The 56,797-nt window shown below is 66.3% G+C and carries 50 protein-coding genes, 3 tRNA genes and 1 pseudogene (2 of these 54 running past the window's edge); 18 read left to right on the forward strand and 36 right to left on the reverse strand.

Features of this window, described 5'->3' with window-relative positions; genetic code table 11:
• Both AC1GI4_RS06620 and AC1GI4_RS06625 read left to right on the forward strand, forming a co-directional pair.
• Nucleotides 1–917, forward strand: partial view of a cation diffusion facilitator family transporter gene (locus AC1GI4_RS06620; RefSeq protein WP_479629012.1) — the 3' portion only. Its footprint begins 43 nt before the window's first position; only the last 917 of its 960 coding nucleotides appear in the window; its start codon lies beyond the left edge, outside the window; its stop codon occupies nt 915–917.
• 7 nt (nt 918–924) lie between these two features.
• Complete coding sequence (locus AC1GI4_RS06625) at nt 925–1,569, forward strand: hypothetical protein (RefSeq protein ID WP_479629013.1); 645 nt, start codon at nt 925–927, stop codon at nt 1,567–1,569.
• Here the strand turns inward: AC1GI4_RS06625 and AC1GI4_RS06630 are convergent.
• Nucleotides 1,521–2,135: a DUF4893 domain-containing protein gene (locus AC1GI4_RS06630; RefSeq protein WP_479629014.1), complete on the reverse strand. Its 615-nt coding sequence runs from the start codon at nt 2,133–2,135 to the stop codon at nt 1,521–1,523. The genes AC1GI4_RS06625 and AC1GI4_RS06630 overlap by 49 nt on opposite strands.
• Entirely contained in the window at nt 2,132–2,917 is a 786-nt protein-coding gene (locus tag AC1GI4_RS06635; RefSeq protein WP_294269018.1) for a 3-hydroxybutyrate dehydrogenase, read from the reverse strand. The genes AC1GI4_RS06630 and AC1GI4_RS06635 overlap by 4 nt, the downstream gene beginning before the upstream one ends.
• 130 nt (nt 2,918–3,047) lie before the next feature.
• On the opposite strand from AC1GI4_RS06635, the gene ypfJ reads away from it, so the two are divergent.
• A complete protein-coding gene (gene ypfJ / locus AC1GI4_RS06640; protein ID WP_479629015.1) occupies nt 3,048–3,962 on the forward strand; it encodes a KPN_02809 family neutral zinc metallopeptidase in 915 nt (304 codons plus the stop codon).
• A 302-nt stretch (nt 3,963–4,264) separates the two neighbouring features.
• Here ypfJ and AC1GI4_RS06645 read toward each other — a convergent pair whose 3' ends face one another.
• Nucleotides 4,265–5,251, reverse strand: a complete 987-nt coding sequence (locus AC1GI4_RS06645; RefSeq protein ID WP_479630364.1) for an NADP-dependent oxidoreductase — start codon at nt 5,249–5,251, stop codon at nt 4,265–4,267.
• A gap of 100 nt (nt 5,252–5,351) precedes the next feature.
• Entirely contained in the window at nt 5,352–6,644 is a 1,293-nt protein-coding gene (locus AC1GI4_RS06650; protein ID WP_479629016.1) for a DUF2171 domain-containing protein, read from the reverse strand.
• A 248-nt stretch (nt 6,645–6,892) separates the two neighbouring features.
• Here AC1GI4_RS06650 and AC1GI4_RS06655 point away from each other — a divergent pair.
• Nucleotides 6,893–6,968 (forward strand) — tRNA-Ala (locus AC1GI4_RS06655).
• A gap of 185 nt (nt 6,969–7,153) precedes the next feature.
• On the opposite strand, the gene AC1GI4_RS06660 is transcribed toward AC1GI4_RS06655, so the two are convergent.
• Nucleotides 7,154–8,401, reverse strand: coding sequence for a PQQ-dependent sugar dehydrogenase (locus AC1GI4_RS06660; RefSeq protein ID WP_479629017.1), 1,248 nt, complete (start codon nt 8,399–8,401; stop codon nt 7,154–7,156).
• A gap of 92 nt (nt 8,402–8,493) precedes the next feature.
• Nucleotides 8,494–9,246, reverse strand: a complete 753-nt coding sequence (locus AC1GI4_RS06665; RefSeq protein WP_294269004.1) for a FadR/GntR family transcriptional regulator — start codon at nt 9,244–9,246, stop codon at nt 8,494–8,496.
• 318 nt (nt 9,247–9,564) lie between these two features.
• Here AC1GI4_RS06665 and AC1GI4_RS06670 point away from each other — a divergent pair, with 318 nt between their 5' ends.
• From AC1GI4_RS06670 to AC1GI4_RS06710, 9 genes and pseudogenes are all read left to right on the forward strand, one after another.
• Nucleotides 9,565–11,277 carry a GH39 family glycosyl hydrolase gene (locus AC1GI4_RS06670; RefSeq protein WP_479629018.1) on the forward strand — a complete coding sequence of 571 codons (1,713 nt, stop codon included), beginning with the start codon at nt 9,565–9,567 and terminating at the stop codon, nt 11,275–11,277.
• Complete coding sequence (locus tag AC1GI4_RS06675) at nt 11,267–12,538, forward strand: MFS transporter (protein WP_433909916.1); 1,272 nt, start codon at nt 11,267–11,269, stop codon at nt 12,536–12,538. The genes AC1GI4_RS06670 and AC1GI4_RS06675 overlap by 11 nt, the downstream gene beginning before the upstream one ends.
• On the forward strand, nt 12,535–13,713 hold the full coding sequence (locus AC1GI4_RS06680) for an L-rhamnonate dehydratase (protein ID WP_479629019.1): 1,179 nt from the start codon (nt 12,535–12,537) through the stop codon (nt 13,711–13,713). The genes AC1GI4_RS06675 and AC1GI4_RS06680 overlap by 4 nt, the downstream gene beginning before the upstream one ends.
• Complete coding sequence (locus tag AC1GI4_RS06685; RefSeq protein WP_433909914.1) at nt 13,713–14,573, forward strand: NAD(P)-dependent oxidoreductase; 861 nt, start codon at nt 13,713–13,715, stop codon at nt 14,571–14,573. The genes AC1GI4_RS06680 and AC1GI4_RS06685 overlap by 1 nt, the downstream gene beginning before the upstream one ends.
• A 616-nt stretch (nt 14,574–15,189) precedes the next feature.
• A complete protein-coding gene (locus AC1GI4_RS06690) occupies nt 15,190–18,117 on the forward strand; it encodes a TonB-dependent receptor (RefSeq protein ID WP_479629020.1) in 2,928 nt (975 codons plus the stop codon).
• Nucleotides 18,118–18,273: 156 nt separating this feature from the next.
• Nucleotides 18,274–19,350 (forward strand): RICIN domain-containing protein, encoded by a 1,077-nt coding sequence (locus AC1GI4_RS06695; protein ID WP_479629021.1) that lies wholly within the window; start codon nt 18,274–18,276, stop codon nt 19,348–19,350.
• A 440-nt stretch (nt 19,351–19,790) separates the two neighbouring features.
• Nucleotides 19,791–21,007, forward strand: a pseudogene (locus tag AC1GI4_RS06700) (IS256 family transposase).
• 187 nt (nt 21,008–21,194) lie between these two features.
• Complete coding sequence (locus AC1GI4_RS06705; protein WP_294268978.1) at nt 21,195–21,953, forward strand: NUDIX hydrolase; 759 nt, start codon at nt 21,195–21,197, stop codon at nt 21,951–21,953.
• Nucleotides 21,953–22,684 carry an extensin-like domain-containing protein gene (locus tag AC1GI4_RS06710; RefSeq protein ID WP_479630365.1) on the forward strand — a complete coding sequence of 244 codons (732 nt, stop codon included), beginning with the start codon at nt 21,953–21,955 and terminating at the stop codon, nt 22,682–22,684. The genes AC1GI4_RS06705 and AC1GI4_RS06710 overlap by 1 nt, the downstream gene beginning before the upstream one ends.
• 36 nt (nt 22,685–22,720) lie before the next feature.
• Here the strand turns inward: AC1GI4_RS06710 and AC1GI4_RS06715 are convergent, their stop codons facing one another.
• From AC1GI4_RS06715 to AC1GI4_RS06730, 4 genes are all read right to left on the reverse strand, one after another.
• Nucleotides 22,721–23,278, reverse strand: coding sequence for a hypothetical protein (locus tag AC1GI4_RS06715; protein ID WP_294268974.1), 558 nt, complete (start codon nt 23,276–23,278; stop codon nt 22,721–22,723).
• 263 nt (nt 23,279–23,541) lie between these two features.
• On the reverse strand, nt 23,542–23,817 hold the full coding sequence (locus AC1GI4_RS06720; protein WP_479629022.1) for a hypothetical protein: 276 nt from the start codon (nt 23,815–23,817) through the stop codon (nt 23,542–23,544).
• A 54-nt stretch (nt 23,818–23,871) separates the two neighbouring features.
• Nucleotides 23,872–24,660, reverse strand: a complete 789-nt coding sequence (locus tag AC1GI4_RS06725) for a transglutaminase-like domain-containing protein (RefSeq protein WP_479629023.1) — start codon at nt 24,658–24,660, stop codon at nt 23,872–23,874.
• 74 nt (nt 24,661–24,734) lie between these two features.
• On the reverse strand, nt 24,735–25,481 hold the full coding sequence (locus tag AC1GI4_RS06730) for a Bax inhibitor-1/YccA family protein (protein ID WP_294268964.1): 747 nt from the start codon (nt 25,479–25,481) through the stop codon (nt 24,735–24,737).
• Between the two features lie 123 nt (nt 25,482–25,604).
• Here AC1GI4_RS06730 and thpR point away from each other — a divergent pair, with 123 nt between their 5' ends.
• From thpR to AC1GI4_RS06745, 3 genes are read left to right on the forward strand one after another with little or no spacing between them, the layout of a single operon-like run.
• A complete protein-coding gene (gene thpR / locus AC1GI4_RS06735; protein WP_479629024.1) occupies nt 25,605–26,156 on the forward strand; it encodes an RNA 2',3'-cyclic phosphodiesterase in 552 nt (183 codons plus the stop codon).
• Between the two features lie 39 nt (nt 26,157–26,195).
• Complete coding sequence (locus AC1GI4_RS06740; protein ID WP_294268957.1) at nt 26,196–26,732, forward strand: superoxide dismutase family protein; 537 nt, start codon at nt 26,196–26,198, stop codon at nt 26,730–26,732.
• Nucleotides 26,733–26,751: 19 nt separating this feature from the next.
• Nucleotides 26,752–27,414, forward strand: a complete 663-nt coding sequence (locus tag AC1GI4_RS06745; protein ID WP_479629025.1) for an HAD-IA family hydrolase — start codon at nt 26,752–26,754, stop codon at nt 27,412–27,414.
• Between the two features lie 281 nt (nt 27,415–27,695).
• On the opposite strand, the gene AC1GI4_RS06750 is transcribed toward AC1GI4_RS06745, so the two are convergent.
• The 25 genes from AC1GI4_RS06750 to AC1GI4_RS06870 all read right to left on the reverse strand — a co-directional run bounded on the left by AC1GI4_RS06750 (nt 27,696) and on the right by AC1GI4_RS06870 (nt 53,260).
• Nucleotides 27,696–28,049 carry a HesB/IscA family protein gene (locus AC1GI4_RS06750; protein ID WP_042485949.1) on the reverse strand — a complete coding sequence of 118 codons (354 nt, stop codon included), beginning with the start codon at nt 28,047–28,049 and terminating at the stop codon, nt 27,696–27,698.
• A 2-nt stretch (nt 28,050–28,051) separates the two neighbouring features.
• Nucleotides 28,052–28,510, reverse strand: coding sequence for an SUF system Fe-S cluster assembly protein (locus tag AC1GI4_RS06755; RefSeq protein ID WP_294268949.1), 459 nt, complete (start codon nt 28,508–28,510; stop codon nt 28,052–28,054).
• Nucleotides 28,507–29,712 carry an aminotransferase class V-fold PLP-dependent enzyme gene (locus tag AC1GI4_RS06760; protein ID WP_479629026.1) on the reverse strand — a complete coding sequence of 402 codons (1,206 nt, stop codon included), beginning with the start codon at nt 29,710–29,712 and terminating at the stop codon, nt 28,507–28,509. The genes AC1GI4_RS06755 and AC1GI4_RS06760 overlap by 4 nt, the downstream gene beginning before the upstream one ends.
• Nucleotides 29,713–29,851: 139 nt before the next feature.
• A complete protein-coding gene (locus tag AC1GI4_RS06765) occupies nt 29,852–30,931 on the reverse strand; it encodes a SufB/SufD family protein (RefSeq protein WP_479629027.1) in 1,080 nt (359 codons plus the stop codon).
• Nucleotides 30,932–31,076: 145 nt separating this feature from the next.
• The gene (sufC, locus tag AC1GI4_RS06770; RefSeq protein ID WP_479629028.1) at nt 31,077–31,820 is read right to left on the reverse strand and encodes a Fe-S cluster assembly ATPase SufC; all 744 of its coding nucleotides are present in this window, start codon (nt 31,818–31,820) and stop codon (nt 31,077–31,079) included.
• Nucleotides 31,807–32,232 (reverse strand): endonuclease domain-containing protein, encoded by a 426-nt coding sequence (locus AC1GI4_RS06775; RefSeq protein WP_479629029.1) that lies wholly within the window; start codon nt 32,230–32,232, stop codon nt 31,807–31,809. Before AC1GI4_RS06775 ends, sufC begins: the two co-directional genes overlap by 14 nt.
• Nucleotides 32,233–32,303: 71 nt before the next feature.
• Nucleotides 32,304–33,767, reverse strand: coding sequence for a Fe-S cluster assembly protein SufB (gene sufB, locus AC1GI4_RS06780; RefSeq protein WP_007404490.1), 1,464 nt, complete (start codon nt 33,765–33,767; stop codon nt 32,304–32,306).
• Nucleotides 33,767–34,222: an SUF system Fe-S cluster assembly regulator gene (locus AC1GI4_RS06785; RefSeq protein WP_479629030.1), complete on the reverse strand. Its 456-nt coding sequence runs from the start codon at nt 34,220–34,222 to the stop codon at nt 33,767–33,769. Before AC1GI4_RS06785 ends, sufB begins: the two co-directional genes overlap by 1 nt.
• A gap of 230 nt (nt 34,223–34,452) precedes the next feature.
• Entirely contained in the window at nt 34,453–35,499 is a 1,047-nt protein-coding gene (locus AC1GI4_RS06790; protein ID WP_479629031.1) for a Glu/Leu/Phe/Val dehydrogenase family protein, read from the reverse strand.
• Between the two features lie 132 nt (nt 35,500–35,631).
• Nucleotides 35,632–35,708, reverse strand: a tRNA-His gene (locus tag AC1GI4_RS06795).
• A gap of 48 nt (nt 35,709–35,756) precedes the next feature.
• A complete protein-coding gene (locus AC1GI4_RS06800; protein WP_479629032.1) occupies nt 35,757–36,467 on the reverse strand; it encodes a type II secretion system protein N in 711 nt (236 codons plus the stop codon).
• A gap of 11 nt (nt 36,468–36,478) precedes the next feature.
• Nucleotides 36,479–36,952: a type II secretion system protein GspM gene (gspM, locus tag AC1GI4_RS06805; RefSeq protein WP_294271564.1), complete on the reverse strand. Its 474-nt coding sequence runs from the start codon at nt 36,950–36,952 to the stop codon at nt 36,479–36,481.
• A complete protein-coding gene (gene gspL / locus AC1GI4_RS06810; protein ID WP_479629033.1) occupies nt 36,949–38,031 on the reverse strand; it encodes a type II secretion system protein GspL in 1,083 nt (360 codons plus the stop codon). Before gspL ends, gspM begins: the two co-directional genes overlap by 4 nt.
• Nucleotides 38,031–39,020 carry a type II secretion system minor pseudopilin GspK gene (gspK, locus tag AC1GI4_RS06815; protein ID WP_479629034.1) on the reverse strand — a complete coding sequence of 330 codons (990 nt, stop codon included), beginning with the start codon at nt 39,018–39,020 and terminating at the stop codon, nt 38,031–38,033. The genes gspL and gspK overlap by 1 nt, the downstream gene beginning before the upstream one ends.
• Nucleotides 39,013–39,708, reverse strand: a complete 696-nt coding sequence (gene gspJ, locus AC1GI4_RS06820; protein WP_479629035.1) for a type II secretion system minor pseudopilin GspJ — start codon at nt 39,706–39,708, stop codon at nt 39,013–39,015. Before gspJ ends, gspK begins: the two co-directional genes overlap by 8 nt.
• Nucleotides 39,709–39,770: 62 nt before the next feature.
• Nucleotides 39,771–40,202, reverse strand: a complete 432-nt coding sequence (gspI, locus tag AC1GI4_RS06825; protein WP_294271553.1) for a type II secretion system minor pseudopilin GspI — start codon at nt 40,200–40,202, stop codon at nt 39,771–39,773.
• 82 nt (nt 40,203–40,284) lie between these two features.
• Nucleotides 40,285–40,785 (reverse strand): GspH/FimT family pseudopilin, encoded by a 501-nt coding sequence (locus tag AC1GI4_RS06830; RefSeq protein ID WP_479630366.1) that lies wholly within the window; start codon nt 40,783–40,785, stop codon nt 40,285–40,287.
• Between the two features lie 65 nt (nt 40,786–40,850).
• Nucleotides 40,851–41,339: a type II secretion system major pseudopilin GspG gene (gene gspG, locus AC1GI4_RS06835; protein ID WP_294271551.1), complete on the reverse strand. Its 489-nt coding sequence runs from the start codon at nt 41,337–41,339 to the stop codon at nt 40,851–40,853.
• 17 nt (nt 41,340–41,356) lie between these two features.
• Entirely contained in the window at nt 41,357–42,580 is a 1,224-nt protein-coding gene (gspF, locus tag AC1GI4_RS06840; protein ID WP_479629036.1) for a type II secretion system inner membrane protein GspF, read from the reverse strand.
• Nucleotides 42,581–42,970: 390 nt separating this feature from the next.
• Nucleotides 42,971–44,446 carry a type II secretion system ATPase GspE gene (gene gspE / locus AC1GI4_RS06845; protein ID WP_479630367.1) on the reverse strand — a complete coding sequence of 492 codons (1,476 nt, stop codon included), beginning with the start codon at nt 44,444–44,446 and terminating at the stop codon, nt 42,971–42,973.
• A 121-nt stretch (nt 44,447–44,567) separates the two neighbouring features.
• Nucleotides 44,568–46,814 (reverse strand): type II secretion system secretin GspD, encoded by a 2,247-nt coding sequence (gene gspD / locus AC1GI4_RS06850; RefSeq protein ID WP_479629037.1) that lies wholly within the window; start codon nt 46,812–46,814, stop codon nt 44,568–44,570.
• Nucleotides 46,811–47,653: a type II secretion system protein N gene (locus tag AC1GI4_RS06855; RefSeq protein WP_479629038.1), complete on the reverse strand. Its 843-nt coding sequence runs from the start codon at nt 47,651–47,653 to the stop codon at nt 46,811–46,813. Before AC1GI4_RS06855 ends, gspD begins: the two co-directional genes overlap by 4 nt.
• Before the next feature lie 279 nt (nt 47,654–47,932).
• Nucleotides 47,933–50,773: a TonB-dependent receptor domain-containing protein gene (locus AC1GI4_RS06860; RefSeq protein WP_479629039.1), complete on the reverse strand. Its 2,841-nt coding sequence runs from the start codon at nt 50,771–50,773 to the stop codon at nt 47,933–47,935.
• 112 nt (nt 50,774–50,885) lie between these two features.
• Nucleotides 50,886–52,514, reverse strand: a complete 1,629-nt coding sequence (locus AC1GI4_RS06865; RefSeq protein ID WP_479629040.1) for a hypothetical protein — start codon at nt 52,512–52,514, stop codon at nt 50,886–50,888.
• A 656-nt stretch (nt 52,515–53,170) separates the two neighbouring features.
• Nucleotides 53,171–53,260 (reverse strand) — tRNA-Ser (locus tag AC1GI4_RS06870).
• 183 nt (nt 53,261–53,443) lie between these two features.
• Between AC1GI4_RS06870 and hspQ the strand changes: the two genes are divergently transcribed.
• Nucleotides 53,444–53,770 carry a heat shock protein HspQ gene (gene hspQ / locus AC1GI4_RS06875; protein ID WP_479629041.1) on the forward strand — a complete coding sequence of 109 codons (327 nt, stop codon included), beginning with the start codon at nt 53,444–53,446 and terminating at the stop codon, nt 53,768–53,770.
• 42 nt (nt 53,771–53,812) lie between these two features.
• Here the strand turns inward: hspQ and AC1GI4_RS06880 are convergent, their stop codons facing one another.
• On the reverse strand, nt 53,813–56,413 hold the full coding sequence (locus AC1GI4_RS06880; RefSeq protein WP_479629042.1) for a TonB-dependent receptor plug domain-containing protein: 2,601 nt from the start codon (nt 56,411–56,413) through the stop codon (nt 53,813–53,815).
• A 306-nt stretch (nt 56,414–56,719) separates the two neighbouring features.
• On the opposite strand from AC1GI4_RS06880, the gene rplU reads away from it, so the two are divergent.
• Nucleotides 56,720–56,797, forward strand: the 5' portion of a protein-coding gene (gene rplU / locus AC1GI4_RS06885; protein ID WP_007405484.1) for a 50S ribosomal protein L21. The gene runs 222 nt beyond the window's last position; only the first 78 of its 300 coding nucleotides appear in the window; the start codon lies at nt 56,720–56,722; its stop codon lies off the right edge, out of view.

Genomic DNA, 56,797 nt, shown 5'->3' on the forward strand with positions numbered 1-56,797 from the left:
TCCTGTACGGCGCGCTGGCGGCCAATCTCGGCATCGGCGTCGCCAAGTTCGTCGCCGCCGGGATCACCGGATCGTCCTCGATGCTGACCGAGGGCGTACATTCGGTGGTCGACAGCGGCAACCAGATCCTGCTGCTCTATGGCCAGAAGCGCGCCAAGCGCGGGCCAGATGCGGTCCATCCCTTCGGCTATGGGCGCGAGCTGTATTTCTGGGCATTCGTCGTCGCGATCCTGATCTTCGCGCTGGGCTCCGGCATCTCGATCTATGAGGGCTGGCTGCACATCAAGGCGCCCGAGCCGCTGCGTGATCCGACCGTCAACTATATCGTGCTGGCCATCGCCTTCGCTCTGGAGGGCGCGAGCTGGACCATCGCGGTGCGGGAGTTTTCGCGCGCCAAGGGGGATAGCGGCTGGTGGCGGGCAATCCATGATTCCAAGGACCCGCCGGGCTTTATCGTCCTGTTCGAGGATTCGGCCGCGCTGGCGGGTCTTGTCATCGCGGCGCTGGGCGTCTGGCTGTCCCATGCGACCGGCGATGCGCGGATCGACGGGGTCGCGTCGATCCTGATCGGCCTCGTGCTGGGGGCCGTCGCGATCCTGCTGGCGCGCGAGGCCAAGGGGCTGCTGATCGGCGAACGCGCCGACCCGGAGGTGGTGGAGACGATCCGCGAGATCGTCGCCGCGCGCCCCTGGATCACGCACGTCAACCATGTCCGCACGATCCACACCGCGCCCGACAGCATCTTTGCCGCGATCAGCGCCGATTTCGTCGACAGCCTGCCCATGGGCGTGGCGGAGACGATGATCGAACTCCTGGAAGACGATCTTCGACAGGCTGTGCCCAGCCTGTCATCCATCTATATCCGCCCGGAAAAGCGAGAGAATGCGGCTGCGCCCGCCGCTCAACATAGGTTATGAGGCGATCATGACCAAGCTCCTGCGATTCGCGGCTGCCCTGCTCCTGGCGCTGACCTTTGCGCTCCCCGCCCAGGCGGCGGTCACAATCACCTTCTGGAGCCATGAGCTGGGCAACAGCTTCCCGCACGCCTTCTTCTCGCTGCGCGGCACCGTGGACGCCACCGGCCAGCCGGTGGATGCCAATTACGGCTTCACCGCCCGATCCGTATCCCCCGCGCTGTTGATGGGTACGGTGAAGGGTCGGCTGGACATCTCCAAACCCTTCTACATCTCGACCAGCGACGCGCAGTTCTCCTACGTGATGACCGACGTGCAATATGCCGACATACTGGCACTGGTCGCGGCATGGGACGAGAAGACGGGGGACTCGCATTACAATCTGAACCAGCGCAACTGCGTGCATTTCGTGCAGGAAGCGGCGCGACGGATCGGACTGGTCGGGCTCGATCATCCCGAGCTGATGAAGAAGCCGCGGTCCTATCTGAAGGCGGTGGCGCAGGCCAATGCCGACCGGGTCACGGTGATCGGCCAGCATGGCAAGGAATATCTTGCTTCGCTACCGCCGCTGCCTGCCGCGCCTGTCGCTCCGTCGCCCGCGCCGACTCAGCCCGTGACGGGCGCCAGTTCGAGTATGTCGACCACCGACTCATAAGCCGGAAACGGGAAGGCGATCCGCCAGTGCGTCGGATCGATCCGTTCCACCACACCCGCCATGTCGCGGGCCCGGTCGCGCCCATAGGCGTAGGACCGCTCCTCGTCCCCCAGGATCATCGTGCCCAGAAAGATGCTGCGCGCGTCGGTGTCGGGATAGATGCGCCCGGTCAGGCGCTGTGACCCATCGATCTTGGTCAGTTGCTGGCCGCCGCCCGTCACGCGGCAGCGGAAATAGGGATAGGCGACATAGGTCAGTGTCGCACGTCCCTGGGAGCCCAGCTTGACCGTGCGACAGCGATAATCGCCGTCGGGCAGTTGCGGGTCGGCAAGCGAATAGTCGGGATCGGCCAACTGGCCCAGTGCCGCGATATCGCTGGCGGCCCCGCCTGCCCGCGCCTGGGTCAGTCCCTTGATCCAGGCCGTGCGCCAGCCACGCAGGCGGACGCGGTCATCCTCGGTCGCCGCCAGCCGCCAGTCATTCGCCTGTTCGACCCGCTGCGCCTGGACGGCGACCACGCCGCCCGCCGCCAGCATCGTGCCGATCAGGACCAGCGGCCACCTCATTGCGCGGTCCAGCCGCCATCGACCGACAGGTTCGCGCCGGTGATCGACTTCGCTTCGTCACGGCAGAGGAACAGCGCCAGCGCCGCGACCTGCTCGATGGTCACGAACTCCTTGGTCGGCTGTGCCTTCAGCAGCACGTCGTCGATCACCTGCTCGCGGCTGAGGCCCCGTGCCTTCATCGTGTCGGGAATCTGGTTCTCGACCAGCGGTGTCCAGACATAGCCGGGCGAAATGCAGTTGGCGGTGATGCCGTCGGTCGCCACCTCCAGCGCCACGGTCTTGGTGATGCCGACCACGCCATGCTTGGCCGCGACATAGGCGGACTTGTTGGGGCTCGCGACCAGGCTGTGCGCCGAGGCGGTGGTGATGATCCGCCCCCAGCCCCTGGCCCGCATGTGCGGGATCGCCGCGCGCATCATGTGCCATGCCGAGGACAGGTTGATCGCGATGATCGCATCCCATTTCTCGACCGGAAACTCGGTGATCGGGGCGACGTGCTGGATACCGGCATTGTTGATGACGATATCGACGGAGCCTGTTTCCTTCGCCGCCCGCTCGATCATCGCCGCGATCTGATCGGGTTGGGTCATGTCCGCCGGGTCGTAGAGCGCCGCCGCACCGCTGGCCTGTGCCAGCGCGGCGCGGTTCGCCTCGATCGCCTCCGCCTCGCCGAAACCGTTCAGCACGACTGCCGCGCCCTCCGCCGCCAGCGCCTTGGCATAGGCCAGGCCGATGCCCGAGGTGGAGCCCGAGATCACCGCCGTCTTGCCCTTCAGGAACATGCCATTCTCCTGTGTTGTGCATCACACCATGCGATCAGATGCCGACCCGTGCAACCGCAGGACGGCCTTGCGGGTTCAACCTTGCGCCGAAGACCCGCATAGGCGGGCATCATGACAAAGGGGTGAGACGATGCGGCTCGACGATTATGACAACGACATCGATGTCGGCGAGGCGCAGAGTGGCGGCGGCGGCTTTGGCGGTGGCGGCGGCGGACTGTTGTTCGGGCTGTTGCCGTTGATCGGCAGCCGCTTCGGCTGCGGCGGCATCGTCGTCGTGCTTATCATTCTCGCGGTCGTGGGCATGAACCCGCTGGGCCTGCTGACCGGCGGCGGCAGCGGCAACGCACCCGTCACCCGATCGGCCGACTCCTCCTCTGGCCAGAGCGTCCGCCAGATTTGCGAGGCCTCGCCGGAACGCCGCGACACCTGTCGCGCGTTCAGCAATGCCGACAACACCTGGGAAAAGATTTTCGCGGAGTCCGGACAGCGTTTCGAGGCGCCGGGCCTTCGCTTCTTCAAGCCGGATGCGAACAGCGTCCAGTCGGGTTGCGGCGTGGCGCAGTCGGCGGTCGGCCCCTTCTATTGCCCGACCGATCGCAAGATCTATCTCGACACCAATTTCTTCAACGAGCTGGCCAACCGCTTCGGTGCGAAGGGCGATTTCGCGCGCTATTATGTCGTCGCGCATGAGTTCGGGCATCATATCCAGACGCTGCTCGGCACGTCGGACAAGGTGCGTCAGGCGCAACAGGCGGCGGGACAGGCGGAGGGCAATGCCCTGTCGGTACGGCTGGAACTGCAGGCGGATTGCTATGCGGGCGTCTGGGCCGCCAAGAATCGCGACCGGCTGGAACCCGGCGATGTCGAGGAAGGCATGACCGCCGCCCGCGCCATCGGTGACGACACGCTTCAGCGTGAGGCAACCGGCCGCGTCGTGCCGGACAGCTTCACCCACGGCACGTCCGAACAGCGGATGCGCTGGCTGCGTAAGGGCATGGAAACGGGCGATCCCGCCCAGTGCGATACGTTTTCGGGCGCGATCTAAGCGGGAACCGCTCCCCCTCCTGCAAGCGGGAGGGGGTCGGTCGGGGGTCTCACCGAGACTACCACCTGCGGCCTTGCCCTCCCCCAACCCCTCCCGCCTGCGGGAGGGGAGTAAGAAGGGACGCGCCGGAGTGGGTTGCAAACAACCGGCTTTCCGTCGCCAGCCTACGACATACCTAAAGTCGCCAAGAACGCTCCCCCTCCCGCAAGCGGGAGGGGGTCGGGGGGAGGGCAAGCCTCAGGCGATATCGCTCGACGCACAGCCCCTCCCGCCTGCGGGAGGGAAGCAAAAGGGGCCTCGCCTTACAACTTCACCAGCATCTTGCCCTTGTTGCCGCCGGTGAACAGCGCCAGGAATGCTTCCGGCGTCCGGTCCAATCCCTCGAACACCGTCTCCTCGCGCTTGAGCTGGCCGTCCTTCAGCATCCCGGCCATGTCACGGTAGAAGTCCTGCTGACCTTTGAAGTCCGATACGATGAACCCCTGGATCCGCACGCGATTGCCGATCAGCCGCGCGAGATATTTCAGGCTCGTCGGCTTGGCGTCGTTATACACGTCGATCATGCCGCAAATCGCAAAGCGCGCACCCGGCTTGGCATGAGCCAGTGCCGCATCGAGGTGATCGCCGCCGACATTGTCGAAATAAACGTCGATGCCATCGGGCGCAGCCTCGCCCAGGGCGTCGACCACCGACTTGCCGCCCTTATAATCGATCACCGCATCCGCGCCGAGCGAGCGCACCCAGTCGCATTTTTCCGCGCCACCGGCCGAACCGATGACGGTCATGCCCTTGGCCTTGGCGATCTGCACCACCGTGGAGCCGACCGCCCCGGCCGCCGCCGAGACGAACACCGTGTCGCCCGGCTTGGCCTCAGCCACCTGGAGCAGGCCGTAATAAGCGGTCATGCCGGGCATGCCGAACTGGCCCAGATAGGCCTGGGGGTCGACGCCCAGATCGGGCAGCGGCTGGACATGCGCGGCGGGCAGCACCGCCTCGTCGCGCCATCCCGCCATGTGGCTGACCAGTGTACCGACCGGGATGTTGTCGGCGCGGCTCTCGACCACTTCGCCGATCGCGCCGCCCTGCATCGGCTCGCCAAGCTGGAAGGGCGGGACATAGCTTTTCGTGTCGTTCATCCGACCGCGCATATAGGGGTCGACCGACAGCCAGCGATTGGCGACCCGCACCTCGCCCTCGTTCAGCGCGGGCAGGTCGCGCTCGACCAGCGCGAAGTCACCGTCGACGGGGGTGCCCTTGGGGCGGGCCGCCAAGGTCCAAGCCTTCATCATCATATCCTTTTCTTGCGTGGGAGCGGACATGGGAAAGGGCCCGGGTGAAATCCACCCGAGCCCTCCAAGAAAAGTCACTCATTCGTGACGTTTTTCTTTATCAGTAACCCCGATTGGTGTCCGAGGTCGTGCCGGTGGTGCCCGTCGTCGTGCCGGTCGTTGCCGTGCTGCCGGTGGCGGTCCCGGTGGTGTTCTGGGTGGAGCCGGTCGTACCAGTCGCACTCTGGCCGTAACCGCTCGTCTGGCCGCTGGCCTGGCCACCGCTTTGCGAATAGCGGTTCGCCTGACCGTAACGGTCATTCTCATTGGTGCGATCGCCGAACATGGCGCGCGCATTTTCCTCGTCCCGCCACTGGGCCTTGGCCTCCTCGGCGGTCTTGGTCAGCGTGACCTTGTCCTCAACCGACTTCAGCCAGCGCGACGGGATCGAATGGTGCTGGCCGCCCGCATCCTTGTCGTTCTTGGTCAGCAGGATGCGGTCGCCGCGCACCTTGTCGACGGTGCCGACATGGCTGCCGTCCGAACCGACGACTTCCTGGTGCTCCTTCACCTTGGGCAGAAGGCCGCGCTGGCCTTCGCGCTCGGTGCGCCAGCTCGAGAACTCGTTCTGGAACTTGGTGCGGTTCTCGCTGCGATATTCGTCATAATCGCGGTCGAGCGCGGCGATCTGGCCCGAGCGCCAGTGATTATAGTCATGGTCCTGCTGGGCGTAGTAACGCTCGTCCATGCGCGCATCGGCTTCGCGGCGGCGTTCCGCCTCCTCGTCACCGAACCACGAACGGACTTCGTCCCCGGCGCGGGCGAAGAAGCCGCGATCCTCATAGTCATAGCCCTGCGGCTGGCGGCCATAGTCGCGGCCCGACTGCTGCTGACGACCATAGTCCGAGCGGTCATAGCCCGAACGACCATAGTCGCTGCGGCCATAATCACCGCGACCCTGGCGGTCGTCCCGGCCGTAGCGGTCGCCGGTATAGCCGTAGCCACGCGATGAATCGCCATAGCTCGACGCACCACGATAGGTTTCACGGCCGGAGTCGCGATCATAGCGGGTCTCGCCGCCACGATAGGCGCCGTACTGGCCCGAGCGGCCTTCGCCGTAACGGCCTTCGTTCTGGCGGCCGCCAAACTCCTGGCGACCGAAATCCTGACGCGACGCGCCATAGCTGTCGCGGTCATAGCCCTGACGGCCATAGCCCTGGTTGCCATAATCGCGCCCACCATAGCCGCGACGGCTGTCGTTGCGGCTGTCATTGCGGTCGTCGTCGAACGCACCGGCGGCTTCATAGTCGCGAGCGCTGGAATAGGTGTAGTCGCGCCCCGAGCCATAATCCCGGCCATAGTCGAAGTCGCGGTCGCCACGATTGGCGTCGCGGGAATAGCGGTCGTAAGCCATCCTAAACCCTCCTGAAATTCGATCCTGCGGGGGCCGACGCCGCTCGTCCGGCGGGTCGTACCTTCCGAGCGTTTCAATGAGGCACGAACGGACATGTTCCGTTGGCGGCGCGCCAGCCGCGACGGATGGAGTGATGCGGAAGGCCGAAAGCCGCGGAATTTTTTTGAGGATAGCCCGCAAAGCGGTGTTGCGTCGCCCCCGATCACCGGCTAATGGCGTCGCTCCCGACCATGGTCGGGATACGCGGCGGGGCTGTAGCTCAGATGGGAGAGCGCTGCAATCGCACTGCAGAGGTCAGGGGTTCGATTCCCCTCAGCTCCACCAGCCGCCCATTTAAAGAGACAGATCCTTTTGCGATCGCCTCTTATATAACCCCGATCATTTAGTTGGTGCCGCAGTCTTTCGATCGGTCATTTCATCAATGGCCGTTATACGCGATCCGAACGGCCCCCGCCCGCGTTACGGGCGAAGACCGTCGGAACGACCTGCAATAGCCTGCCGGATGCGGGTCAGCCCGCGCGCTGCGACGTCAATCGGAGCAGGCGACCGCCCGAGCCATCTTCCAATACCCATAGGGCGCCATCCGGCCCGGCCATGACCGCACGGATACGCGCGCCCATATCCCACCGATCGGCTTCACGGGGTACGCCATTGTCAAACGCGATTCGGCTCAACGAGGTGGAGGCCAGTCCACCGACAAAGGCCGATCCCTGCCATTCGGGGAACATGCGGCCGTTATAGAATGTCAGCCCCGCCGGTGCGATCACCGGCGTCCAGTACAGGGCGGGCTCCTGGAACTTGCGGTTCCCGGCATGCGAGGGGATCGGGGTGTCGTCATAATTCTTGCCGTACGACACGACGGGCCAGCCATAATTGCGCCCAGGCTCGATCAGGTTCAGTTCGTCCCCGCCCTGCGGCCCCATTTCGGTTTCCCACAACCGCCCCTCGGCGTCGAAGGCCAGGCCATAGGGATTGCGGTGGCCGGTGGACCATGTTTCGGCCGGTGTCAGATTGGGAGCCGGAATCTTGACGGTGCGAACCGGCGCCTTGGCGGCCGATCCCGAATTCTCCGATGGATCGATCAGCCCGATGCTGGTCCCGCCGACCTTTCCGGCACCCGGATTGCCGGGGGCAGGCTTGCCGTCGAGGGTCAGGCGCAGGATCTTGCCCAATGCCTGGTCGGGGTCTTGCGCGGGGGTGAAGCGCTGACGCTCGCCCGATGTCAGGAACAGGTAGCGGCCATCGGGCGAGAACGCGATATAGCCGCCGAACTGGCCGCCCGCACCGCGCGGCAACTGGCGCCAAATGACCTGCAGATTGCGAAGCATCGGCTGCGCGCCCGTCAGATCGAGCGTCGCGCGGGCGAGCGCCAGCCCGTCACCACCTTCGCCCGGCTCGGAATAGGTCAGGTAGACTTGTCGATCCTGCGCGAAAGCGGGCGACGTCGCGACGAACAACAGACCGCCCTGCCCTTCGAAATGCACGGTCGGCACGCCGCCGACCGGCGTCTTCTGGCCGGTGGCGGTCACCACCCAAAGGTGTCCGGGCTTTTCGGTCACCAGCATCCGTTGGTCGGGCAGGAAGGCCAGCGCCCATGGGGAATCGAACGTCGCGACCGGCTTGATCTTGAAGGGCTTCACCTTCTTGGCCTGCACCGATCCGTAATTGACCGGCGGCGGCAAATCCTTTGCCGACGGTTGCTGCGACGAAGGCGAGGCGTTGCACCCGAGCAGCAGCAGCGGCGTCAAGCCGGTCATGACCGTACGATACAAGATGGAGCCTTTCTATAAGGGGATGAGTGGGCGCCGGAGCGGGCGGGATCGACGATCGCCACCGCCTGCGCGTCCCATCAGGACATGAACGGAACGGGGTCTTCGGGGACGTAGATGCCGGTGTCGGCAAACGCGTTGTCGACCAGAACCGACATGGCCGCCGCCGCCGCCGCGCCGTTTCCGGCAACGAACGCCTCGTACACGGCATGGTGGTCGGGCATGGGATCACGGTTCTGCTTGCCCTCGTCCCGCGCGAAGCGGGTGGTCCATTCGATCGCGGCCGCAATCGAATTCGACAACGTCACCAGCGGTTCGTTGCGGGTCGCCTCCAGGATCAGCAGATGGAACGTCTTGTCCGCGGCGCGCCCCTCCGTGGTCAGCAAGCCGTGACGCCCCATCTCCTCCAGCGCGTGCCCCATCTGGGCAAGTTGGCGACTGGTCCGCCGCCTGGCCGCCAGTGCCGCCGCCGAGGGCTCGACGATGCTGCGTAGTTCGAAGATGCCGCGAATGAACTCGGGGTCGGGACCGGCTTCGAACATCCAGCCGAGCACGTCCAGATCGAGCATGCTCCAGCGACTGCGCTCAGTCACCAGCGTGCTGCTCTTCACCCGGTTCTGCACCAGCCCCTTGGCGGCGAGTACCCGGATCGCCTCGCGATAGGCCCCGCGCGACACATTGTTTTCGGCACTGAACCGCTCTTCGCTGAGCAACGGCGTACCTGGCGCCATCCGCCCGCTCACGATCGCGACCCCCAGGTCATGCGCGATGCCGCTGCGGATGCCGACCGGACGGTGCGAGGGAATTTCCAAGAAGATGTCGTCTTCGACCATGGCGCAATTGGACCGCGCGGCCGCCATTCCGTCAACCCCCTTAATCACCAATCTTGTGCGACCAGTTTTCAAGATTGAGATTTTGGTGTTGCGTTCCGCAGTAAAGTTTGTGCAATCTGGTCGTACAAGATTTCGAATCAAGGCTGGGGCAGGCGCAAAGGGGGGAGCGTCGGCCAGCAGCGGTGCAGCCCCCCGCCATGCGCTGTCGCATGACCCGAGGCACGGCCTCCTGCCCGACCGCGAGGAACGGCTGCGCGGCGGTGCGACGGTCGCCTCTGGCGCGAAGACGACTCGATACGCGTTTGGAGGAGAGACCCGATGTCCCGTTTCGCGACCATGACGGCAATGACTGCCGCCATGCTGGCAGGATCGCCCGCCGCTGCGCAGTCCGCACCCCCCCGCCCTGCCGCAACGACGACCCAGCAAGCGGCGGTGCGCGACGTGACGGTCACGGTCGACGCGGGCAAGCCGGTCGGCGCGCTGCCGCCGGTCTGGCGCTTCTTCGGCGCGGACGAGCTGAATTATGCGACGATGAAGGACGGCCGCAAGCTGCTGGTCGAATTGGGCAAGCTGCGCGAGGGGGAGGTCTATTTCCGCGCGCACAACCTGCTCAACACCGGCGACGGCACGCCCGCCTTCAAATGGGGCAGCACCAACGTCTATACCGAGGACAAAAACGGCAACCCCGTCTATGACTGGACGACGGTCGACCGGATCATCGACACCTATCTGGCGCGCGGCGTTCGGCCCTACCTCCAGATCGGCTTCATGCCGGAGGCGATGACGACCGCGCCCGCCGGAACGCCCTATCAGCACAGCTGGCGGCCGGGCTTCGCCTATCACCAGATCATCTCGGGCTGGGCCTATCCGCCCAAGAGCTACGACAAGTGGCGCGAGCTGGTCTATCAATGGACCCGGCACAATATCGAACGCTATGGCCGGGCCGAGGTCGAGCGCTGGTATTTCGAGGTCTGGAACGAACCGAACGGCGCTTATTGGGAAGCGTCGCGCGAGGATTTCTTCAAGCTGCACGATTACGCCATCGACGGAGTCCGCCGCGCCCTGCCGACCGCCAGGGTGGGCGGGCCCGACACGGCGGGCTCGGGCGGCGAGTTCATGGACGCCTTTCTGAAGCATGTGTCCAGCGGCACCAATTATGCCACCGGCCAGACGGGCACGCCCACCGACTTCCTCGCCTTCCATGCCAAGGGGCAGCCGGAGTTCGTCGACGGCCATGTGCGCATGGGGATCGCCACCCAGCTTCGGGAAGTCGATCGTGGCTTCGGCAAGGTGACCTCGATCCCCTCGCTGGCGAACAAGGCGGTGGTGATCGGCGAAAGCGATCCGGAGGGCTGCGCCGCCTGTCCCGGCCCCGAGAACGCCTATCGCAACGGCACCATGTATTCCAGCTACACCGCGGCCAGCTTCGCGCGGATCTGGGACCTGGCGGTGCGGCGGCGGGTCAATCTGGACGGCGTGTTGTCCTGGGCGTTCGAGTTCGAGAATCAGCCCTGGTTCGCCGGCTATCGCCAGCTGTCGACCAACGGGGTCGACCTGCCGGTGCTCAACGTGTTCCGCCTGTTCGCCAAGATGGGACCAAAGCGGATCGCCGCGACCAGCAACGCGCAGATCCCGCTCGACACGATCATGAAGGACGGCGTGCGGGGATCGGCCGATATCGGCACGCTGGCGACGCGGACGCCCGATGGACGGATCGCCGTGCTGCTGTGGCATTACCACGACGACGACGTGGCTGGGCCGGTCGCGCAGGTGAAGCTCGACATTGCGGGGACGAAGGCGGCGTCGGCGACGCTGTGGCGGGTCGATGGCGACCACGCCAACGCCTTCACCGCGTGGCAGCGCATGGGATCGCCCCAGTCGCCCAACGACAAGCAATATAAGCAGTTGGAGGCCGCCTCGGTCATGCACGAGGAGACGGTCGCCGCGACGGGTTCGACGCGCGGCGGGCGGTCCTTCACCGTCGCCCTGCCGCGACAGGGCGTCGCGCTGCTGGTGATCGATGGCCGTTGACCGTCCTGCGTCGGGCGTCGCGCTGGCGGGGCGCTGGGGCATTGCGCTGCTGATCGCGGCCGCGATCGCGATCAGCTATCTCGACCGGCAGACGCTGCCCTGGGCGATCAAGTTCATCGAGGCTGACATCCCGATCGGCAACCAGACGAAGGCGTTCCTCGATAGCGCGTTCCTCGCGACCTATGGGCTGATGTATCTGGGCGGCGGCTGGCTGCTCGACCGGATCGGCACGCGCCGCGGCTTCCTGGTCATCATGATCTTCTGGTCGCTCGCCTGCGCCAGCCACGGCCTGGCGGGCGGCGTGGTGGCCTTGGCCGCCAGCCGGTTGCTGCTCGGAATCGGCGAGGGCGGCGGCTTTCCCGCCGCGACCCGCGCCGTCGCCGAATGGTTTGGCCCGCGCGACCGGGCGGCGGCGATCGGCCTGGTCAATGCCGGGACGGCGGTCGGCGCGGTCGTGGCACCGCCCCTGATCGCACTGATCCTCGCCAGGGTCGGCTGGTTCGGCCTGGCCAGCTGGCGCTGGGTGTTCTTCCTGACCGGGGCGATGGGGCTGGCATGGTCGGCGTGGTGGTTCGCCCGCTATCGCACCCCGGCCGTCCCCCGCGAGACGCACGTCGATGCAAGCGACGCGCCGACGCTGCGCGCGCTGCTGCGTCGGCGCGAGGTGGCGGGCGTCGTCGGCGCCAAGTTCCTCAGCGACGGGGCATGGTATTTCTACCTGTTCTGGCTGCCCAAATATCTGTTCGAGGCGCATGGCTTTGACCTGAAGCAGGCCGCGACGATCGGCTGGATCCCCTATGCCGCCTCGGGCGTCGGCAGCCTGCTGGGCGGCTGGCTGTCGAGCAGGCTGCTGGCGGGCGGCCGCTCGGTCAATGCCGCGCGCAAGATCGCACTGGCGATCAGCGCGGCGATGATGCCCTGGGTGATGCTGGTCCCCCTGACCCAATCGATCCCGGCGGTGCTGTTCCTCTTCAGCCTGGCCTTTTTCGGGCAGCAGAGCTGGTCGACACTGGTGATGACCCTGCCGACCGACCTGGTGCCGCGCAGCGCGCTCGGCCGCCTTGCCGGACTGGTCGGCATGGGCGGCGCGTTCGGCGGCATCGTCATGGGCCAGGCGGCAGGCTGGGCGCTCGACGCCGGGCTTGGCTACACCCCCGTCCTCGTCGTCGCCGCGCTGCTCCACGTCACCGCGTTCGCGCTGATCTGCGCCACGATTCCCGTCATCCACCGTCTCGATTTCACCCGAAAGGTTCATTCGTGAAGATCACCGAAGTCCGTACCCGCGTCGTGGAATGGCGTGGCGAGACCCAGCCCCTGCCCCCGCATTTCTGCACCAATCCGATGGACCTGGTCGCGCCGATGATGACGCGCGAGACGATGGCGACCTTTACCTTCCACGGCTGGCTGATCGTCGAGATCTTCACCGATCAGGGTCTGGTGGGCATCGGCAATGCGGCGCTGTCGCCGCGCATCACCAAGCAGATGATAGACCAGTATCTGGCGCCGCTGCTGATCGGCCAGAATCCCTGGGACACCGAGTTCCTGTGGCAGCACATGTACCGCAAGACCATGGCGTTCGGGCGCAAGGGCGTGGCGATCGTCGCCATCTCGGCGATCGACATCGCGCTGTGGGACCTGATGGGAAAAGCGGCGAAGCAGCCCTGCTATCGCCTGATGGGGGGGCGGACCAAGCCGCGCATCCCGGTCTATGCCAGCCGCCTCTATTCGATCGCGCTCGAGGAGCTGGCGGCCGAGGCGAGCCGCTACAAGGGCGAAGGCTATGGCGCGATGAAGCTGCGCTTCGGCTGGGGGCCGACCGACGGGGCCGAGGGCATGGCCCGCAACATCGATCTGGTCCGCACCGTCCGCGAGACGGTGGGCGACGAGATCGACATCATGGCCGACGCGTACATGGGCTGGAGCCTGGATTACGCAAAGCGGATGATGCGCCTGCTGGAACCCTTCAACCTGCGCTGGCTGGAGGAGGCGATCATTCCCGACGACGTGCACGGCTATCACGAGCTGCGCCGGTTCGGCAGCACGCCGATCGCGGCGGGCGAGCATGAATTCACCAGCTATGGCTTCCGCCAGATGATCGAGGCACGGGCCCTCGATTACATTCAGTTCGACACCAACCGGGTCGGGGGCATCACCGCCGCGCGCAAGATCCAGGCGCTGGCGGAGGCTTATTCGATCCCGGTCGTGCCGCATGCCGGGCAGATGCACAATTATCATGTGGTGATGGCCAGCCTGAATTCGCCGATCGCCGAATATTTCCCGCCCGTCGACGTCGAGGTCGGCAACGAACTGTTCTGGTACATCTTCCAGGGCGAGCCGGTCGCCAAGGACGGGTTCATCGATCTCGATGACGATGTGCCGGGCCTGGGTCTGACGATCGACGAAGCGGCACTGGCCAAGTTCGAGGTGATCGAGTGATGATGAAAATCGCTATTCTGGGCACCGGGATCATGGGATCGGGCATGGCCAGCCGCCTGCTCGAACAGGGCATGCCGGTCACGGTGTGGAACCGCAATGCAGCGCGCGCGGCGCCGCTGGCGGACGCCGGTGCGGTGATCGCGCCGACACCGGCGGATGCGGCGGCGCAGGCCGACCTGGTCATCGCCATGGTGGCCGACGACGATGCCTCGCGGCAGGTCTGGCTGGGCGAAAATGGTGCCTTCGCCGCGATGCGGCCGGGCACGATCGCGGTCGAATGCAGCACGCTGACCCATGGCTGGATCGGCAAGCTCTTCGACGAGGCCGCGGCTCATGGCATTTCGTTGCTCGACGCCCCCGTGACGGGAAGTCGTGTGCAGGCCGCGTCCGGCACGTTGCGCTTTCTCGTCGGCGGTGAGGCGGCAAGCGTCGCCAAGGCACAATCGGTGTTCGACGTACTGGGCTCGGAGACGATCTATCTCGGCCCCAGCGGCAGCGGCGCGATGCTGAAGCTGATAAACAATTTCCTGTGCGGCGTGCAGGTTGCCGCGCTGGCCGAAGCCATGGTCGCGATCGAGCGCAGCGGCCTGGATGTCGAGGCGGCGTTTCGGTTGATCGGCACGGGTGCGCCGGGCAGCCCCTTGGTGAATGCGGTCGGCGACCGGATGATTCAGCGTGTCTACACCCCGCAATTCCTCATTCCGTTGATGGCCAAGGACCTGGGCTATGCCGAACGGACCATGAAGGAAATGGGCATCGAATCGCGGATGGCCGCCCCTGCGATATCCCATTTCCACACGGCGGCCCGACAGGGTCATCAGGAAGATGATATCGCCGCCGTCGTCGAGCATCTGCGATGATGCCCGGCGCCGCGACCAAGCTGCCGGTGAAGGCCATGCCAGGTCGGGACGGATGATGGACCAGGGGCCCCCTATTTGGCATTCGATCAACGGACGCCGCTCCGTTCGACCGCCGACACCGGCCATGGCCTGCCCGGGCAAGACGAAGCAGCGCATCGAGTCGCCCTGACGGGCGGGTCGTCGGCGCTGCCCCGCGTCCAGCATTGGGCGGCAATCCACATTCTGAAACCACCCTGTTTTGCCAGCTTTATTGACTGACAAATGGTATGGCAATTGCCTGAAATCTTTGGCTTCCGTTGGCATCCGCTCACCTCTTTTGGCTTCTGCGCCAAAGGAGGAGCTAATGCCTTGTTGTATTTTGAAGAGTGGCCTCCAGAAAATAACGCTAGAGTATAGAAATATACGACTTTTTTTCAAGTGGTTATAGATAACTCACCTTGACCACTTCAGTTTGGATCGCTCAAGCATTATAAATGGTATGTTGTATAAAATACACATGCATAAAAAATTATTTATATATTTTGTCACAATTCATTGACTCAAAAGCCACTCTTGTCTGACATTTTCTGCACTGGACGGCAATGAGGCTGGCAGCACAATCGGGGAAGGGGGGGCGATGAAGCGCCACATATTGATGCTGTCAGCAGCCCATATAGCGCTGCTCATCATGCCTGCGCAGGCGCAGGCTGCGGGATATCCCGGGGCACATGCGAGTGACGGGCCTGCTGCGAAACCTGCCGGGACGGAAACGTCGGATCAGGCGGGCAGCGGGGCGAGTGAAGACAAGAAATCGAAGCCATCCAAGGATGCCGACACCGGCCAGGATGCATCGTCCGCCGAACAGTCCAATGACATCGTGGTCAACGGGTTGCGGGGCAGCATGGAAAGCGCGGCCGCGCTGAAGAAGAACTCCGACTCGATCATCGACGTCGTGGTGGCCCAGGATATCGGCAAGCTACCTGACGACACCGCCGCCGAAACGCTTGCCCGACTCGCCGGCGTCCAGGTGCAGCGCTACAATGACGAGGTCAGCGGCGTGTTGATCCGCGGCCTGCCCGACGTCGCCACCGCGTATAACGGCCGCGAAATCTTCACCGCTGAGCTGCGGCGCGCCCAGCTTCAGGACTTCCCTGCTCAGGCACTGGCCGCGATCGAGATCTACAAGTCGGGCACCGCGGACCTGATCGAACCGGGCCTTGCGGGTCTGGTCAATGTCCGAACCCGCCGCCCATTCGATTTCAAGGGTCGGGAGATCGCGGGCGGCCTGCGCGGCACATATAACGACCAGAGCCGGTTGTTCGACCCGCAGGGCAACATCCTGGTGTCGGATCGTTGGAACACCGGCATCGGCGAGATGGGGCTTCTGGTCAATCTGACCTATGCGCAGTCGCAATTCCACAACGCGATCCGCTACAACAGCACCAATATCACCGACACCAGCCCCGCATCGATCATCACGCCGAAGCCCGCGACCACGCCGCTTCGCCATCCCTACAGCGTCGGCCTCTACAATCCAAGCGGCAAGCGCTATCGTCCGTCGGGCAATTTCTCGTTCCGATGGGCCCCCGCCAGCAACGCCGAAATCTATCTGGAAGGCATTTATCAAGGCTATCGCGGCCTGAATGTCACCGACAATTTCGACGTCGATCTGCGCGGGCGTGCGCCGGTGCAACCCGGGCAGACGCAGGGCACCGCGCCGACGCTGAGCGACGTCGTGCTGGTCGGCAATACCACCCAGATCAAGAGCATGACCAAGTCGGGCGGCTATCGCCCCGGCATTTATCGCTCGACCAACCGCGATGCCACCAACACGTTCCAGATCGCGACCGGGGGCAAATGGAACAGCGGCATCGCCACGCTGTCGACCGATTTCGCCTATAGCAAGAGCAACTACCGCAATACCGAGCACAGCCTGGACTCGGCATTGACCACGGCGCCCACGGTAAAGGTCGACTTCATCAATGACGGGGGCGCGGCCTTCTCCTTCCCCGATTATGATTTCTCCAATCCCGCCAACTATATCTGGCGCGGCTATTTCGAGAAGGATTACAAGGTCAACGGCAAAGGCTGGCAGTGGCGCACCGACCTGACGCTGGAACCGGAAATAGCGCTGCTGCGCAAGCTTCAGTTCGGCTATCGTGTGACGAATCGCGACGCCAATTACATCACCGGCAATCGCTACGCCTATACCGAGCAGTTGAAGATTCCGTTTGCCAGCCTGCCGATCGGTAAGCTCTCGATGAGTCCAAATCCGTTCCGCGGGGCGGTTCAGGGCTTTACGAGCTACCTCGTCCCCACCTTCCAGGGCGTGGACGGCAGCCAAGCCCAATTGCGCGATCTGTCGCGCAAGGCGCTTCAGCAGCTGGTCGCGCTCAACCCCAAAGATGACGGGTACAAGGAAGCACTCACCAGGTTCCAGAGCGAAACGGTCCCGATGGACCCCTATTCGCAGTTCCACGCGAAGGAACAGAGCTATGCGGCCTATTTGCAGGCGAAATATGGCTTCGATGTCGGTTCGATCGCGATCGACGGCGTCCTCGGCCTGCGTGCGGTCAACACCGTAGGCCGCTACTCGGGGCTCTCGGCCATCACCGTGGGCTCCGTCACCACGGCGACCCCGCGAGAGGTGCATCAGAATTATCTGGACCTGTTGCCCAATGCGAGCATGCGGATCATGTTCACCGACAAGCTGCAGCTTCGCTTTGGCTATACCTTCACTCGCACGCGCCCGGACTTCGGCACGCTGAATCCGGCGGTCTATATCGAGCGGGTGGTACGCGATCCCACCCGGCCGGCCGATCCGACCGATCCCAATTCGCGCATCGAGGCTTTCGGCTCGGGCGGCAATCCCAACCTTCGGCCGCTTACGTCGCATAACTACGACGTTTCACTCGAATATTATTTCTCCAAATCGGGATCGGTCACGGTCGCGGCGTTCAACCATGACGTCAACGGCTTCATCGATTACTTCACGCGCTATGTGCAGGATCCAGTCTTCGGGTTCATGCAGGTCAACCGGCCGGAAAACTCGGGTGACGGCAAGATCAAGGGGGTCGAGGCGAACTTCCAGACCTTCTTCAGCTTCCTGCCCGGTGCGCTCAAGGGGCTCGGCGTTCAGGCCAACGTCACCTATATCGACGGCAAGAACCGCCAGCCGCAATATAATACCGAGACCGGCGTCTTCACCTATGGCAAGCTCGTCAAGATCACCGGCCTGTCCGACTGGACCTATAATCTTTCCGGCTTCTACGAACGCAACGGCATCCAGGCCCGCCTGTCGTACAACTGGCGCGATGGCTATGTCCGGGCCTATGGCGTCGATATTCTCAATCGTACGACCACATGGCGCACCAAGCCGATCAGCCGCCTCGACCTTTCCATGAGCTACGACATCACCAAGGATATCACGCTCGGCGTCGATGCGACCAACCTGCTCGCGAAGCCATTCAACAACTTCTCGACAGATAATTACGGTTACGAATACGCGCAGGATGTGCGCGACGAAGGCCGCTATTACGGCGTCGGTCTCCGCTTCCGCTTCTGACGCTTATCTTCCGGCACCGCGTCCCCGGGCGCGGTGCCGACTATTTTACCCCGGCACATCCCATCGCCGTACCGAATTTCATGGGATGGTGTCCGATCCTTACGCCCTGACAGACCCCTTGCGATTATCCATCCCGTTTGGAAAGTTGAACCTGAGATGCGAACAAAGCGATACGCCGTGACGGTCCTCGGGCCGATCGTGCTGCTGGCGGCGTGCGGCGGCGATAATGCGCCTGCTCCGGCTCCGACGGAATCGCCCCGTCCGACGCCATCACCGTCACCCTCGCCGTCGCCGTCGCCGTCGCCGTCGCCATCGCCATCGCCATCCCCGACAAGCGCAGCGATCGCGCCCTATGAGTTGGGGACGCTCAGCTATACGCTCGACCCCGGCACTCCTGCCGACAAGGCGACCGCCATTCGCGATGCGATGGATTTCGCGGTCAGCCAGAGCAACACGCTGGGGGCCTTCACCGGCAATGTCTATGTGTCCTACAGCGCAGGCACGCCGACCGCCGATGCCAGCTACCGCGGGACCATCCGCTTCGGCGGGACGATCAATCGCCGGGTCGCCCTGCATGAACTGGCGCACTGGTTCGGATCGGGCACGACCGATGAATGGGGACGCCTTGTCAGCGGCGGCCGCTTCACCGGCGCTCGTACCACCGCGCGGATCAAGGCCTTTGATGGCCCCAATGCCTATCTGAATGCCGACGGACAGCATTTCTGGCCCTATGGCCTGAATTATGATGACGAGTTCTTCGAAGCGCAGCGCAACACGCAGATCGTGAGTGCACAGGTATTTGATATGGGCCTGGGCGAGGATGCCACGGCCGCGATCGCGGGCAACCGACGCTTTCAGAACCGATCGAGCAGCAATGTTTTGCAGGCCGCCGCCGCGGGTTCGGCGCCGACGCAGGACGCCTCCGTCGCGGGCAGCGCGCAGCAATGGCGCGTGACCTATGCCGACGGATTCATCACCCTCGCCAATCTGGCTGACGGCCGCATGATCGAAGCATCGGGCGACGGCAGTGATGCCGCCGCCACGATGGCGGCCGCCACCTCCTCGCTGACGCAGCAATGGGAGATGATACCGAGCGGTGACGGCTGGTTTATGCTGCGCAATCGCTCGACCCGCAATTGCCTCGACAACAAGGGCAACCTAGCCGCCGGTGCCGCAATACGCCTGGGGACGTGCGGCCAGCAGGCCAGCCAGCAATGGCGGCTGATCCGCTGATGGGGTCTTGGCGGGGCCTCGCCCACGGCTTGCGCGAAATCGCGGGCTGACGCCCATCTGTCTCGTCGTCGGGTCCACAGACAATCCCGTTTAGGACTCCCTGCAAAACGCCCTCTCCGCCATCCCGGCGGAGACCAGGTTCCAGTTGCGGGGTGACTGTAGGTTAGACCGTGATGACGTTGCCTTGAACCAATGAAAGCCCCTCCCCTTCAGGGGAGGGGTTGGGGTGGGGCCTCGCCACGAACTGCACGCCTGCGGAGGCGCCCCACCCCCGGCCCCTGGTAGCGTCCGCGGTCGTGGTGTAATTTCCCGGTGTAGATGACGGTGTATGCCGGGGTGGGGCCGAGGCCCCACCCCGGCGTCGGCGTCTCGGTGGCCACCGGGCTCATCGGTTAAGGTGGAAGTGTCGAGCTTCACCAACACCCGAGGAGTTTTTCCCGATGACCGACGACAGACTACCGCTTGCCGAACTGATGGCGAAGACCGGAGACGGCGATTTTCTGCGCAGCGTCGCCGAGAGCGTGTTGCAGATCATCATGGAGGCCGACGTCGACGGCCTCATCATCGGCGCCGGTCGCCACGAGCGCTCCGGCGAGCGCAGCACCTGGCGCAATGGCTACCGCGACCGCACCCTGGATACGCGACTGGGCACGCTCAACCTGAAGATCCCCAAGCTGCGCACCGGCGCCTATTTCCCCGGCTTCCTCGAACCCCGCAAGACGGTGGAGAAGGCGCTGGTCAGCGTCATCCAGGAGGCCTGGATCGCCGGCGTCAGCACGCGGCGCGTCGATGATCTGGTGCAGGCGATGGGGATGAGTGGCATCTCGAAGTCGAGCGTGTCGAAACTGTGCAAGGACATCGACGAGCGGGTGAACGCCTTCCTGAAGCGCCCGCTCGCCGGCGAGTGGCCGTATCTCTGGCTGGACGCGACCTACCTCAAGGTGCGCGAGGGCGGCCGCATCGTCAGCGTGGCAGCCATAATCGCCGTCGCCGTCACCACCGAAGGCAAGCGCGAGATCGTCGGCCTGCACATCGGCCCCAGCGAGGCCGAGCCGTTCTGGTCGACCTTCCTGCGCGACCTCGTCCGGCGCGGCCTGAAGGGTGTGAAGCTGGTCATCTCCGATGCGCATGAGGGCTTGAAGGCCGCCATCACCCGCGTCGTCGGCGCCACCTGGCAGCGTTGCCGCGTCCACTTCATGCGCAACGCGCTGGCTCATGTGCCCAAGGGCCAGAACACCATGGTGGCTGCCGCCATCCGGCAGGTCTTCCTCCAGCCCGATCATGCCGCAGCCACCCAGACCTGGCGTCACGTCGCCGACCAGCTGCGCGCCCGCTGGCCGAAACTCGGCGCCTGCATGGACAACGCCGAGCACGACGTGCTCGCCTACATGACCTTCCCCGAACAGCATCGCACGAGAAGTTGCACTCCACCAACCCATTGGAACGGCTGAACAAGGAGGTGAAGCGCCGCGCCGACGTGGTCGGCATCTTCCCCAACGAGGATAGCATCACCCGCCTCATCGGCGCCGTGCTCCTCGAGCAGAACGACGAATACCAGCTCCAGAACCGCTACATGCAGATCGAAGGCATGACCGCTCTCGCCACACCACAGATCGAGGAGGTACCGCCCCTACAGATTACACCCAAGGCCGCCTGAACGATGCGGCCCGGTGGCACACCTGAAATTACACCACGTTGACGGACACGACCCGGCCCCTCCTCTGAAGGGGAGGGGTGAGTTGCTCTTCTGTCATCCCGCTCTAGACGACAAATAGCATGTTCGCCGCCGCGTCCGACATCGCCATACACGGTCCCGACGACGCGGCTTATGCGTTGGTCGCGCGATGATCCCCGATCCCATCCCCGCCGCCACGTTGATCCTGATGCGCGAAGGCGCAGACTCCGGCGACGGGCCCGAAATCCTGATGGTCGAACGCGGCGCGGCCTTGGCCTTTTTGGGCGGTGCGATGGTCTTTCCCGGTGGACGGGTCGACCCCGGCGACCATGCCATGGTGCCCGCCGATGCGCCCGATGCCGACGAGGCCGCCGCCCGCATCGCCGCGATCCGCGAGACGATCGAGGAAGTCGGACTGGCGGTTGGCCTGACTCCCGCGCCCGACGCCGCGACGCTGACCACCCTGCGCGCCGCCATGGCATCGGGCCGCCCCTTCGCCGAGGCGCTCCGCGACCATCGCCTCACACTCGACATGCAGGCATTGACGCCCTTCGCCCGCTGGTGCCCCGAGCATGTTCCGGTGCGACGGTTCGACGCGCGCTTCTATCTGGCGCCGATCGCACGCGGTGACGCCCACCCCCTGATCGATGGCGGCGAGACGGTGCGCGCCATCTGGACGACCGCGCGCGCCGCGCTGGCCGAGGCGGATCGTGGCGCCATCCGGATCATCTACCCGACCCGGCGGACGCTCGAACGCCTGGCGCTGTATCGCGATTTCGCGGAGGCCTGCGCCGACGCGCGCGCCTGGCCGATCCGTCGGATCATTCCCTTTCGGGCGGAACGCAACGGCGTACCGTCGATCTGCATCCCCGACGATCTGGGCTATCCGATCACCGCCGAGCCGGTCGCCAGCGCGGAGCGCGGATGATGCGGGCGCTCCGGCGATGGACGGCGGCGCTGGTCATGATCGCCGGACTGGCGATGCTTGCACTACTGCTCTGGGGCTGGATACGACGCAATCCGCAGGACGTGCCGTGGGCGCCGCTCGACCTGGGGCAGCCCGTGGGCCTGTTTACCGGGCGCAAGCTGACCGCCCTGACGCAGGACAAGGCGCAATGCCTGGCGCTGCTCGACCGGGCGGGCATTCGCTACACGGCCCTTCCCCCCAGATCGGCGGGGGACCAATGCGGCTATGACGATGCGGTTCGGCTGGCCGATGGCGGCGTCCGGTCGATCGGCTACCGGCCCGCGACGCTCGGCATATCCTGCCCGGTAGCGGCGTCGCTTGCGCTCTGGGAATGGAACGCGGTCCAACCGGCCGCGCGCGAATTGCTGGGGGCCGAGGTGGTCGCGATCGACCATCTGGGCAGCTATAATTGCCGCCGCATCAACGGGCGCAGCGGGGGTGACTGGAGCGAACATGCGCGCGCCAATGCCGTCGATATCGCAGGGTTCCGGCTAAGCGACGGGCGGCAGATCCGCGTGGTGCGCGACTGGCGGGACAAGGGCGCGGTCGGGCAATTTCTGCACCGGGTCCGCGACGGGGCCTGCGAGCTGTTCGCGACGACGCTGTCGCCCGACTATAATGCTGCGCATGCCGACCATTTCCATCTGGACCAGGCCTATCGCGGTGCGATGGGTTGGCGCGCCTGTCGGTAGCGGTGGCGGCACCCCCCGGCCCGCCACCACGTCTCGTCAGTTGGCCAGCGAGGTGCCGTTGGTATCGACCTTTTCCACCCAGTGCGGGAAGAAGGCCGGTTGACGGCTGGACCAGCCAGCCGCGGTCGCCGCCGCTTCGCTGATCGACTGGAGCAGTTGCCGCCGCAGTTCGGGATGCAGATGCGGCAAGGCCGCCGCCGCGCAGAACACCGAAGGCAGCCACGGGCGCACTTCGGCACCGACCAGCCGTTCATAGAGGAATCGGAACGCCGAGAAGCTGGTCAGCCGCCCCTGCCCCAGATCGAACGCCGCGATCGTGACGAATGGGGCCATGAAGGGCTCCAACGATTCCAGGCCGCTGTCGACCGGGATCAGATGACGAATGTCGGGCAGGTTACGATACAGCCGGGCCTGCGCGCGAATGCTCGCCGCCTCGACCACGTCGCGGGACCAGCGCGCCATGGCGTCCTCCCGGTCCAGCCCGATATCGAGCGACCGTCGGATATAGCGCTGCGTCGACGCAGCGAACCCGGCAAATTCCTTCATTTCCGCCAAAGTCATCGCGCCTTCGGCTGGTCTGCTCCTCGATCCCATATCGTCACCCCGCCCATTCGAAACTAACCCGGTCATCATGCGCCCATTTGGTTAACGCAACGCTGAACGGGCCTTGGACAGACGAACATGAAATGCGCCGCGTCGCAACATAGATTGCGACGAACGGCCATCGCCGCAATCAATTTCCTATTTTGAGCGTAGTTTTCGACATAACCGGCATGTTCGGTGAGATTACGTAACAGCGGCATGGGATGCGGGAGCGGGCGTCGAAAACCCCCGCCCCCTGGATCCGGTCGAATGGATCAGCGATCCGCCTCGCTATAGCCCGACGACTCGGCCGGGCCATCACGGCCGGGCTGGGTATTGGAGGGCGGGTCGCTGGCATCCATCGATTCGTCGAGGCTCTCGTCGAGCTGTGCGTCAACATCCTCGGGATTCTTGTCCAGCTTTGCGGTGATGTCGGAATCCTGCCCGGCATCCTGTTCGGGGGGACGCGGGCGATTGCCCTCCTCGGCCTGCTCGCCGCCCGGCGCGACCGAGACGCTGTCCAGCGCGCGATCGTCGATGCTGTCGTTCATGTCACTTCCCCATCATAGTGGACAGGATCAACGAGCCGGACGGGGCAAGCGTTCCTACTCCGCTTCGTCCAACCGCCGCACCGTAACCCGTTGATCGCAAAGCTGCGCCTCGCCGAAGACGGTCATGAAGGCGATGTCGGTGGCATCGCGGCCGACACAGACGCGCGCGATCTCGTCGGCCTCCGCCATGCCGGTCGCATCGATCAGGTGCCAGCCGCCCTCCAGCCATAGTTCCGCCACCGCATGGAAATCCGGCGGATCGACGCCCGGCGCATAGGCGGCGACGCAGCGCGCCGGAATCTCGGCCGCGCGCGCGAGCGCGACCAGCAGATGCGCGTAATCCCGGCATACCCCGCTGCGCGAACCGAAGGTGTCGAGCGCGGTCGTGGTCCCGCTCGACCCGCCCGACCGATAGGTCATGCGGATTGCCACCCAATCGGCCAGCGCCGCCGCCATCGTACCGCCGGAAAGCCCCGCGAAACGCTGTCGGACGAAGCCCTCCAGCCGGTCGGACTCGCAGTAACGGCTCGGGAGCATATAGGGGATGAGGTCGCCCGACAGCCCCCTGGCCGGGGTCGCGGCCAGCCCCTCCAGCCGGATGGCAGGCCGATCGATCGCCACCACCGCTTCGTACCGGGCGAGCAGGCCGTGATCGGCCCTCACCCAGCAACGTTGCCCGATCCCGTCCTCACCGCGCACGGCCGCGACCGGGTGATCGGACCAGATGGTCAGCGACTGATGCTCGAGTCGCTGGTCGGGCGTCGCCGCCGCCTCGATCTGGAGCAGGATATCGGCCGGTTCCTTCAGGACATAGTCGAGCGTCACATCGATCGACAGGCGCATGGCCGCATCCCCTTCGCATGAAAAAGGCCCGGCGGACATGCCGCCGAGCCCTTTGTTCCGGTCTGTCGATCCGATCAGTCGCGGCTGGAGCCGGTCAGACGCAGGATGAACATGAACATGTTGATGAAGTCGAGATACAGGCTCAGCGCCGACATGATGACCACGCGGTCCTGCATGCTGGTGCCGCGCACCTCGTAATACATCGACTTGGTCCGCTGCGTGTCATAGGCGGTCAGGCCAGCGAACAGCAGCACGCCGACGAAGCTGATGACCAGGGCCATCGTGCCCGACTGCATGAACAGGTTGATGAGGCTGGCGACGATCAGGCCGACCAGACCGATGGTCAGGAAGGTGCCGAACGCCGACAGGTCACGCTTGGTCGTGTAGCCGTACAGGCTCAGCGCCGCGAAGCCCGCTGCCGTCGCAAAGAACGCGCCAGCAATCGAACCGCCGCTATAGACCAGGAAGATGGTCGACAGCGACAGGCCCATGACGACCGCGAACGCCCAAAAGAGCAACTGCATCGTCGAGGTCTTCATCCGGGTCACGCCCATGCTGAGCGCGAACACGAAGCCCAAGGGCGCGAACATGATGACGTAGCGGAGCGCGCCGCCGTGCAGGAAGACCTGCGCGGCCATGCTGTCGCGACCGCCCCATGCGAAGAGCAGCGCGACGATACCCGTCAGCAGCACGCCCGACGTCATATAGTTATAGACGGACAGCATGTACGAACGCAGACCGGCGTCATAGGCGGTCGAGCCCGTGGTGGCTGTGGTTCCGAACGGCGCGGCGCTCGGCCGTGGATCAGACCAGTTTGCCATGGTGAACTATTGCTCCTTTGCCCGGCCATGTGCCGGTTGTTGGAAATATCGCTCTGTCCGCGACGCTTTTCAAGCGCAAGAGGTTCCCGTTACGCTTACGCAATGCGATAGACATGTTTTGTCATGGTTCGCCTGTTCGTCGCCCTTCGCCCGCCGCCCGCCATCCGCGACATGCTCGCCGATGCGATGGACGGCGTTCCCCAGGCCCGCTGGCAGGATGACGAGCAACTGCACCTGACCCTGCGATTCATTGGCGAGGTGGACCGCCCGGTGGCCGAGGACATTGCCGCCGCGCTGGGCCAGGTCCATGCCCCCGCGCCTCGGTTACGGATTTCGGGCGTGGGCACCTTCGATCGCAGGGGGCGGGTCGACACGCTCTGGGCCGGGGTGACGCCGCACGATGCGCTGGCGCACCTGCACCGCAAGGTCGACCAGGCCTGTGTCCGCGCAGGACTATCGCCCGAACCACGCGCCTATATGCCGCATATCACGCTCGCCCGCCTGCCCGGCTCGGCCGGGCGCGCACCCGAGATCGAGGGATGGCGCGCCGTCCATGCGGGCCTGTCGAGCGCGCCCTTCACCATGGAGCATCTGGTTCTCTATCAGAGCCATCTGGGCCATGGCGGCGCATCCTATGAACCCGTGATGCGTTGGCCGCTTGAAACCGGCGGGTAACACGCCGCGGGCAGCCATATCGAACAGGGAGCTTCCGCCATGAAATATCTTACGCTGTTGACCATCGGCACCGTCGCACTGGGCCTGGGGGCGTGCGACCAGACCAAGTTGGAGACGGGTTCCCCCACCCCGAACGGGGCCAGCGCAACCGCGATGCTGAAGACCGCGACCGGCGCCGATGCGGGCCGCGCCACCGCGACCGAAGTCGCAGGCGGACTACGCGTGACGCTGGATGCGATGAACGTGCCGGCTGGCATGCACGGCGTCCATGTCCACACCGTCGGCCGCTGCGACGCGCCGGACTTCACCACGGCGGGCGGCCACTGGAATCCGACGCAGCGCCAGCATGGCAGCATGAACCCGCAAGGGCCGCATGAAGGCGACATGCCCAACATGACGGTCGGCAATGACGGGCGCGGGACGCTGGGCGTGGTGCTGCCGGGCGCGACCATGGCGGGGCTGCTCGATGCGGACGGCTCGGCGATCGTGATCCATGCGGGCGCCGACGACCTGAAGACCGACCCGAGCGGCAATAGCGGCGGCCGCATCGCCTGCGGCGTGTTCCAGGCCAACTGAGTGGGATGACGACACCCCAATGACCATATCCCTACCGACCCGGCGCTTCGGCGGTTTCCTGTTCGACATGGACGGGACGATCCTGAGTTCGATCGCATCCGCCGAACGCGCCTGGACCGCTTGGGCAACACGGCAGGGGCTGGACGTCGCGGCATTCCTGCCGACCATTCACGGCGTCCAGTCGGTCGAGACGATCCGGCGGTTGAACCTGCCGGGCGTCGATCCGGTCGCGGAAGCCCATGCGCTGACCGAGGCGGAGATGCTGGACGTCGGCGACGTGGTGCCGATCGGGGGTGCGGCCGCGTTCCTGGCCGCGCTGCCGCCGGATCGCTGGGCGATCGTGACCTCCGCGCCAAAGCGGCTGGCGGAGGTGCGGTTGAAGGCCGCGGGCTTGCCTTTACCCGGCGTGTTCGTGACGGCGGAAGACGCGGAACGGAGCAAGCCCGCGCCCGACGGCTTCCTGCTCGGCGCCAAGCGGCTGGGCGTTGCGCCGGAGGATTGCCTGGCCTTCGAAGACGCCCCCGCCGGGATCGCCGCGGCCGAGGCGGCGGGCATGACGGTGGTGGTGATTACCGAAACCCACCGGGGCGCGATGGATACGGCCCATGCGACGGTGACGGACTATCGCGATCTGGCGGTGGAGTGGGATGGTGCCAGTTTGAAGCTGGACCACCGGGTTTAAACCCTGCTCCACCCCGGCGAAGGCCGGGGTCCAGTTGCGGCGCATTTTCGAGGGCGCGGGGCCTTGCCTCCTACGCGGCGGCATCCCGCCATCTCGACGAAGAAGAAAACTGGACCCCGGCCTTCGCCGGGGAACAGGAGTTGCGATGCCCCTATCCCCAAACCCCCGTTCAGCCTGAGCGCAGTCGAAGGCCAAGGGACTCGGGATGGTACAGGACGTGCACTTCGACTTCGCTCAGTGCGAACGGAGGTGAAAGCGTGGGGCAAGAAACGCCCCTCCCCTCAGACCGTAAAGCTCTCCCCGCACCCGCACGCGCCCTTGGCATTCGGGTTCTGGAACACGAACCCGGCGGTGAAGTCGTCCTCGACCCAATCCATGGTCGAGCCGATCAGGTACAGGATCGACCCGCCATCGACGAACAGCGTCCCACCGGGCGTGTCGATCTTCTCGTCGAACGCCTTGGCCTCGGTGACGTAATCGACCGAATAGGCGAGGCCGGAACAGCCCCGGCGCGGGGTCGACAGCTTGACCCCGATCGCCCCCTCCGGCGCGCGCGCCATCAGCTCGGCGATCCGCGCCTCCGCCGAGGGCGTCAGGTTCAGCGCGGCGGGACGCGGACGCAGCGTGGTTGCCATGGTCAGAGCATCCCCAATTCGAGCTTGGCGTCGTCCGACATCTTTTGCGGGTCCCAGGGCGGGTCCCAGACGAGATTGACGTCCGCCGTCGCAATCCCCGGCACCGCCGAGACGCGCAGTTCGACCTCGCCCGGCATCGACTCGGCAACCGGGCAGTGCGGGGTGGTCAGCGTCATGGTGACGACGGCATGGCCGCCCTCGGTCACTTCGACACCGTAGATCAGACCCAGGTCATAGATGTTGACCGGGATCTCAGGGTCGAAAATATCCTTCAGCGCGTCGATGATACCATCGTACAGCGCACCACCCGGCTGGGTCGGATCGTCGGCGGTCGGCTTTTGCGACAGGAAGCCCGACAGGTAGTCGCGCTGCCGCTCGGCAGGCGCCTCGACCACGTCCTGCACGCGCGCCTTAGGCGGCTGTTCGACGCTTTCGACCTCTTCGATCTTGAAACTGCTCATCCGAAAATCCTCGTGACCCGCCGGACGCCGTCCACCAGCGCCGCAACGTCATCGGGTCCGTTATACACGCCGAAGCTCGCCCGCGCGGTGGCGGGCAGGCCGAGCGCCTCCATCAGCGGCTGCGCACAGTGATGCCCTGCGCGGATCGCCACCCGGCTCTCGTCCAATATGGTGCCGATGTCGTGGGGATGAACCCCCTCGACCGCGAAACTGACGATTCCCGCCGAGTCTTCCGGCCCCAGCAACCGAACCGAGTTGATCGCCGACAGCCCCTCGCGCGCCTGGGCGACCAAGGCCGCTTCATGCTCGTGGATCGCGTCGAGCCCAATCGCCGACACATAGTTGATCGCGGCATGCAGCCCCAGCGCCCCGACGATATGCGGCGTCCCGGCCTCGAACCGGCCAGGCGGCGGGGCATAGGTGGTCTTCTCGAAGCTCACCCGGTCGATCATCGACCCGCCACCCTGATAGGGGGGCATCGCCTCCAGCAGCTCGGGCCGCGCCCACAGCACGCCGATGCCGGTCGGGCCATAGAGCTTATGGCCTGAAAAGACGTAGAAGTCGCAGTCGAGCGTCTTCACATCGACCGCCACGCGCGGCACCGCCTGGCATCCGTCGAGCAGGATCTTCGCGCCGACCTGATGCGCCAGATCGGCCGCACGCCGCCCGTCGAGCACCGAGCCCAGCACGTTCGAGACATGGCCCAGCGACACCAGCTTGTGCGCGGGCGTCAGCATCCGCTCCATCGCGTCCAGGTCGATGCGGTGGTCGGCGGTCAACGGCAGCACGTCGATCGCGACGCCCAGCCGCTCGGCGACCATCTGCCACGGCACGATGTTGGAGTGATGCTCCAGCATCGACAGCATGATGCGGTCGCCCGCCTTCAGCTGCGTCGCCGCCCAGCATTGCGCGACCAGGTTGATCCCCTCGGTCGCGCCGCGGGTAAAGACGATCTCGTTCGCCGACCCTGCGCCGATGAACCGCGCCGTCGCCTCGCGCGCCTTCTCATAGGCGACCGTCATGTCGGCCGAGCGCTGATAGACGCCGCGATGTACGGTAGCATAGCTGGTGTCATAGGCGCGGGTGATCGCGTCGATGACGGCTTGCGGCTTCTGCGCGGTCGCGGCGGTGTCGAGATAGGCCCAGCCGTCCGGGATCGCGGGGAAGTCCGCCACCCGGTCCAAGGGTGAAGCCACCGCCATCAAATCCTCCCCAAGCTATGCTTGGGGAGGGGGACCATGCGCAGCATGGTGGAGGGGCAGCGCCCGGCCAGCCCCTCCACCACCGCTTCGCGGCGGTCCCCCTCCCCATCGGTGATGGGGAGGATTTGGATGGTCGTCGTCAAAGCGCCGCCTCCAACCACGCGTCCGCGTCAGCCGCAAAGGCCTCGCGCACCACCTCGTTGCCGATGCGGTCGATCGCATCCGCCACGAAAGCGCGGGTCAGCAGCGCCTGCGCGCGGGGCTTCGGGATGCCCCGGCTCTGCATGTAGAACAGCGCCTTGGCATCGAGTTCGCCCACCGTCGCACCGTGCGCGCACTTCACGTCGTCGGCGAAGATTTCCAGCTCGGGCTTCAGGTTCACCGTCGCCGTCCGCTGGAGCAGCAGGCCGCGCAAGGACTGCTCGCCATCGGTCTTCTGCGCATCGCGCGCCACTTCGACCCGCGCGGCGAGGCTCGCCTGGCTGCGGTCGGCAGCCACCGCGCGCCACAGCTGATGGCTCTGGCCGTTCAGCGCAGCATGGCGCAGAGCGACGGCGCACTCCTGTTTCAACTCGTCCTTGGTCAGCAGCGCACCGCCAAACTCGGCATAGGCATTGTCGCCGGTCTGGGTGATGCCGCCGTCGATCCGTACGCCCATCGTGCCCGCCGCCAGGAAGGTCGCGGTCAGGCTCGCACCCTCGCCCAGCTCGGCCTCCTCGCGCAGCGAGACGAAGCCGTCATCCTGCAACAACCGCACCGCGCGCATGAGCCGCGCCGACGCCGCCAGCGTCACCCGCGTCAATCGGTTGGTCCAACCACGCCCGACATAGGTTTCATAGACCTGCGCGGCCGCATCCTCGGCCAGCACGATCTCGGCGGGCAGATGATTGGCCGCGCCCCTGGCGACATGGACGATCTGCACCGGCTCTGCGACCGCATCGCGCTCCAGCCGCAGCGACCAGCCACGCCCCAGCGCCTGCTTACCCAGCGGATGATCGCTGGCATCGATCTGGGTAAGCTGGACCGGGCCGAGGTCACTGGCGTTTTCATCCAGCACGCCGTCGACGAACAGCAACCGCGCGCCCGGCAGATCGAGGAAACGATCTGCGCCCGCGACCGGCCCCGCTCGCTCGCTCTCCGCCGCCCGGCGAAGCGCGTCGATATCGGCCCAGCGCCATGCTTCCTGACGCGTCGAAGGGAGTTCCAGAACGTCCACCATCAATTCCTCCCCATCTTCGATGGGGAGGGGGACCGCCGCGTAGCGGTGGTGGAGGGGCAAGGGGCGAATGCCCCTCCACCACTCGGCTGACGCCGAGCGGTCCCCCTCCCCGCGCTACGCGCAGGGAGGAATGAAACGGCCACGCTCATGCGTCCACCCCGGCGTAGCCCTCACGCTCCAGTTCGAGCGCGAGTTCGGGGCCGCCCGAGCGCACGATGCGGCCATCGGCCAGCACATGCACCCGGTCGGGCTGCACGTAATCGAGCAGCCGCTGATAATGCGTAATCAGCAGCACCGCCTTGTCGGGCGCGCGCATGATCCGGTTGATGCCGTCGCCAACGATGCGCAGCGCGTCGATGTCGAGACCCGAGTCCGTCTCGTCCAGGATCGCGAACTTGGGGTTCAGGATGCCCATCTGGACCATCTCGTTGCGCTTCTTCTCACCGCCGGAGAAGCCGACATTCACCGGACGCTTGAGCATGTCCTGGTTCAGCCCCAGCCCATCGGCCTGCGCACGGGCGAGCTTCAGGAACTCACCACCCGACAGCGGCTTTTCGTCACGCTGGCCGCGCTGGGCGTTCAGGCTCTCGCGCAGGAACTGGACGTTGGACACGCCGGGGATCTCGACCGGATACTGGAAGCCCAGGAACAGCCCGGCGGCAGCGCGCTCGTTCGGCTCCAGTTCCAGCAGGTCGACGCCGTGGAACGTCACCGAACCCTCGGTCACTTCATAACCCGGACGCCCGCCCAGCACATAGCCCAGCGTCGACTTGCCCGCGCCGTTCGGCCCCATGATCGCATGGACTTCGCCCGCATTCACCTCGAGCGTCAGGCCCTTGAGGATCGGCTTGCCGTCGATTTCGGCGTGGAGGTTTTCAATTTTCAGCATTGTCATACCCTTTTAGCCCCTCCCCTTCAGGGGAGGGGTTGGGGTGGGGCGTCCGCCGCGCGGGCATCGCTTGCAGCGTGCCGAGCAGGTGCGCCAATACACCCTCGATATTGTGCATCACATCGGTGTTGGCGATGTGAACGACCATAAAACCCAGTTCCGCCAGTGCCGCATCGCGTCGGTGGTCGCGCTGTGCATCAGCGTGCGTGTCGCCATCGACTTCCACGATGACGCCCGCGGCGGGGCACAGGAAATCGACAATATAGTTGCCGATCACCGCTTGCCGCCGGAACTTGAAGCCACCCAGCTGCGACCGCGACAGATGAGCCCAGAGCCGCTTTTCCGGTTCAGTCGGTTCGCGTCGCATGTGGCGGGCATATCCCGACAAACGGTCAAGTTCGTCTGCGGACACGCCCCACCCCCGGCCCCTCCCCTGAAGGGGAGGGGTGTCCAGGCGTCGGGCGTCATCGCGCGGCGTCAGTATCACCCGACGGACCCCTCAAGCGAAATCCCCAGCAACTTCTGCGCCTCGACCGCGAACTCCATCGGGAGTTGCTGCAGCACCTCGCGCGCAAAGCCGTTGACGATCAGCGCGACCGCCGCTTCCTGATCCAAGCCACGGCTCATCGCGTAGAACAGCTGGTCCTCGCTGATCTTGCTGGTCGTCGCCTCATGCTCGATCTGGGCGCTGGGGTTCTTCACCTCGATGTACGGCACGGTATGCGCGCCGCACTGGTCGCCCAGCAGCAGGCTGTCGCACTGGGTGAAGTTCCGGACATTTTCGGCGGTCGCCGCCACTCGGACGAGCCCGCGATAGGTGTTGTCCGAACGCCCGGCTGAAATCCCCTTCGATACGATGGTCGAGCGGGTGTTCTTGCCCAGATGGATCATCTTGGTGCCGGTATCGGCCTGCTGGCGATTGTTGGTGACCGCGACCGAGTAGAACTCGCCGACCGAACCGTCGCCCGCCAGCACGCAGGACGGGTATTTCCACGTCACCGCCGATCCGGTTTCGACCTGAGTCCACGACACCTTGCTATTCTTGCCCTGGCAGAGCGCGCGCTTGGTGACGAAATTATAGATGCCGCCGACGCCATTCTCGTCGCCCGGATACCAGTTCTGGACGGTCGAGTACTTGATCTCGGCATCGTCGAGCGCGACCAGCTCGACGACCGCCGCATGAAGCTGGTTCTCGTCGCGCATCGGCGCGGTGCAGCCCTCGAGATAGGAGACATAGGCTCCCTTGTCCGCGACGATCAGCGTGCGTTCGAACTGGCCGGTATTCTCCGCATTGATGCGGAAATAGGTCGACAACTCCATCGGGCAGCGAACGCCCTCGGGAATGTAGACGAAGGTGCCGTCCGAAAAGACCGCCGAGTTGAGTGTAGCGAAATAATTGTCGCGCTGCGGCACGACCTTGCCCAGCCATTTGCGGACCAGATCGGGATATTCCTTGATCGCCTCGGAGATCGAACGGAAGATCACGCCCGCCGCTTCCAGTTCCTTGCGGAAGGTGGTCGCGACCGAGACGCTGTCGAACACCGCGTCCACCGCGACCTTGCGCGCGCCCTCGACGCCCGCCAGCACTTCCTGCTCGGCGATCGGGATGCCCAGCTTTTCGTAGGTCCGGCGGATTTCGGGATCGAGCTCGTCGAGCGACGCGATCGTCTTCTTCTGCTTCGGCTCGGCGTAGTAATATGCGTCCTGATAGTCGATCGGCGGGATGTTGAGCTTGGCCCAGTCGGGCGTCTCCAGCGTCTGCCACAGGCGAAACGCCTTCAGCCGCCAGTCGAGCATCCATTCGGGCTCGCCCTTCTTGGCCGAGATATAGCGGACCGTATCCTCGCTCAGCCCCTTGGGCGCGAAGTCCTGCTCGATCTCGGTGGCGAAGCCCCACTCATATTTCTTGTTGGCGGCGGCGAGCGCCTCTGCATTCTTCGTGGCCATCAGGCGAATACCCCCGGACGCGCATCGGCGCCCATCACTTGCGAATCTACAGGATCGGCGGCGAGCGTCGCGAGCGTCACCCCGGAAAAGGCGGCGCGTACCGCCTGATTGACGACATGCCAATGCGGCCGGACGCGGCATTGCATCTCCAGCCCGCAGTCATGCGCGGCGCCCTCGACGCACGCGGTCAGCGCGATCGGGCCGTCCACCGCCTCGACGATATCGGCCAGGCTGATCGTGTCAGCGTCACGCGCAAGGCGAATGCCGCCGCCGGTGCCGCGCGCGCTGTCGATCAGCCCGGCGGCCGCCAGACGGCTGACCAGCTTCTGCGCGGTGGGCAGCGGCACGCCCGTCTGCCCGGCCAGCAGGGTCGCATTGCTCCGCCCGCCCACGCCTTCGCGCGCGGCGGCGGTCATCATCACGACCGCATAATCGGCTAGGCTGGAAAGACGCATGATCTCCAATCGGACGGATTTGATCCGATTGGCAAATGGGCGCGAGGGGGCGGTTCGTCAACCGGGTTTCGGTGCGGGAATTTCGATGGGTGTGAGTGAAATCCTCCCCGGCACGGGGAGGGGGACCAGCGAAGCTGGTGGAGGGGGGCTTCCACATAGGACGTCCCTTGTGGAAGCCCCCTTCCGTCAGGCCTTCGGCCTGCCACCTCCCCGTACCGGGGAGGAATAGCTTAGCGCCCGATCAGGCCCTGCGCGATCTCGTCCGCGACGTCCGACGCCGGAGCGCCCGTCTCGGCCGAGCGCTGCCACACCTGCTCCAGGCGCTCGGGGATCTTGGCGATGCGCGCCATGACTTCGGCCTCGTCGCCCTGGCCCAGATATTCCAGGCCGACATTGATGATGCCGCCCGCGTTGATGACGTAATCCGGCGCATAGAGGATGCCCGCCTCCGCCACGCGCGCGCCGTCCTCGCGGGTCGCCAACTGGTTGTTGGCACCGCCCGCCACGACCTTGGCCTTCAGCCGCTGGATCGAATCGGCGGTCAGCACCGCGCCCAGCGCGTTGGGGCTGACCAAATCAACATCGGCGAACAGGATCTCATCGGCCGGGGCGACGCTCGCGCCCAGTTCCGCCGCCATCTGTTCGGCGCGCGCCTGATTCACGTCGGCGATGGTCAGGATCGCGCCATCCTTGGCCAGCAGCTTGGCGAGGCCGCCGCCGACCGAGCCGACGCCCTGGATCGCGACACGCACGCCCTTCATATCGGTCGCACCCAGCCCGCGCTTGGCGGCCGCCTTCACGCCCAGATAGACGCCGTGCGCGGTGTAGGGGCCGGGGTCGCCGCCCGCCGCACCGCTCGCCACCGGCAGGCCGGAGACATAGCGCGTCTGGGTCGCGATGACCTTCATCCGCTCCTCGGACATGCCGACATCCTCGGCCGTCACATAGCGGCCGCCGAGCGACTCGACCGCGCGGCCGAACGCTTCGAGTTGGGCGGTGGTGATGACGTCGCCGGGCTTCGCCGCCAGGACCACGCCCTTGCCGCCGCCCAGCGCCAGACCCGCCATGGCGTTCTTGTAGCTCATGCCGCGCGACAGGCGCAGCGCATCGGTGATGGCGAGCGCGGGCGTGGCATAATGCCAGAAGCGCGCACCGCCCGCCGCCGGGCCGAGATGCGTCGAGTGCACGGCGATGACCGCCTGCAACCCCGAGGCGGGATCGGTGAACAGATGCACGCCTTCATGCGCGTCGAAATCGGGAAAGCCCCAGTCCGTCATGCTCGTCCTTCGGTCCGACAAATGCGGAACCGGACCGAGACTTTCGACCCGGCCACCCTATCGGTGAGGATTTAGGGGGGACACGGGCGCGAAAGGGGCCGGTGCCGTGGCCAGGATATGGCCGGAGAAGAATGGGGCGACCGACGGGACTTGAACCCGCAACTTCCGGCATCACAAGCCGGCGCTCTAACCAATTGAACTACGGTCGCCGCGAAGGCTTGCGCCCCTAAACGGGATCACCCGCTTTCGTCAAGCGGTCAAAATCGCCCTTCGGCGGAAAGTCGGTATCCGCCCCCTGTCCCGGCCACGAAACCCAGCTGCTCCAGCTTCGCCGCCGCCGCCGGATCGCCGGGCGTCAGGACCAGGTCGGCGGTGTAGCGGCCATCGGGCCGGATGCGCAGGTTCACGCCCTCGGTGCCCCCCTGCCCCGTCATCGGCAGCAGCAGCGCGCCCGCCTCGCACCGCGCGGTGCCCATCATCATCGGGGGCAGCGGCAGGCCGCCCGCCTCGCCCACCATGGTCGCGCGGACGCGGCCCGCCGCTTCCTCGCACACGCCGTCGCGGAAGTGGACGGTCACGTCCTCCAGTGCCAGCGTCGTGACCGGCAAGGGCGCGAACAGCGTCGCGGCGGGCAGGCTGGCGGTCACGCCGTCGATGCCCATCGCATGACGGCTGACCGTCGCGGCCCCGGCGATCGGGCGGCCATCGGCGCCTGCGCCCTCGAACGCGAGCTTGGCCCGACCGACCAGCAGCGCCAGCGGCGACAGCGACACGCGCAGATCGCCCAGCGCCACTGCACCGAACCGCGCCTCGATCAGGCTGCCACCCCAGATCGTACCTCCGACCCGGCGCGCGCTCAGCCCTTCATCGGCCAGGCCGGTCATGCCCAGCGCGAGCCGCATCGGCAGAAAAACGATCAGCGCCACGAGGAGCATGGCCGCGAACAGCACCGAAGGCCGCGTCGTCATCCGCAACCGCATCAGGACACCCGCGTCCGCAGGAGAAGCGCGACGCCGACCGTCCGGTCGCCATTGTCGGTCAGCGTCGCCTGCTCGACCAGCACACCCCCGCGCTCCAGCCGCGCGAGCCACGGCGTCAGCGCGGCAGGCCGCGCCGAGGCGATCTGCGCACGCACCCGGCCGGGGCCGTCCTCGGTCAGCGCGGACAGGGTGAAGCCCGCCTGCTCGGCGGACAGCCGCACCGTATCGGCCAGCGTGCCAGACAAGGCCGGTGGTCGGCGGCGGCGCTGGGTCAGCTCGGCGGCGACGGCCTGCGCCTCGCCCAGCCGGATGACCGCATCGGCATGGCGTTCGCGCGCGCTCGACAGGCCGTCGCCCAGCGGGCGCAGGATGCCGCCCCAGATGATCGTCACGACCAGCAGCGCGCCCATGACCAGCAGCAACCGCTTTTCGCGAAGGCTGCGGCCATCGAACCAGAGTTTCAGCGCCTTCATCGTGCGCGCACCGTGAATTCTCCCGTGATCCGGCCATTGGCCGCGACGAAGGTGCTGGGTTGGACCGTGAAGCCCTCGGCTTCGATCGCGCGCTTCAGGTCGGTGGCCAGCGCCTCGCGGTCGACCGCGACGCCCAGCCGGATGTCGCCGCTCGGCTGGAAATCCAGCGCGGTTAGCTCGGTGCCCGGCACGCTGCGCACCGCCGCAAACACCGCCGCTGCCGTCCGGCTGAACCCCTGGCCCGGCCCACGCACCGCCGACAGCCTCTCGGTCAGCTGGCGATCGGCATCGACCAGCGTCTCGCCACGCGGCAGGGCGGTGCGGGCGACCTGCTCGATCTTCGCTTCGGTCGCATCGGCGGCGAAGCTGTATTTAGTCCAGCGTACGAAATCGATCGCCAGCGTGACGACGACGATGGCGAGGCCCAGCCAGGCGAGCCGCTTGACCAGCCGCCAGTCGATCGCAAAGCCCCGCCGCCGCGCGAACGGCCCCTGCCGCAGATCGAGCGCGGGCGCGGCAGTCACCGCCCCCAGCGCCGCCGCGACCGCCGCATCGTCCAGATCGGAAAGAGGCGCGTCATCCGTGACGATCTCGGTAAAGCCCGGCTCATCGGCAAAACCCGAGGCGCGGCCACGCACCACGCCCTGCCCGGCGAGATCGCCTCGAACATACCCCTCATCGGGGCGCGGCAGCAGCAGCGGGGCAGGCACGACCGCGACCGGATCGACCCCCGCCGCACCCAATCGCGCGAGCCAGCCCGCCATCGCACCGCGATTGACGATGCCGATGGGGCGGCTGCCCGCCTCGTCCTCGCCGACCGCGACGTGCAGTTCGTCCATCGGCGCGGCACTCACCTCAGCGGCGAGCAGCCGCGCGGCGGCGGCGGCCTGCGCGGTCGAGCGGGCGGGAATTTCGGCCCAGTGCAGCGACACCGAATCGGCGGGCGCGACCGCGATAACCTCGCCGTCCCCCTGCGGCAGGCCCTCCCCGGCGGCGGCGACGCGTTCGTCCTCGATCCGCATCCAGCGATAGTCACCGCCCTCGCCCGGCGGCAGGAACAGGAGGTTGGTCGCACTCATCACTCTTCCCCCCAAATCCGTGCCACCAGGCGCGGCGGCTGGCGCGTGGCGTCGACCAGGGCGCGTTCCTGCACCCCGACGCTGCCCAGGCTGACGTCGATCCGCAAGTTGAACCAGCGCGTCGTCAAAGCCACGCCGCCGCCCCCGCTCGCCCCCGGTACCTGTGCCCAGAACGCGCCGATGTCCGCATAGCCCTGTGGCGGGCGGCGCAAAAGGGCCTGGGCGATGGCGGCGGGCGAAATCGTATCGACCTGCGCCATCGCGACCAACGGCGCCTGCTCGGGCGCTAGCGTGTTGATGTTGACCGTCGTCGGCTTCGCCTCGGGCAGGGTGCAGAGCCACGGGCGAAGCTGCGCATAGAGTTCGGGCGTGACGCCGCTGACCATGCGCAACTCGCTGACATCGGCCATCAGCGTACCGCCGGTTCGATAGGGCGGATCGCGTGCCAGATAGACGGGGTCTTCCGCGCCACCCCCTTGCGGGTTCGGGTCGCTGTCGATCCAGTCGGAGGCGGCGGTCGCGACCTGTTGCGCGACCTGGCCGGAGATGCCGAGCAAGCGCATCAGCTTGGCGAAATGCGCGGTCTCGACCGCATTGCCGATCAGCACGCCCGGCTGGCCCGGCAGCCCCTGCGCCAGCCCGTTGAGGTTGAAGCAATTGCCGCCGTCCGTAACCCGTGCAACCGCACTCCCCCCGCCCGCGACATCGCCCAGCGGCAGCGCGAAGGGCCGGTCGCTCCAGCCGCCGAGCAGCGATACCTTGCCTTGCGAGCGTTCCAGCAGGTCGCCGATACGGATGATCGCCAGCGCCTCGGCCGCATAGGCAAAGCCGCGTGCCTGCTCGATCGCCACCGCATTGCCGCCCAGCCGGGTCGACAGGCGCAGCTTTTCGAGCGCGGTCGCGGCCAGCACCGCGATGACGGCGACCAGGATCAGGACGGTCAGCAGCGCCGCGCCGCGCTCGCCCGACGGCTTTGCGGGTCTAGCCATTGGGAGTCGGCGTCGGGGTGGGTGTAGGACCGGGCTGGGGCATCACGGCCGCGCCGACATAGCCGGTGCCGACCAGGAACAGCTGGCGAAAGATCATGCCGTCATCGCGCACGATCGTCACCTCGGCCGCCTGCGGCAGGGCGATGCCCGGCTGCCCCTGCCATTGGTCGAGCCACGCGCCGTTGAAGCGATAGCGCAGGTGCAACTCACGAACATGGTCCATCAGCGCGGCGGGCTCCATCGGCGCGGCGCCGTCGAGCAGCGGCCAGGCGACGCGTTCCAGCACGTCGCCGTTCAGGCGGTAGGCGACCTTCTGCACCGACGGGCGGGCGGCATTGTCTAGGTTGCTCCACCCGCCGCGCACCAGCTGCATCGCGTCCGGCCCGGCGACCATGGCGGGGGTCAGGGTGCCGCCTTCGTCGCGCGTCGGCCGATCGACCGCCTGCGCCAGATCGGCCGACAGGATCGCGGTCGTCCGGCTGACCGCCGAGATCGCATCGAGCTTCTGCCCCGTGACGGCTTGCGCGCGGATACTGAGCGACAGGATCGCAACGGCGGCGGCGGCGAGCATCGCAAAGATGAGCAGCGCCACCATCACCTCGACCAGGGTGAAGCCACCCTGTCCTGTTCCCGTCGTACCCCCGCGAAGGCGGGGGCCCAGTTCCTTCCCGGCCCGGCGCTGACACATCGCAGCCCGCGTCAAAGGCACTAGGCCCCCGCCTTCGCGGGGGAACGGGCAGGCATTGTGCTTCACGACGCCGAAACCCCGACCGGCGGCGCGGCCATGGGCGGGCGCACCATCGTCATCCGCCCGGCGACACTACCGCCCGCATTGGCCACCGCCACATCGATCCGCACCACCCGTGCGTCACCCGTGCCGCTGACGATCCGAGTCCATTTCCAGCTGCGCCCGCCATTCACCTCCACCCCGCTCGTCCGGCCGAGCGCGGGCGCCTGCGGGTCGGTGACGGCGGCGATCGCGACGTTGCGCGCGACCATCTGCGCCACCACGGTTTCGTCGAGGATCCCGGCGCCCCGGATCGTCGCGCTCTCCAGCCGCACCAGCGCCATCGCCGCCAAGCTGAACACCGCCAGCGCGACCATGATCTCGATCAGGGTGAAGCCCTCCTCTCCGGCACGGGGAGGTGGCAGCGCGCAGCGCTGACGGAGGGGGGCTTCCACAAAGGACGCCGCTTGCGGCACGCCCCCTCCACCATGCTGCGCATGGTCCCCCTCCCCGTGCCGGGGAGGATTGAGATTCGACTCACCCATCGACGCGCACCGTGCCGTCCGCGCCGATTCGTACGACGCTGCTCGCGCGATCGCGGGTCAGGCGCAGCTCGACCGGGCGGTCGGCGAGGCCCGTCACATCGAAGGTGATCCGCACCCGTCCGCTCGCATCGGGGATCATCGCCTGGGTGCCGTCCTCCCACTGGGCGACGCGCAAGGGTTTGACCGTCATCGGGCTCCACGCGCCGTTCGCCCGCCGGTCGAAGCCATAGCCGCCGCGCGTCACCCAGATGCTGACCGGCGACGCCTCGACCACCGCGACGTCATGCGCGGCGCGGACACGCGCGGCGAAGCGCAACGCCTCGTCCGCGACCCGTCCGCGCCGGTCGGGCAGCGACCAGACCGCGATGGCCGACGCCAGGCCGATCACGGTGATGACGACCATCAGCTCGACCAGGGTGAAGCCGGTGACCCGTGCACTTCGACGTCGCTCAGTGCGAACGGAGGTTGGGGCAAGGTTCCTCGCCCCGTTCAGCCTGAGCGAAGTCGAAGGCCACGCCCTACGCCCGCCACGGATGGCATCGAGGCGGGCAGCTTGCGTCACTTATCCCAGTTGCCGATATCCGCGTTGATCCCCTCGCCGCCTTCCTTGCCGTCGGCGCCGTACGTCCAGACATCCGCCTCGCCATGCTGGCCGGGCGAAGCGTAGAGATACGGACGGCCCCAGGGATCATCGGGCAGCTTCTTGAGATAGCCGCCCTTCTGGTAGCGCGACGGATCGGCGAGGCCAGCGGGCATCGTGACCAGCGCCTGCAACCCCTGCGACGTCGTCGGGAAGGTCAGGTTCTGGAGCTTGTACATCTCCAGCCCGCCCTCGATCTGCGCGATGTCGGCCTTCGCCTTCTGCACACGCGCGGTGTCGCCCGAGGGGAGGACGTTCAGCGCCACGATCGTCGCCAGCAGGCCGATGATGACGATCACGACCATCAGCTCGACCAGCGTGAAGCCGTGTTCGGCGGAACGCCGACGGGGCGTGAAGCCGTTGGCGGGGCGCTTGCGGCGGATCCGTCGGGGGGGTGGGGTACGCATCAACATGTCCTCTCGTCTCATTGACCCGCCAGCGTGTTGAGCTGGAGGATGGGCAGCAGGATGGATAGCACGATCGTCGCGACCACGCCGCCCATCACGACGATGATCGCGGGCTCCAGCAGCGACAAAGCGGTGGCGGTGAAGCGGTCGAACTCACGCTCCAGATAATCGGCGGCGCGCTCCAGCATCTCGTCCAGCCGCCCGGCCGCCTCGCCGCTGGCCGCCAGATAGGTGAGCAGCGGCGGGAACACCCCCGCCCGCCGCATCGCCGCCGACAGGCTGCCGCCGCCCCGGATCGAATCGACGATGGCGTCGGAGGCGACCCGCAGCCGCCGGTTGTGGATCGTGCCCGCCGTCAGCGTCAGCCCTTCGAGCAGCGGCAACCGGCTGGCGACCATCGTCCCCAGCGTGCGCGCCATCCGCGCCGCATGCAGGTCGCGCAGCAACCGGCCGAGCAGCGGCAGCTTCAACAGCCAGGTGTCGAAGGACAGCCGGATCGACGGCACCTTCAGGGCGCGCCAGAAGCCCAGCCCCGCAATAACGGCGATCCCCGCCATCAGCCACCACCAGCCCACCAGCAGGTCCGACACGGTGATGACCATGCGCGTCAGGAAGGGCAGTTCCTGCCCGACGGTATCGAATTGCTCGACCACCTGCGGCACGACGAACATCATCAGCGCGGTGACGACGCCCATCGCCACGACCGCCAGGATCGTCGGATAGGCGAGCGCGGTGATGAGCTTGCCGCGAATCTCCGCCTGTCGCTCCAGCAGCGCGGCGAGGCGTTCGAGGATGGTCGGCAGCGTGCCCGAACTCTCCCCCGCCGCCACCATCGCGCGATAGAGCGGCGGGAAGCTCTTGGGCTCGCGCGCCATCGCATCGGCCAGGCGGCGGCCCTCGGTCACGCCCTGATGCACCGTCGCGACGATCGCACGCACCCGCTCCTGCTCGGTCTGGCGGGTGATGGTGCGAAGCGACTCCTCCAGCGGCGAGACGCGGTTGAGCGTGGCGAGCTGGCGGGTGAACAGGGTCAGCTGCTTGACCGACATACGCGCGCGGCCGAGCTTCAGCCCGAACAGCGGACGACGTTCGGCGGTGTCGCCGCTGCCCGGCTTGATCGAGACGACATAGAGCCGCTGCCTCTCCAGAGCGGCGCGGGCGGCGTCGGCGGTCTCGGCGGGGATGAACCCGCGCTTCTCCGCACCCTTGGTGTCGATCGCGACATAGTCGAACCCGGCCATGTCAGTGCGCCTTCACTTTGCCCTGTTCCCCCGCGGAGGCGGGGGCCCAGTTGCCTTGAGGCGTGGGGAATCGCCATTCTGTCTCATGCGAAGCCGCGAAGCCGCGAAGAGAATATGGGTTCGCGCGGAGGCGCAGAGGGTGCAGAGATGTTGTTCTTGCCGCGCCAGCGGCCTTCCTTTCTCGGCCAATTGAAAGGGCCGTGCACTGCCGCGCACGAGACACCTCTGCACCCTCCGCGCCTCCGCGCGAACATCCCTTTCTTCTCCGCGTCTCCGCGTCTTCGCGTGAACCCATGACATGCTTAGCCGCAGCGCTGCCCCCGATACGGCCAAGGCACTGGGCCCCCGCCTTCGCGGGGGAACAGGAAATGAGGAGCGTGCGCACCCCCATCACCCCGCGTCGGAGTCGCGGCGGGACACGCGGATGGCTTCCTCGGCCGTGGTCACGCCGTCCAGCACCAGCGCCCGCGCCACCGCCGCCAGCGGTTGCTGCCGGGCAAAGGCGTATGCGGCGATCGCCTGTTCGTCGCCGCCTTCGTTGATGAGCCGCCGGATGGTGTCGTCGACGCGTACCGCCTCGTACACGCCCGTCCGGCCCTTATAGCCCGAGCCGTTGCACTGCGGACAGCCGCCTGCCTCATAGACGGTGGCATGGGCATCGATGCCGAGCAGCGGTGCGACCGTTTCCTTCGCCTCCACCGGGCGCTTGCACGCCGGGCACAGCCGCCGCACCAGCCGCTGCGCGATGACGGCCCGCAGGGTGGAGGCGAGCAGGAACGGCTCGACCTTCATGTCGCGCATCCGGGTGATCGCGCCGACCGCGTCGTTGGTATGGACGGTCGACAGCACGAGGTGCCCGGTCAGCGAGGCCTGCACCGCGATCTCGGCCGTTTCGCGGTCGCGGATTTCGCCGACCATCACCACGTCTGGGTCCTGGCGCAGGATCGCGCGCAACCCCGCCGCGAAGGTCAGCCCGACCTTGGCATTGACCTGGGTCTGCCCCACCCCCTCGACCGCATATTCGACCGGATCCTCGACGGTCAGGATGTTGCGGCTGCCATCGTTGAGCAGGCGCAACGCGGCATAGAGGCTGGTCGTCTTGCCCGAACCCGTAGGTCCGGTGACGAGGATGATGCCGTTGGGTTCGCTCAACGCCTCGCGCAGCAGCGCGTACATGGCCGGGTTCATGCCCAGCGCGTCGAGGTCGATCCCGGCATTCTCCTTGTCGAGGATACGCAGCACCACCCGCTCGCCCGCCCGGCTGGGCAGGGTCGAGACACGCACGTCGAGCAGCTTGCCGCCCAGCGTCAGCGCCATGCGCCCGTCCTGCGGCACCCGGCGTTCGGCGATGTCGAGGCGGGCCATGACCTTGATACGGCTGACCACGACCGGGGCGACATGCGGCGGCATGCGCAGCGTCTCGCGCAGCACGCCGTCGATGCGCATACGCACCACGAGGCCGGTCTCATAGGGCTCGATATGGATGTCCGACACGCCGTTGCGCGCGGCGTCGGCGATGATGCCGTTGATGAGCCGGATGGCGGGCGCGTCGTCGGCGGTGTCGAGCAGATCCTCGGCGGTCGGGATACCGTCGGCCAGCATGTCCAGCTCGTCGCCCATGCCCACCGCCGCAATCGCGGTCGCCTGTCCGTCCATCGCATAGGCGTCGGACAGCAGGCGGTCGAAGGCGGGGCCCTCGACGCGGGCGATGGCGAAGGGGCGGCCGATATGACGGCGCAGCTCGATCAGCGCGCGTGGATCGGCGCCTTCGCGCAAGGCGATGGTCAGCGGGTCGGCGGTGTGGACTACCGTGCCGAACTTGCGCGCGAAGCCGTAGGGGATGGTCAGTGGGGCGACCAGTTCCAGCGCTTCGTCGGGCGTGGGGAGCGGGAGAGCGGGGTGCCCTCCCCCATCCCCTCCCGCCTGCGGGAGGGGCGTGCCCAGTGGCAGGGGGACGGTGTCCCCCGTGGGCAGGGGTTCCCGCGCGTCAGTCACGGCGCTTGATCGGTTCGACCGACTTGGCGACGGGCACCGCGATGCGCGGGTCCTCGATATTGCCGGGCATCGGCGCGTGCGGGATCGGCGGCGCGGCGTTCATGTAATCGCGGACCAGCTCGTCGATCGAAGGCTCGACGCCGGGCTGGGCATAGCCCTGAAGTTGACGAAGATAGCCGTAACGCTGTTCGGTGACGCGGCGGCTGTCTTCGGGCGTGCGCAGGATCGTCGGGCGGATGAAGACCATCAGATTGGTCTTCGACCGGCTGCGCGCCTTTGAGCGGAACAGTGCGCCGATGCCCGGAATGTCGCCCAGCAACGGAATTTTCTCGATCGTGCGCCGCTCGTTATCGTCGAGCAGGCCGCCGATGACCGTGATCTGGCCGTCATCGGGGGTGAAGACATTCTCGAACGCGCGCTTGTTGAGGATCAGTTCGCTGTTGTTGCTCGACACCGGCCCGGCAATCGAGCTGACCTCCAGGCGGACATAGAGTTTCAGCGAACCACCCGCATTGACCTGCGGCTTCACGTCCAGCTGGATGCCGACATTCTGCCGCTGCACCGTGCGGAAGGCATTGTCGAAATTGGGCGACAGTGCCTGGCCGGTCGTAATCGGAATTTCCTGGCCCACCAGGCTGTGCGCCTGCTGGTTGTCCAGCGTGATGATGTGCGGCACCTGGAGCAGGTTGGAGGTGGTGTCGCTCTTCACCGCGTTGATGATCGCGCCGAATACCGTGTCGCCGATCTTGCCACCCCAGCCCGCAAAGCCGCCCGTCGTGCCGAGGATCGACTGCACCGCCGACTGGGTCAGCTGGCTATAGGCCTGGTTGGGGACGTTGGTCGTGGTGCGCGTGCCGTCGGGGGCGACGACCGTCGTCGTGGTGCCGCCGATCGTGTTGGCACCCACCGCGCCCGCGATTTGGAGGATGTTGGGCGCGGTATTGCCATAGGTCGAGGCGGCGAAGGCCCCGCCCGACAGGCTCCCGAGGAGGAACTGTGCGCCCAGCCGCCGGGCGGTCTGGTCGGAGACTTCGGCGACGATCGCCTCGATCAGCACCTGTTCGCGGCGCACGTCGAGCTGGCGGATGACCTCGCCGATCTGGCGCTGGATATCGGCGGGCCCGGCGATCACGATGGCGTTCGCGCCGACGAAGCGAGTGACGACCGCCGCCGTCCGGCCGCCTTGCGTGCTGATCGCGGGCGGCTGCCCGTTCTGGCCGCCTGCACCCGGCGCGCTCGTCGCCTGGGGCTGGGCGACCGGCTGGACGCGCTGCGCGATCGAGGTGCCCGCCGCCGATCCCGCCTGCGCATTGGTCTGGGTGAAGCTGCCGCGCGACAGAGTGGTTTCCTGCACCGGATCGGGCTGTTGGCCGACCAGTTGCTGGAGCACCGGCAGCAACTGCTCGGCATCGGCGTTTTCGAGGAAGACGACGCGAATCTCGGTCCCGCTCTTGGCCTTGTTATCCAGGTCCTGCGCGATCTGGGCGAAGCGCGACACGCTCGACGGATCGCCACGCAGCGCGATCGAGTTCGAACTGTCGATGGCGACCACCGACACGCCGGTCGATCCCTGGCTCGGCGCGCCGCCCTGCCCCGCACCACCGCCGCCGCCGCCGCCGCCCGCCAGCGTCTGGAGCGCGGTCGCGATCTCGCGCGCACCCGCATTGCGCAGCGCGATGACGCGGGTCGAGGCGTTGTCCGCGTCGATCCGGCGCACGACCTCGCGAATGCGGCGGATATTATCGGCGAAGTCAACCACGACCAGGCTGTTGCCCGCGCGGTTGGCCGTCACCGACCCTTGCGCGCTGACCAGCGGGCGCACCGTCTCCAACGCGCTGTTGGCATCGATCGCACGCAGGCGGATGATCTCGGTCACATAGGAATTGCGGTTCGCACCGCCCAGGCCGATCCGGCTGGGCTGCGAGGCGGCATTGTCGATCGGCTGCACGCGGAACGCGCCGCCCGCGCTGGGCACCGCGACCAGCCCGTTGGAGCGGAGGGTGGACAGGAAAATCTCGAAATATTCGGACTTGGACAGCGGCCGGTCGGTGACCACCGTCACCTTGCCGTTGACCCGGCTGTCGATGATGAAGGTCCGCCCCGTCACCTTGGCGGCGTCGGCGATGAAGGCGCGGATATCGGCATCGCGGACGTTGAGCGTGGTCTGGGCGTGCGCACCCGCCGCCAGGGCGACGGCCATCATTGGCGCCAGAACCGAACCGAGGACGAGCTTCTTCATGGCCGTGGTGCCGCAATCTGAAGGGAGAGCGGCAGCGTCTGATCGCCCCGCTCGACCGTGATGGAAAGAGAACCGCCCTGGGCGAAATCCGCCGCCAGACGGTCGATGTCGCCCGGCCCCGTCACCGGACGCCCGCCAAGCGCGGTGACGATATCGCCCTCGCGCAGGCCCGCCGCGCGGAACGCGGCACCCGACCCCACCGGCCGGACGACCAGCCCCGAGACGCGCCCGCCGTCGAGCCGGGGGATGAAGCCGATGTCGCTTCGCAACTGCGCGATCGCGACGCCGCCCGCCGGGGGGACCGATCCGGGCGCTTGCACCGATGGCGCACCCGGCGTGGAAACCCCGGCGGCGGCAGTAGGCGCATCGGACTGGTCGAGATACAGGTCCTCGGTCGCGCCACCACGATCGATGGTGATGTGATCGAAGGCGACCGACTTCAGCATGACGCCGGGCTGGATCTCCTCGCCGACCGACACCGAACGCTGCACACCGTCCGGCCCGGCCAGGATCGCCGAGCCGCGCCCCGATGCCTCGTCCAGCCGCGTGCCGAACAGCGTCAGTTGCAATGTGGTAACGGCGGCGGGGGCGGCCTGCTGCCCCTGCAGTCGGAAGAACGGGTCGAAGCCTTCGAGGATGGCCGCGGGAGACCCCGCGATGGCGGGCGCCAGCGGCCGCCACTCGCCCAGCGGCGAGACGGGAGTGACGATCACCCATAGCAGCCGCGCGCCCTGAACGGCGAGGACCGCCATCAGCGCCAGTTCGGCCACCGAATACACATTCACGACCGGCAGCCGTCGCAACCAGCGACGTCCGCGCGCGTCGAGCCTCAACCGCATGAAACCCACCCCGTACGCATTTTCGGGGTCTAGGCATGGCATGTTACAGCCCGGCGTCAAAGCCCCGAAACATCTTGGTCATATCTGTTTCACGCGGGGCGAACCGTATCCCTTGGGCTTCGACTTCGCTCAGCCTGAACGGTGGTGGGAGTTTGGGGCTTTATACAAACAGCCGTTCAGGCTGAGCGAAGTCGAAGCCCACGCGCTTCCCCCATCCCAAACGAAAAGGCCGCCGCCCGGATCACTCCGGACGACGGCCCTTCCTACACCCCGCAATAATCAGAAGGTCGTGCTGATCCCCAGCGAGAACACGCGACCCAGATTATAGCGGTTCAGATAGACGAACCGGCCATTCCCGAAATCCTGCCGCTCGTTATACCGCGTGCGGGTCAGGTTGCGCGCCTCGGCCTTCAGCTCGAACTTGCCGCCCATCAGCTCGAAGCCCTGGCGCGCGACGAGGTCGAGGCGGATGCCCGGCACTTCGACGATGTCGGGCTGGAACCCCGTACCCGACAGGTTGGACGGCCCACGATTGGTCACGCGGTTGCTGGCATAGTTGAACAGCAGCGTGACCTGCGACAGCGCGGCGGTGTCCTCCATGCCCAGCTGAAGGTTGACCAGATGGTCCGACTGGCCGGTCAGCGACGCACCATCGCGGAACAGCAGCCGCGCCGGGCCGAAGCCAGAGGCACAGCCCGCCAGACCCGGCGAGCCCTGCGCCGATGCCGGGTTGGGCACGCAGGATGCGTCCGCGTTGATCTTAGACTTGGTGTAGGTGTAGTTCGCGATCGCGACCAGGCGGCGGGTGGCGAAAAAGTCGCCGCCCAGGCCCGCCAGCGGCACATATTTCTGCAACTCGACTTCGGCACCGTACAGGATCGCCGAGGGCAGATAGGTGAAGCCGGTCTGCAACCGATCGTCCGCGCCGGTATAGAAGCCGACCTGCTCGATCGGGTTCTTGATCCGCTTGTAGAAGCCCGCCAGCGTGAAGCGCTGGTCACGCGCATAGAACCATTCGTAGCGCGCCTCCAGATTCCACAGCTCGCTGTCGCGCAGGTTCGGATTACCGAAGAACAGGCGATCCGAGTCCGGGTCGCGGAACTGCTGGGGCGCCAATTCGCGGAACTGCGGGCGCGAGATGGTCTTGGCACCGCTCGCACGCAGCTGCATGTCGGCGGCGAAGTTCCAGGTCAGCGTGCCGGCGGGGAGGAAATAGTTGTTCTTCAACCGCGTCGTGGTGCTCTGCACCGGCGTCACCGTCTCGACCGCCGTTTCATAGCGGCCCCCCGCCACCGCGCGCAGGCCGTTGGCGACCTCCGCCTCGGCCTGGACGTAACCGGCATGGACGTTCAGCTTGGCATCGTACGCATAGGCACCGGCCTGCGTCGAGAATTGCAGCTGGAGCGTACACGCCCCCTGCCCGCGCAGCGGACAGGCGTTGTTGATGACGTCCGGGCTCAGCAGATAGTCCGGGCGATAGAGATTGTACGGGAAGCCCGGCGCGGTGCCCGCCCCGTCGCTGGTCTGGTAGTTGAACTGGATACGGCTCGAATAGCGATCCGTGCCCTGGTAGAAATAGCCGGTACTCAGCGTGATCGGGCGTTCACCGTCGATCTTGTAGGAAAGATCGGCCTGGCCCGTCCAAAGATTCTCGTTCAATTCCGAGAAGATGATCGAGGCGAAGGGGGTGAAGCGCTGCGTCACCTGATAGGCACCGTTGCACTGGAAGCCGCCCGCGCCGTTGCCGCCGTCATAGCTGATGGGCAGACCGTTGCTGGTCCGCGCCGAGCAGAGATAGTCGAACTGACGCTCATAGGGCGCGTTGCGCTTCGAGTTGGCGAAGGCGCCGCGCGCGTCGAACTTCAGCGCATCGGTCAGCTTGAACTCGCCGACCAGCTGGCTTTCGATCAGCTGGCGCTCGAACCAGTTGGTGTTCTGCTGGAAGCGAAGCCCGCTGGCATTGTTATAGACCTCGGCCGCCGAGCCGCGCGCCTGCTTCAGCGTGTCGTGGATATAGACATTGGTCCAGCGCACCGTGTTGTCGCCGAACTCATAACCCAGCCCCACCAGCGCATTGGCGACGATTCGGTTGTCGGTCAGCAGCGTGCGGAAATCGTTGCGGATCGTGCCGTCCGCCGACACCGAATCCTGCTGGATCGCCGAGCGGGTGCGGAAGGTGTTGGACAGGGACAGCGAAGAGATCACGCCCAGACGGTCGCTGCCGATGTCGAAGACCGACCCGGCCGAAATCTCGCCCGACAGATTCGCAGGCAGCTGGTTGTTGCGCTGGAGCAAGGTGGTCGAGGCGTTGGACAGCCGTGCGACCTGCGCGGCGGGGACCAGCCCCGAGCCCTTGCCCGCCTGCACGTCACGCACGAACTGCGGCACGCCGCGCGTGCCGTCGTCGAAGCCCAGCCAGTCGGCATCGCCGCCCGCATAGGTATAGCCCAGCTCGCTGGTCGTCGCGTCGTCCGCCGCGACGGTGAAACCGCCCGAGATGAAGCTCTTGTTCGGGATCGCCTTGGTCGTCAGGTTGATGACGCCGCCGCCGAACTCGCCGGGATAATTGACCGAATAGGTCTTCTGGACCAGCGCCGATCCGACGATGGTGGTCGGGAAGATGTCGAGCGGGACCGAGCGGCGCAGCGGCTCGGGGCTGGGCAACGGCGAGCCGTTGAGCAGCGACGAGGAATAACGGTCGCCCAAGCCCCGGACATAGACGAAGCCGCCGCCCACGACCGACAGGCCGGTGACGCGGGTCAGCGCGCCCGCAATGTCGCCCTCGCCCGTGCGTGCAATGTCGGCAGCCGACAGGACCGAGACGATCTGCGGCGTGGCGCGGATCGTGTTGGGGATGTTGCGGCCGACGACGACGATCTCGTTGCCCGCCGTGGCATCGACGCCGGGCGCGGAGATTTCAACCGGCTCGTCCGCCGACTGGCCGTCCTGGCCCGTGGGCGTCTGGCTTTGCGGCGTTGCCTGCCCGTCGGGGCTGGTCGCGGTGGTGCTGGTCTGCGCCGGAGCTGGCGTCGCCCCGCCCGCCGTCTGCGCCAGAAGAGCGGGCGCAACAAGCTGCGAGGTCAGCAGAAGGAGGGAGGCATAAGCGAGGCGTCGCTGCATGGCCGGGTCGTCCCGTGTCAGATTCTATGGGGAAAAGCCGGGGCAGCGATGATCGCCGCCCCGGCCTGCCGTCAGTGCCCGGTCCAGGCCGGGCACCGGGTCGTGCCGGGCCTTAGCGGCCGTCGCAGCTGAAATAGACCGAGGTGAAGACCGGCGGGCCGACATCCTGCAGGTCGGTGCTGGCACCGCGGATCGTGGTGCGATCCGCGCCCGAACCCGCGCCCGCGACCAGGTTGACGCAGGCGACGTTCGTCGGCGCCTTCACGATGCCGTTGATGAAGGTCATGTCGGCCCCGCCACGCAGCCGGATCGCGGCGGGCGCGAGCGCGGTCTGGACGAAGGTGAAGTTGGCATAGCGACCGAACGTGCGCGGCAGCAGATCCTCGGCATTGTTCGAGTCGATCTCGGTCGAGAAGCTGTCGGCGGTCGCGCCGATGGTCCGCTGCGCCGCGATCAGGAACTGCATGAAGCCGCGATAGCCATTGTCAATGTCGAAGCCGTCATCGTCCGCGCCGGTGATCGCGATATATTTCAGGTTCGACGTACCACCGAAGATCTCGATGCCGTCATCGGCCGAGTTGTGGCTCTGGATATGGTCCAGCACGGTTCCCGACCCGGTGCCGCCCAGGGTCAGGCCCTGAAGCTCGTTGCCGTCCGAAATGGCAATGCCCGAATAGCGGATCTGGACATAAGACATCTGGCCCGACGAGTCGGTCGTGTTCGCGCCGCCATAGAAGCGCCCCGTCACGCCCTCGATCGCCAGCTGGCAGGTGGTCGATGAACCGGCGGCGTTGTTGGGGCCGGTGCCGGTGGCGCAAACGGCGGTCGGCGCGCGGCCGAGCAGGATGATGCCGCCCCACTGACCCTGGGTTGCGTCGGACACGCCGTTGGTGGCCAGATTCTGTTGCGAGGTGAAGATGATCGGCGCGTCGCGCGTACCGACTGCCGAAATCTTCGAGCCGCGATTGACGAGCAGCAGATCGTTGGTCGCCTCGGTCGAGTCCGCCGCGACCACCACGCCCGGTGCGATGGTCAGCGTGACGCCGGTGCCGCCGGTCGAACCCAGATCGGTACCGACTTCGGTCTGGCCGCGCAGGCGGTAGACGACGCCCGCGATCTTCGGCAGCGTTAGGTCAGCCGTGATGTTCTGCGGCAGGCGGCAGAAGCGGAGCGTCGGCGAGGACGAGCTGTTGGTGCCGTCGTCCGTCGTGCCGGTCGGGCAGACCGAGGTCGCGGCGGCATAGGTGCCGATCGACGGAACCGCCGTACAGCGCGCGCCCGAGCCGCCGAACTCGGCCGAGGTCGAACTGCAGGTCCAGCCCTGGAAGGCCGTGTCGCTCGGGCCGTTCAGCGCGCCGACGAAGTTGGTCGAGGTGAAGAAGCCGTTGATGATCGACGGGTCGGTGGCGGTGGTCAGCGAGGTGTTGCTGGTCGGATAAACGCCGTTCAGCGTCGAGCCGACGCCGTTGACATTGTTGTTCGATCCCGCGTTGACGATCGCCAGCTGCTCATCGGGAGTGATCGTCACGCCGTTGACCGTGGTTGCGACGGCGAACTTCGCCGCGGTGATGTTGGCGGTCGGCGAAGCCGTGGGCGCGGGGGTCGGCGTTGGCTGGGGCTGGACGATGACGACGCTGCCCGCCCCCGGCGAGGCCACGCTGTCGGCACCGCCGCACGCGGAAAGGGCCGCGCAGGCCGAGCTGGTCATGAGAATGAGGCCGAAGCGCTTGAAGCTGCCCATCGCCGAAAAACTCCCGATCTTATCGTTGCTAAGCCGGGCGAACGCCGCCCGATGACCGACGCAAAGACTAGTCCCCCTGCCGATCCCGTCCTGGGCGTTAGGCGCGTCTCATGACGCCAAGATGCAGATTGGAAGAAACTTCGGTGACATACCCGCGTCAATTTTGTGACAACCATCACCCCGCAACCGAGTTTATTTTGGCTATTCCGCAGGAAGGCGCAGCTTTTGTCATCAAAGCACGTTACTGCGCCTGTGAGGTCGAGCTTCCGCACGTCCTCGGCGCCCCGTTCAGGCACTGTGTCACTACGGATTGAGCGGGGCGTCCCTTTCCTCTTTCCCGACATCCGGATCATCGAGGGTTGGCGCACCGGCGCGGGCATTGCTGCAGGTTGGCGGCAAAGTCGTCCCCCGCGGTCGCCGAAGACCGGATCGGTTGCCGCATTCTCAACCGGCCGTCCACCCTCGCTTAAAGATGGAAGGCCGCCAGCCCCAGCGCAAAGCCCGGTCCACAGAGAGGCGCGCCAACCGAACTCTGGGCGACATCATCGACCCGCGCATCGGATCGCTTCTCCAGCAGATGGAAGGGAACCCGACCGCCCGGCAAGCTGCTGGGCATCTTGACCGTTATAGCCGGTCATCGGCGATCATGAGGTAAGTGGCGGAGAGGGAGGGATTCGAACCCTCGGTACCGTTGCCGGTACGCCGCATTTCGAGTGCGGTGCATTCGACCACTCTGCCACCTCTCCGCGAGGATGTCCGACGCGGTGGGAAACCGCATGGGGCTGGTCAATTGGAGGCGCGCTGTTAGATCAGCTTTTTGCGCATTGCAAGCGCCTAAACTTGTGCGGCGCGACAAAGACATTAAATTGGTTGCCATGGACCTGACCGACACCCTCCCCCTCACCTCACGCCTGGATGTGGAGGCCCCGATGATCGCGACTGCACGTTTCGCGATCGGGGATGTCGTTCGCCACCGCATGTTCGACATTCGCGGCGTCATCTTCGACGTCGACCCCGTCTTCGCCAATAGCGACGAATGGTATGACGCGATCCCCGAACAGATCCGCCCGGCCAAGGACCAGCCCTTCTACCACCTGCTCGCCGAGAATGCCGAGTCGAGCTATGTCGCCTATGTGAGCCAGCAGAATCTGCTGCACGACGACAGCGACGAACCCATCGAGCATCCCGCCATTTCGGGCCTGTTCACGGGCTATGCCGATGGTCGCTATCTGTTGAAGCGCGAACACCGGCATTGACGGACGACGGCCGAGCCCCATGTCCCGACCGCCTGCGCGCCTTCAGAAATTCACGGATGCCCGCGCATAGAGGAACCGCCCGTTGAAGCCGAAGGGCGACAGGCTGGAATAAGGCAGGAAATAATTGTTCACCCCATTGGCGCCGCCGACGGGCGAGCGGGTGGGATAGATGTCGAAGATATTGTCCGCACCGATCGCCAGTTCCAGGGCCTCGATCGGCTTTACCCGGATCTCGGCATCGGTGATCCATTTGGGGGCCAGGGTGAAGTCGCCCGCCCCCGCCCCCGGCGCGATCGCGAGATCGGTCGCGCTGCCCGCCGAGAAGACGGTGCCATAGCGATTGGTGCGGATCGTGGCGGAGACGCGACCCAGTTCATAGTCGGCGCCCAGATTGATCTTGCTGTTGGGCTGCCCCCTGGTCAGGCGGTAGCTTTCGGCGCGGCCGAACACCAGCAGGCCCGGCAGCGAGGGAAGTGACGCCCGCCCGGTAATCGCCTGCTCGTTATAGTTGAACCCGGCGGTCAGGCTGACCCGGCCATAGCCGAAATCGGGCACGCGGTAGGTGGCGATGACGTCCACCCCTTGCGTCTTGGTATCGACCCCGTTGACGAAGAAGCGCGCCGAGTTGACGCCCGTAAAGCCCTGCGCCCGCAGCAGCGCATTGACCGCGGCGCCTTGCAGGTTTTCGCTGAGCACGATCCGGTCGCGAATGCGGATCTGGTAATAATCGGCCGTCACGTTGAAACCGGGAATCGGATCGAAGGTCAGACCGCCGCCGAAATTGGTCGCCTTTTCGGGTTGGAGCGGCTTGGAGCCCAGCGCGATCGCCAGCGGGCTCGACACCGGCACGGTCAGAATTTCCAGCAGCGTGCCCGCGACATTGTTGGTCGAGGAGGTGCTGAAATATTGCTGCGCAAGGCTAGGGGCGCGGAAGCCGGTCGAGATCGAGCCGCGTAGCGCGACCCCGGGAAAGAGTTGCAACCGGCCCGCCAGCTTGCCGTTCACCGTGTTGCCGAAATCCGAATAATGTTCGTATCGGCCCGCCGCCTGGACGGACAGCGCGTCGCTGACCTCGGCCTCCAGCTCGACATATCCGGCAAAGCTGTTGCGCGAGACATCGGTCGCGTTGGCCGGGCGGAAGCCGGGGAAGACCTGCGCCCCGCCCGGCGCGCCGTTGGGCACGAAGGGGCCGTTCACGTAGCTGGCCGGATTGCCCGCGCGGATCTGGAAATTCTCGCGGCGGAACTCGCCGCCCGCGGCAAAGCCCAGCGACTTCAGGAAACCGACATCGAACCGATGGCTGAGGTCGAGATTGGCGACCGTCTGGCCGAAGCGGATGCCGCCCGCGTAGAAATTGCGGGGGCTGTTCGCGCCGCCCAGCGAGGTGTTGAAGCTGTTATCGACCGAATAGTCGAGCGCGTTGGCGCCGTGCACGACCGACAGGTCCGCGTTCCAGCCATCGGCGATCTCCCCCTTCACCCCGACCGCGCCGGAATAATCGGCGATTTCGGCTCGGATGAACGGCAGGAAGCCATTGGGATAATAAGGCACGAAGGTCGTGGTCGAGGCCGACCAGTCGCGGTTGCGCGAATCATTGGGCCGCCGGAAGAAGCCGGCGCCCAGGCCGTCCCGAATGCCGTAGGAGCCGAAGCTATAGAGATCGAACTGCCCGGCGATCCGCGTGCCCGCGTTCACGAACAGGTTCATGTCGCGCGTCTTGCCGTCGCCATAAGCATGGTTGAAGCGGTTGGCGGTCAACTCGCGCGGATCGCCCGGGAAATATTGACGGCGCGGATCGGCGGCGGCGCGTTGGGTGGGATCGCGATCGCGGAACTGGCTGGAAAAGACGAAATAGCCCTCCTCTCCCATCGGCAGGCCGATCGACGAGGCGAGGGTCAGCGTATCGCCGTCATGTCGCACGCGGTCGTCCTGCGAGTAGTTGAGCCCCAAAATGTCGTTGGCGCGGTTGGTGCCGCCCGACACCGCGATCACCGGATTGCCCGCCGCGTCGGCCTGGACGCCCAGCACGTCCTTCACCCCGTCCATGCCGGTGCGATATTGGCCATAGGTGACCGAGCCGCGCATGCCCTTGCGCTTGGACAACTGGATATTGATGACGCCCGCGATCGCGTCCGAGCCATAGAGCGAGGAGGCACCGTCGCGCAGGATCTCGATCCGATCGATGGCGATGGGAATGATCTCGTTCAGGTCGACCGCCCCCGACCCGCGTCCGACCGATCCGTTGAGGTTGAGCAACGCCGCCTGGTGACGCCGCTTGCCGTTGACCAGCACCAGCGTCTGGTCCGGCGCGAGCCCACGCAGTGTCGCGGGCCGCAGCGAGTCGGTGCCGTCGGTGATGGACGGTTGCGGGAAGTTGAACGAGGGCACCAGCTGGTTCAGCAGCTTGTTCGTCTCGGTATAGCCCGCATTGGTGAGTTGCTCGCCACCGATGACGTCGACCGGCACGGGGCTGTCGGCGATCGTGCGGCCGGGAATGCGGCTGCCCGTCACGACGATCGTGTCCTGCGACTCAGCCGCGTCCCCTTGGGCGCGCGCCGGGGCGGCAACCTGTGCGGCGGCGGGCAATGTCAGGCAGATCGCCGAAACGGAGGCGAGCAACAGCGTGGCGTGAAATGCGCGCATCAGATTCCCCTTTTCCGATACAGAGCGGTCTTCCCGCCGCCCCGGATCATCAGAATATGTCCGAGCCCGGCGCCCGCAATTATCATTTCAATCGTTTCATGATTTTGTCATTCGATTGTTGCTGCAGCGCAACATCGCCAGAATAGGACCAATCCGGTCAAATCCGCCCACACATCACTCGAATGGCAAAACGGGGCGAAATACAGATTCCCAGGTTGACAATCCGGCCACCTTTGCCTAGCTGGCCGTTCTTTCCCGACGGGCATTCCCGCGCGGGAGCCATGTATTTGGGAAGTGATAACAGCCATGTTCGCAGTCGTGCGCACGGGCGGCAAGCAGTATCGCGTCGCCGCCGGAGATAAGATCGTCGTCGAAAAGATCGAG

It is taken from the genome of Sphingomonas sp. 77B (genome assembly GCF_056497825.1).

Coding starts and splice junctions, on each gene's coding strand:
- sufB (WP_007404490.1), bottom strand. CDS start 33,767: ATGGCCACGAAGAATGCAGAGGCGCTCGCCGCCGCCAACAAGAAATAT.
- AC1GI4_RS06730 (WP_294268964.1), bottom strand. CDS start 25,481: ATGGCAAACTGGTCTGATCCACGGCCGAGCGCCGCGCCGTTCGGAACC.
- AC1GI4_RS06630 (WP_479629014.1), bottom strand. CDS start 2,135: ATGAGGTGGCCGCTGGTCCTGATCGGCACGATGCTGGCGGCGGGCGGC.
- AC1GI4_RS06765 (WP_479629027.1), bottom strand. CDS start 30,931: ATGGTGGACGTTCTGGAACTCCCTTCGACGCGTCAGGAAGCATGGCGC.
- AC1GI4_RS06865 (WP_479629040.1), bottom strand. CDS start 52,514: ATGGGCAGCTTCAAGCGCTTCGGCCTCATTCTCATGACCAGCTCGGCC.
- thpR (WP_479629024.1), top strand. CDS start 25,605: ATGGTTCGCCTGTTCGTCGCCCTTCGCCCGCCGCCCGCCATCCGCGAC.
- AC1GI4_RS06785 (WP_479629030.1), bottom strand. CDS start 34,222: ATGCGTCTTTCCAGCCTAGCCGATTATGCGGTCGTGATGATGACCGCC.
- AC1GI4_RS06880 (WP_479629042.1), bottom strand. CDS start 56,413: ATGCGCGCATTTCACGCCACGCTGTTGCTCGCCTCCGTTTCGGCGATC.
- AC1GI4_RS06715 (WP_294268974.1), bottom strand. CDS start 23,278: ATGGGATCGAGGAGCAGACCAGCCGAAGGCGCGATGACTTTGGCGGAA.
- AC1GI4_RS06675 (WP_433909916.1), top strand. CDS start 11,267: ATGGCCGTTGACCGTCCTGCGTCGGGCGTCGCGCTGGCGGGGCGCTGG.
- AC1GI4_RS06660 (WP_479629017.1), bottom strand. CDS start 8,401: ATGACCGGCTTGACGCCGCTGCTGCTGCTCGGGTGCAACGCCTCGCCT.
- AC1GI4_RS06800 (WP_479629032.1), bottom strand. CDS start 36,467: ATGACGACGCGGCCTTCGGTGCTGTTCGCGGCCATGCTCCTCGTGGCG.
- AC1GI4_RS06710 (WP_479630365.1), top strand. CDS start 21,953: ATGCGGGCGCTCCGGCGATGGACGGCGGCGCTGGTCATGATCGCCGGA.
- ypfJ (WP_479629015.1), top strand. CDS start 3,048: ATGCGGCTCGACGATTATGACAACGACATCGATGTCGGCGAGGCGCAG.
- AC1GI4_RS06695 (WP_479629021.1), top strand. CDS start 18,274: ATGCGAACAAAGCGATACGCCGTGACGGTCCTCGGGCCGATCGTGCTG.
- AC1GI4_RS06635 (WP_294269018.1), bottom strand. CDS start 2,917: ATGTTCCTGAAGGGCAAGACGGCGGTGATCTCGGGCTCCACCTCGGGC.
- AC1GI4_RS06755 (WP_294268949.1), bottom strand. CDS start 28,510: ATGAGCAGTTTCAAGATCGAAGAGGTCGAAAGCGTCGAACAGCCGCCT.
- AC1GI4_RS06685 (WP_433909914.1), top strand. CDS start 13,713: ATGATGAAAATCGCTATTCTGGGCACCGGGATCATGGGATCGGGCATG.
- gspG (WP_294271551.1), bottom strand. CDS start 41,339: ATGCGTACCCCACCCCCCCGACGGATCCGCCGCAAGCGCCCCGCCAAC.
- gspF (WP_479629036.1), bottom strand. CDS start 42,580: ATGGCCGGGTTCGACTATGTCGCGATCGACACCAAGGGTGCGGAGAAG.
- AC1GI4_RS06665 (WP_294269004.1), bottom strand. CDS start 9,246: ATGGTCGAAGACGACATCTTCTTGGAAATTCCCTCGCACCGTCCGGTC.
- AC1GI4_RS06625 (WP_479629013.1), top strand. CDS start 925: ATGACCAAGCTCCTGCGATTCGCGGCTGCCCTGCTCCTGGCGCTGACC.
- AC1GI4_RS06750 (WP_042485949.1), bottom strand. CDS start 28,049: ATGGCAACCACGCTGCGTCCGCGTCCCGCCGCGCTGAACCTGACGCCC.
- gspJ (WP_479629035.1), bottom strand. CDS start 39,708: ATGTGTCAGCGCCGGGCCGGGAAGGAACTGGGCCCCCGCCTTCGCGGG.
- AC1GI4_RS06690 (WP_479629020.1), top strand. CDS start 15,190: ATGAAGCGCCACATATTGATGCTGTCAGCAGCCCATATAGCGCTGCTC.
- AC1GI4_RS06760 (WP_479629026.1), bottom strand. CDS start 29,712: ATGGCGGTGGCTTCACCCTTGGACCGGGTGGCGGACTTCCCCGCGATC.
- gspK (WP_479629034.1), bottom strand. CDS start 39,020: ATGGCTAGACCCGCAAAGCCGTCGGGCGAGCGCGGCGCGGCGCTGCTG.
- AC1GI4_RS06860 (WP_479629039.1), bottom strand. CDS start 50,773: ATGCAGCGACGCCTCGCTTATGCCTCCCTCCTTCTGCTGACCTCGCAG.
- hspQ (WP_479629041.1), top strand. CDS start 53,444: ATGATCGCGACTGCACGTTTCGCGATCGGGGATGTCGTTCGCCACCGC.
- gspM (WP_294271564.1), bottom strand. CDS start 36,952: ATGAAGGCGCTGAAACTCTGGTTCGATGGCCGCAGCCTTCGCGAAAAG.
- AC1GI4_RS06740 (WP_294268957.1), top strand. CDS start 26,196: ATGAAATATCTTACGCTGTTGACCATCGGCACCGTCGCACTGGGCCTG.
- AC1GI4_RS06725 (WP_479629023.1), bottom strand. CDS start 24,660: ATGCGCCTGTCGATCGATGTGACGCTCGACTATGTCCTGAAGGAACCG.
- AC1GI4_RS06790 (WP_479629031.1), bottom strand. CDS start 35,499: ATGACGGACTGGGGCTTTCCCGATTTCGACGCGCATGAAGGCGTGCAT.
- sufC (WP_479629028.1), bottom strand. CDS start 31,820: ATGCTGAAAATTGAAAACCTCCACGCCGAAATCGACGGCAAGCCGATC.
- AC1GI4_RS06650 (WP_479629016.1), bottom strand. CDS start 6,644: ATGGCTTACGACCGCTATTCCCGCGACGCCAATCGTGGCGACCGCGAC.
- gspL (WP_479629033.1), bottom strand. CDS start 38,031: ATGAGTGCGACCAACCTCCTGTTCCTGCCGCCGGGCGAGGGCGGTGAC.
- AC1GI4_RS06670 (WP_479629018.1), top strand. CDS start 9,565: ATGTCCCGTTTCGCGACCATGACGGCAATGACTGCCGCCATGCTGGCA.
- AC1GI4_RS06745 (WP_479629025.1), top strand. CDS start 26,752: ATGACCATATCCCTACCGACCCGGCGCTTCGGCGGTTTCCTGTTCGAC.
- AC1GI4_RS06855 (WP_479629038.1), bottom strand. CDS start 47,653: ATGCGGTTGAGGCTCGACGCGCGCGGACGTCGCTGGTTGCGACGGCTG.
- AC1GI4_RS06705 (WP_294268978.1), top strand. CDS start 21,195: ATGATCCCCGATCCCATCCCCGCCGCCACGTTGATCCTGATGCGCGAA.
- gspD (WP_479629037.1), bottom strand. CDS start 46,814: ATGAAGAAGCTCGTCCTCGGTTCGGTTCTGGCGCCAATGATGGCCGTC.
- AC1GI4_RS06645 (WP_479630364.1), bottom strand. CDS start 5,251: ATGATGAAGGCTTGGACCTTGGCGGCCCGCCCCAAGGGCACCCCCGTC.
- AC1GI4_RS06720 (WP_479629022.1), bottom strand. CDS start 23,817: ATGAACGACAGCATCGACGATCGCGCGCTGGACAGCGTCTCGGTCGCG.